The 55,588-nt window shown below is 65.8% G+C and carries 52 protein-coding genes and 2 pseudogenes (1 of these 54 cut by a window edge); 27 read left to right on the forward strand and 27 right to left on the reverse strand.

The genetic code is table 11. From position 1 onward, the window contains the following. Window positions 1-284 precede the first annotated feature (284 nt). The 3 genes and pseudogenes from F2P45_RS12435 to F2P45_RS12445 form a co-directional block, all read right to left on the reverse strand. Window positions 285-1,082, reverse strand: a complete 798-nt coding sequence (locus F2P45_RS12435) for a sulfite exporter TauE/SafE family protein (RefSeq protein WP_166874971.1) — start codon at window positions 1,080-1,082, stop codon at window positions 285-287. A gap of 10 nt (window positions 1,083-1,092) precedes the next feature. Further along, window positions 1,093-2,316, reverse strand: a pseudogene (locus F2P45_RS12440) (NAD(P)/FAD-dependent oxidoreductase); the annotation flags it as partial. Between the two features lie 23 nt (window positions 2,317-2,339). Continuing rightward, window positions 2,340-3,221: an MBL fold metallo-hydrolase gene (locus F2P45_RS12445; protein ID WP_166874974.1), complete on the reverse strand. Its 882-nt coding sequence runs from the start codon at window positions 3,219-3,221 to the stop codon at window positions 2,340-2,342. A gap of 168 nt (window positions 3,222-3,389) precedes the next feature. Here F2P45_RS12445 and F2P45_RS12450 point away from each other — a divergent pair, with 168 nt between their 5' ends. Beyond that, window positions 3,390-4,733 (forward strand): sigma-54 interaction domain-containing protein, encoded by a 1,344-nt coding sequence (locus F2P45_RS12450; protein WP_370663244.1) that lies wholly within the window; start codon window positions 3,390-3,392, stop codon window positions 4,731-4,733. Between the two features lie 192 nt (window positions 4,734-4,925). Here the strand turns inward: F2P45_RS12450 and F2P45_RS12455 are convergent, their stop codons facing one another. Then, a complete protein-coding gene (locus F2P45_RS12455) occupies window positions 4,926-6,848 on the reverse strand; it encodes a PAS domain-containing hybrid sensor histidine kinase/response regulator (protein WP_166874980.1) in 1,923 nt (640 codons plus the stop codon). Window positions 6,849-6,978: 130 nt separating this feature from the next. On the opposite strand from F2P45_RS12455, the pseudogene F2P45_RS36150 reads away from it, so the two are divergent. Together F2P45_RS36150 and F2P45_RS36155 are read left to right on the forward strand one after the other, a co-directional pair. Further along, a pseudogene (locus F2P45_RS36150) lies at window positions 6,979-7,209 on the forward strand (LysR family transcriptional regulator); the annotation flags it as partial. A gap of 5 nt (window positions 7,210-7,214) precedes the next feature. Continuing rightward, entirely contained in the window at window positions 7,215-7,604 is a 390-nt protein-coding gene (locus F2P45_RS36155; RefSeq protein WP_229505052.1) for a hypothetical protein, read from the forward strand. Between the two features lie 269 nt (window positions 7,605-7,873). Here the strand turns inward: F2P45_RS36155 and F2P45_RS12470 are convergent, their stop codons facing one another. From F2P45_RS12470 to F2P45_RS12480, 3 genes are all read right to left on the reverse strand, one after another. Continuing rightward, window positions 7,874-8,137 carry a hypothetical protein gene (locus tag F2P45_RS12470; RefSeq protein WP_166874984.1) on the reverse strand — a complete coding sequence of 88 codons (264 nt, stop codon included), beginning with the start codon at window positions 8,135-8,137 and terminating at the stop codon, window positions 7,874-7,876. Window positions 8,138-8,219: 82 nt separating this feature from the next. After that, window positions 8,220-8,627: a nucleoside diphosphate kinase regulator gene (rnk, locus tag F2P45_RS12475; RefSeq protein WP_166874987.1), complete on the reverse strand. Its 408-nt coding sequence runs from the start codon at window positions 8,625-8,627 to the stop codon at window positions 8,220-8,222. A 308-nt stretch (window positions 8,628-8,935) separates the two neighbouring features. Further along, on the reverse strand, window positions 8,936-9,688 hold the full coding sequence (locus F2P45_RS12480; protein WP_166874990.1) for an SDR family NAD(P)-dependent oxidoreductase: 753 nt from the start codon (window positions 9,686-9,688) through the stop codon (window positions 8,936-8,938). A gap of 137 nt (window positions 9,689-9,825) precedes the next feature. Between F2P45_RS12480 and F2P45_RS12485 the strand changes: the two genes are divergently transcribed. From F2P45_RS12485 to F2P45_RS12495, 3 genes are read left to right on the forward strand one after another with little or no spacing between them, the layout of a single operon-like run. Beyond that, on the forward strand, window positions 9,826-10,476 hold the full coding sequence (locus F2P45_RS12485) for a TetR/AcrR family transcriptional regulator (protein ID WP_229505053.1): 651 nt from the start codon (window positions 9,826-9,828) through the stop codon (window positions 10,474-10,476). A gap of 22 nt (window positions 10,477-10,498) precedes the next feature. Next, window positions 10,499-11,029, forward strand: a complete 531-nt coding sequence (locus F2P45_RS12490; RefSeq protein WP_166874993.1) for a DUF6985 domain-containing protein — start codon at window positions 10,499-10,501, stop codon at window positions 11,027-11,029. Between the two features lie 17 nt (window positions 11,030-11,046). Continuing rightward, on the forward strand, window positions 11,047-11,358 hold the full coding sequence (locus tag F2P45_RS12495; RefSeq protein WP_166874995.1) for a YdhR family protein: 312 nt from the start codon (window positions 11,047-11,049) through the stop codon (window positions 11,356-11,358). A gap of 138 nt (window positions 11,359-11,496) precedes the next feature. Here F2P45_RS12495 and F2P45_RS12500 read toward each other — a convergent pair whose 3' ends face one another. The 6 genes from F2P45_RS12500 to paoA all read right to left on the reverse strand — a co-directional run bounded on the left by F2P45_RS12500 (window position 11,497) and on the right by paoA (window position 20,809). Next, complete coding sequence (locus F2P45_RS12500) at window positions 11,497-14,583, reverse strand: CHASE domain-containing protein (protein WP_166874998.1); 3,087 nt, start codon at window positions 14,581-14,583, stop codon at window positions 11,497-11,499. 119 nt (window positions 14,584-14,702) lie between these two features. After that, window positions 14,703-15,452 (reverse strand): class I SAM-dependent methyltransferase, encoded by a 750-nt coding sequence (locus F2P45_RS12505; protein ID WP_166875001.1) that lies wholly within the window; start codon window positions 15,450-15,452, stop codon window positions 14,703-14,705. 301 nt (window positions 15,453-15,753) lie between these two features. Further along, window positions 15,754-16,710, reverse strand: a complete 957-nt coding sequence (locus tag F2P45_RS12510) for a cupin-like domain-containing protein (RefSeq protein WP_166875004.1) — start codon at window positions 16,708-16,710, stop codon at window positions 15,754-15,756. Window positions 16,711-17,007: 297 nt separating this feature from the next. Beyond that, window positions 17,008-19,209: an aldehyde oxidoreductase molybdenum-binding subunit PaoC gene (paoC, locus tag F2P45_RS12515; protein WP_166875007.1), complete on the reverse strand. Its 2,202-nt coding sequence runs from the start codon at window positions 19,207-19,209 to the stop codon at window positions 17,008-17,010. Between the two features lie 2 nt (window positions 19,210-19,211). Then, window positions 19,212-20,165 carry an FAD binding domain-containing protein gene (locus F2P45_RS12520; RefSeq protein WP_166875010.1) on the reverse strand — a complete coding sequence of 318 codons (954 nt, stop codon included), beginning with the start codon at window positions 20,163-20,165 and terminating at the stop codon, window positions 19,212-19,214. Continuing rightward, window positions 20,162-20,809, reverse strand: coding sequence for an aldehyde dehydrogenase iron-sulfur subunit PaoA (gene paoA, locus F2P45_RS12525; RefSeq protein WP_166875013.1), 648 nt, complete (start codon window positions 20,807-20,809; stop codon window positions 20,162-20,164). The genes F2P45_RS12520 and paoA overlap by 4 nt, the downstream gene beginning before the upstream one ends. A gap of 271 nt (window positions 20,810-21,080) precedes the next feature. Between paoA and F2P45_RS12530 the strand changes: the two genes are divergently transcribed. After that, window positions 21,081-21,338 (forward strand): antitoxin VbhA family protein, encoded by a 258-nt coding sequence (locus tag F2P45_RS12530; protein ID WP_166875015.1) that lies wholly within the window; start codon window positions 21,081-21,083, stop codon window positions 21,336-21,338. Between the two features lie 57 nt (window positions 21,339-21,395). Here the strand turns inward: F2P45_RS12530 and F2P45_RS12535 are convergent, their stop codons facing one another. Beyond that, window positions 21,396-21,608, reverse strand: coding sequence for a hypothetical protein (locus tag F2P45_RS12535; RefSeq protein ID WP_166875018.1), 213 nt, complete (start codon window positions 21,606-21,608; stop codon window positions 21,396-21,398). Window positions 21,609-21,758: 150 nt separating this feature from the next. After that, window positions 21,759-22,670: a hypothetical protein gene (locus F2P45_RS12540; RefSeq protein WP_166875022.1), complete on the reverse strand. Its 912-nt coding sequence runs from the start codon at window positions 22,668-22,670 to the stop codon at window positions 21,759-21,761. Between the two features lie 112 nt (window positions 22,671-22,782). Here F2P45_RS12540 and F2P45_RS12545 point away from each other — a divergent pair, with 112 nt between their 5' ends. After that, window positions 22,783-22,944, forward strand: a complete 162-nt coding sequence (locus F2P45_RS12545; protein ID WP_166875025.1) for a hypothetical protein — start codon at window positions 22,783-22,785, stop codon at window positions 22,942-22,944. 64 nt (window positions 22,945-23,008) lie between these two features. On the opposite strand, the gene F2P45_RS12550 is transcribed toward F2P45_RS12545, so the two are convergent. Beyond that, window positions 23,009-23,914, reverse strand: a complete 906-nt coding sequence (locus tag F2P45_RS12550) for a M48 family metallopeptidase (RefSeq protein WP_223164728.1) — start codon at window positions 23,912-23,914, stop codon at window positions 23,009-23,011. A 315-nt stretch (window positions 23,915-24,229) separates the two neighbouring features. Here F2P45_RS12550 and F2P45_RS12555 point away from each other — a divergent pair, with 315 nt between their 5' ends. Together F2P45_RS12555 and bcaP are read left to right on the forward strand one after the other, a co-directional pair. Then, on the forward strand, window positions 24,230-25,594 hold the full coding sequence (locus tag F2P45_RS12555; protein ID WP_166875027.1) for a DUF4214 domain-containing protein: 1,365 nt from the start codon (window positions 24,230-24,232) through the stop codon (window positions 25,592-25,594). A gap of 208 nt (window positions 25,595-25,802) precedes the next feature. Beyond that, window positions 25,803-27,200: a branched-chain amino acid transporter BcaP gene (bcaP, locus tag F2P45_RS12560; protein ID WP_166875030.1), complete on the forward strand. Its 1,398-nt coding sequence runs from the start codon at window positions 25,803-25,805 to the stop codon at window positions 27,198-27,200. 158 nt (window positions 27,201-27,358) lie between these two features. Here bcaP and F2P45_RS12565 read toward each other — a convergent pair whose 3' ends face one another. Beyond that, the gene (locus F2P45_RS12565) at window positions 27,359-27,817 is read right to left on the reverse strand and encodes an acyl-CoA thioesterase (protein WP_166875033.1); all 459 of its coding nucleotides are present in this window, start codon (window positions 27,815-27,817) and stop codon (window positions 27,359-27,361) included. Between the two features lie 93 nt (window positions 27,818-27,910). Between F2P45_RS12565 and F2P45_RS12570 the strand changes: the two genes are divergently transcribed. Next, window positions 27,911-29,029, forward strand: a complete 1,119-nt coding sequence (locus tag F2P45_RS12570; RefSeq protein WP_166875035.1) for an ATP-dependent DNA ligase — start codon at window positions 27,911-27,913, stop codon at window positions 29,027-29,029. Between the two features lie 495 nt (window positions 29,030-29,524). Further along, on the forward strand, window positions 29,525-30,589 hold the full coding sequence (gene pstS, locus F2P45_RS12575; RefSeq protein WP_166875038.1) for a phosphate ABC transporter substrate-binding protein PstS: 1,065 nt from the start codon (window positions 29,525-29,527) through the stop codon (window positions 30,587-30,589). An 11-nt stretch (window positions 30,590-30,600) separates the two neighbouring features. On the opposite strand, the gene uraH is transcribed toward pstS, so the two are convergent. Continuing rightward, window positions 30,601-31,005 (reverse strand): hydroxyisourate hydrolase, encoded by a 405-nt coding sequence (gene uraH / locus F2P45_RS12580; protein WP_166875041.1) that lies wholly within the window; start codon window positions 31,003-31,005, stop codon window positions 30,601-30,603. Then, window positions 31,002-31,517 (reverse strand): GlcG/HbpS family heme-binding protein, encoded by a 516-nt coding sequence (locus tag F2P45_RS12585; RefSeq protein ID WP_166875043.1) that lies wholly within the window; start codon window positions 31,515-31,517, stop codon window positions 31,002-31,004. The genes uraH and F2P45_RS12585 overlap by 4 nt, the downstream gene beginning before the upstream one ends. Before the next feature lie 139 nt (window positions 31,518-31,656). On the opposite strand from F2P45_RS12585, the gene F2P45_RS12590 reads away from it, so the two are divergent. Together F2P45_RS12590 and F2P45_RS12595 are read left to right on the forward strand one after the other, a co-directional pair. Beyond that, a complete protein-coding gene (locus F2P45_RS12590; RefSeq protein WP_166875045.1) occupies window positions 31,657-32,328 on the forward strand; it encodes a heavy metal response regulator transcription factor in 672 nt (223 codons plus the stop codon). Then, window positions 32,328-33,698, forward strand: a complete 1,371-nt coding sequence (locus F2P45_RS12595) for a heavy metal sensor histidine kinase (RefSeq protein ID WP_166875048.1) — start codon at window positions 32,328-32,330, stop codon at window positions 33,696-33,698. The genes F2P45_RS12590 and F2P45_RS12595 overlap by 1 nt, the downstream gene beginning before the upstream one ends. A 19-nt stretch (window positions 33,699-33,717) precedes the next feature. On the opposite strand, the gene F2P45_RS12600 is transcribed toward F2P45_RS12595, so the two are convergent. Beyond that, on the reverse strand, window positions 33,718-34,518 hold the full coding sequence (locus F2P45_RS12600; protein WP_166875051.1) for a ferritin-like domain-containing protein: 801 nt from the start codon (window positions 34,516-34,518) through the stop codon (window positions 33,718-33,720). Between the two features lie 240 nt (window positions 34,519-34,758). On the opposite strand from F2P45_RS12600, the gene F2P45_RS12605 reads away from it, so the two are divergent. The 6 genes from F2P45_RS12605 (at window position 34,759) to F2P45_RS12630 (ending at window position 42,831) form a co-directional block, all read left to right on the forward strand. Then, window positions 34,759-35,532: a hypothetical protein gene (locus F2P45_RS12605; RefSeq protein ID WP_166875054.1), complete on the forward strand. Its 774-nt coding sequence runs from the start codon at window positions 34,759-34,761 to the stop codon at window positions 35,530-35,532. A gap of 301 nt (window positions 35,533-35,833) precedes the next feature. After that, a complete protein-coding gene (locus tag F2P45_RS12610; protein ID WP_308613482.1) occupies window positions 35,834-36,352 on the forward strand; it encodes a peptidoglycan recognition protein family protein in 519 nt (172 codons plus the stop codon). Beyond that, window positions 36,346-36,777 (forward strand): hypothetical protein, encoded by a 432-nt coding sequence (locus tag F2P45_RS12615; RefSeq protein WP_166875061.1) that lies wholly within the window; start codon window positions 36,346-36,348, stop codon window positions 36,775-36,777. The genes F2P45_RS12610 and F2P45_RS12615 overlap by 7 nt, the downstream gene beginning before the upstream one ends. Window positions 36,778-37,006: 229 nt before the next feature. After that, the gene (locus F2P45_RS12620) at window positions 37,007-39,121 is read left to right on the forward strand and encodes a TonB-dependent siderophore receptor (RefSeq protein WP_166875063.1); all 2,115 of its coding nucleotides are present in this window, start codon (window positions 37,007-37,009) and stop codon (window positions 39,119-39,121) included. 138 nt (window positions 39,122-39,259) lie between these two features. Next, on the forward strand, window positions 39,260-41,404 hold the full coding sequence (locus F2P45_RS12625) for a TonB-dependent receptor (RefSeq protein ID WP_166875066.1): 2,145 nt from the start codon (window positions 39,260-39,262) through the stop codon (window positions 41,402-41,404). Window positions 41,405-41,523: 119 nt separating this feature from the next. Further along, the gene (locus tag F2P45_RS12630) at window positions 41,524-42,831 is read left to right on the forward strand and encodes an SGNH/GDSL hydrolase family protein (RefSeq protein WP_223164729.1); all 1,308 of its coding nucleotides are present in this window, start codon (window positions 41,524-41,526) and stop codon (window positions 42,829-42,831) included. A gap of 76 nt (window positions 42,832-42,907) precedes the next feature. Here F2P45_RS12630 and F2P45_RS12635 read toward each other — a convergent pair whose 3' ends face one another. Continuing rightward, window positions 42,908-43,648 carry a lipoprotein YafT gene (locus tag F2P45_RS12635; protein ID WP_166875072.1) on the reverse strand — a complete coding sequence of 247 codons (741 nt, stop codon included), beginning with the start codon at window positions 43,646-43,648 and terminating at the stop codon, window positions 42,908-42,910. Between the two features lie 269 nt (window positions 43,649-43,917). Here F2P45_RS12635 and F2P45_RS12640 point away from each other — a divergent pair, with 269 nt between their 5' ends. Together F2P45_RS12640 and F2P45_RS12645 are read left to right on the forward strand one after the other, a co-directional pair. Then, entirely contained in the window at window positions 43,918-44,118 is a 201-nt protein-coding gene (locus F2P45_RS12640; RefSeq protein ID WP_166875075.1) for a hypothetical protein, read from the forward strand. A gap of 141 nt (window positions 44,119-44,259) precedes the next feature. Further along, the gene (locus tag F2P45_RS12645) at window positions 44,260-45,447 is read left to right on the forward strand and encodes a sensor histidine kinase (protein WP_166875078.1); all 1,188 of its coding nucleotides are present in this window, start codon (window positions 44,260-44,262) and stop codon (window positions 45,445-45,447) included. Between the two features lie 13 nt (window positions 45,448-45,460). On the opposite strand, the gene F2P45_RS12650 is transcribed toward F2P45_RS12645, so the two are convergent. Beyond that, window positions 45,461-46,006, reverse strand: coding sequence for a hypothetical protein (locus F2P45_RS12650; RefSeq protein ID WP_229505054.1), 546 nt, complete (start codon window positions 46,004-46,006; stop codon window positions 45,461-45,463). Further along, window positions 45,994-46,182, reverse strand: a complete 189-nt coding sequence (locus F2P45_RS36160) for a hypothetical protein (protein ID WP_229505055.1) — start codon at window positions 46,180-46,182, stop codon at window positions 45,994-45,996. Before F2P45_RS36160 ends, F2P45_RS12650 begins: the two co-directional genes overlap by 13 nt. A 419-nt stretch (window positions 46,183-46,601) precedes the next feature. On the opposite strand from F2P45_RS36160, the gene F2P45_RS12655 reads away from it, so the two are divergent. From F2P45_RS12655 to F2P45_RS12665, 3 genes are all read left to right on the forward strand, one after another. Then, window positions 46,602-50,030, forward strand: coding sequence for a DUF4132 domain-containing protein (locus tag F2P45_RS12655; RefSeq protein ID WP_166875081.1), 3,429 nt, complete (start codon window positions 46,602-46,604; stop codon window positions 50,028-50,030). A gap of 28 nt (window positions 50,031-50,058) precedes the next feature. Next, complete coding sequence (locus F2P45_RS12660) at window positions 50,059-50,355, forward strand: hypothetical protein (RefSeq protein ID WP_166875084.1); 297 nt, start codon at window positions 50,059-50,061, stop codon at window positions 50,353-50,355. Between the two features lie 158 nt (window positions 50,356-50,513). Then, window positions 50,514-51,653, forward strand: a complete 1,140-nt coding sequence (locus tag F2P45_RS12665) for a TonB family protein (protein WP_229505056.1) — start codon at window positions 50,514-50,516, stop codon at window positions 51,651-51,653. 209 nt (window positions 51,654-51,862) lie between these two features. Here the strand turns inward: F2P45_RS12665 and F2P45_RS12670 are convergent, their stop codons facing one another. From F2P45_RS12670 to F2P45_RS12680, 3 genes are read right to left on the reverse strand one after another with little or no spacing between them, the layout of a single operon-like run. Beyond that, a complete protein-coding gene (locus tag F2P45_RS12670; RefSeq protein ID WP_166875090.1) occupies window positions 51,863-52,294 on the reverse strand; it encodes an STY0301 family protein in 432 nt (143 codons plus the stop codon). Further along, window positions 52,291-52,746: a BPSL0067 family protein gene (locus tag F2P45_RS12675; RefSeq protein WP_166875093.1), complete on the reverse strand. Its 456-nt coding sequence runs from the start codon at window positions 52,744-52,746 to the stop codon at window positions 52,291-52,293. Before F2P45_RS12675 ends, F2P45_RS12670 begins: the two co-directional genes overlap by 4 nt. 12 nt (window positions 52,747-52,758) lie before the next feature. Further along, complete coding sequence (locus F2P45_RS12680) at window positions 52,759-53,250, reverse strand: Hcp family type VI secretion system effector (protein ID WP_166875096.1); 492 nt, start codon at window positions 53,248-53,250, stop codon at window positions 52,759-52,761. Between the two features lie 183 nt (window positions 53,251-53,433). Here F2P45_RS12680 and F2P45_RS12685 point away from each other — a divergent pair, with 183 nt between their 5' ends. After that, window positions 53,434-53,841, forward strand: coding sequence for an iron chaperone (locus tag F2P45_RS12685; protein WP_166875099.1), 408 nt, complete (start codon window positions 53,434-53,436; stop codon window positions 53,839-53,841). Here F2P45_RS12685 and F2P45_RS12690 read toward each other — a convergent pair. Then, window positions 53,838-54,752, reverse strand: coding sequence for a LysR family transcriptional regulator (locus F2P45_RS12690; RefSeq protein ID WP_166875102.1), 915 nt, complete (start codon window positions 54,750-54,752; stop codon window positions 53,838-53,840). The two genes, F2P45_RS12685 and F2P45_RS12690, sit on opposite strands and share 4 nt — an antisense overlap. Window positions 54,753-54,881: 129 nt before the next feature. Here F2P45_RS12690 and F2P45_RS12695 point away from each other — a divergent pair, with 129 nt between their 5' ends. After that, window positions 54,882-55,588 carry the 5' portion of an ankyrin repeat domain-containing protein gene (locus F2P45_RS12695; RefSeq protein ID WP_166875105.1) on the forward strand. The gene runs 346 nt beyond the window's last position, so 707 of the gene's 1,053 nt are visible here — the first part of the coding sequence; its start codon is at window positions 54,882-54,884; the stop codon falls past the right edge of the window.

The following is a 55,588-nucleotide window of genomic DNA, read 5'->3' on the forward strand; positions in this document are numbered from 1 at the left end:
GCTGCTCTGAGGTAGAATTCATGTCGGGCAAGGTGGCGTTTTTGTTGATAGCTGTGTTTCTAGATAACTCACATTTTATCAATCACTTACGGCATTCTTGCCCTTTTTTATGCAAAATTCAGGCTAGCAGTCTGTCGGACTTGGGATCGTCGGCTGCAAAAATACCTGGGATGGTCCATATTTCGCCTCTTTCTCGGCCAATAGCTCGCTATTGGCACTGCGAAATCGTCAAAATCTGGCCTCGCCCAGCTATTTTCTCGCTTCGACTCCCCAAGTCCGACAGGCTAGACAATGGCGCGCACCAGGAGCGCGACCGCCACCAGCGCCGACACCAGCGCAAAACCCTGTTGCAGGCGGGCACCCGGCAGACGCGCCGCCACCAGCCGCCCGGCGCTCATGCCGGCCAGCGCGCCCAGCGCGAACGGCCAGGCCACCGCCCATTGCAGATGCCCAGTGGCGGCGCTGGCGGCCACGCCCGACATCGAGACCAGTGCGATGACCGCCAGCGAGGTCGCCAGCACCGATTGCGTGCCCAGGTCGGTGAAGCGCTGCAGCGCAGGCACCATGACGAAGCCGCCGCCCACGCCCAGCAAGCCGGACAAGCCCCCCGCCACCAGCCCGGAACAGCACAGCGCCCGTGCGCACGGCGCCGTCCAATTCAGTTTGCCGCGCGCGAGGTCGAGCCGGCACGGCGGCGGCTTGCGGCGTGGCGCCGGCGCGTCAAGCGTGCAGCGCGAGCGGCGCCAGGTGCGCACCGCCACGTACAGCAGCACGATGGCGAAGACGGCCGTCAGCGGCCGGTTCGGCATGCGCTGCGCCAGCCACAGCCCGAGCGGCGAACATACCACCCCGGCGGCGGCCACCAGCAGCGCCGCCTTGTAGCGCACGGTGCCGCTGCGCAGGCCCATGCCCGCCCCGAGGCTGGCCGCCAGGCCGACCGCCACCAAACCGATCGGCCCCGCCTCGGCCATCGACAATCCGGCGCCGAACACCAGCAGCGGCACGGCCAGGATGCCGCCGCCGGCGCCGGTCAGCGCCAGCACGATGCCGACCGCGAAACCGAGCAGCGCGACGAGCGTCACCGCGCAGGCCTCACGCGTCCGCCAGGGCCGGCCTGGCCAGCCATTCGCGTCCCTTGAGCATGCCGCGCCAGTACAGCGGCGGCAAAATCCGCTCCTTGAGCAGCCACGCCAGCCGCGATGGGCGCGTGCCATCGATCAGCCAGGACGGAAAACTCGGCGCCAGCTTGCCGCCGTAATTGAACTCGGCCAGCACGACCTTGCCCCGCTCCACCGTCAGCGGGCAAGCCCCGTAGCCGTCGTAACGGGCCACGCCGGCCGCCTTGCCCAGCGCCGCCAGCACATTGTGCGCCACCACCGGCGCCTGCTTGCGCGCCGCCGCCGCCGTCTTGGCGTTGCCGGCATTGATGGCGTCGCCCAGCGCATGGATGTTGCTCCAATGCTTGTGGCGCAGGGTGGCCGGATCCACATCGATCCAGCCGGCGCCATCGGCCAGGGGACTGACCCGCACGAAGTCCGGCACCACCTGGGGCGGCACCACATGCAGCAGGTCGAAGGAGCGCGTGACCGACTCCTTCGACCCGTCCGCATGCAGGCGCGTAAACGTGGCGCGCCGCGCCGGGCCATCGACTGCGCTCAAGGTGTGACCCAGATGCAGGCCGATGCCATAGCCGTTCACATACCGCATCAGCGCCGGCACATACTCGGGCACGCCGAACAGGGCCGGCGCGGCGCTGCAAAAGTCGACCCGCACCTGCCCGAGCAAGCCGCTGCGCTTCCAGTGGTCGGCCGACAGGTACAGCGCCTTTTGCGGCGCGCCCGCGCATTTGATGGGCGCCGGCGGCTGCGTAAAAATGGCCTGGCCGGCGCGCAGGCTGCGCACCAGTTGCCAGGTATAGGGCGCCAGGTGGACCAGGTAGTTCGAGGTCACGCCATTGCTGCCGAGCGTCTGCGGCAGCCCGGCGATGGCATTCCAGTCGAGTTTGAGGCCGGGGCACAGCACCAGCTGCCCGTAGCACACCATGCGAAAGCCGTCGAGGATGACCGCATTGCGCTCCGGCTCGAACGCCGCCACCGCCGCCTTGATCCACTTGACCCCGCGCGGAATCACCGACGCCATGGCGCGCGCCGTCTGCGCGGCATCGAACACGCCGGCGCCCACCAGGGTCCAGCCGGGCTGGTAGTAATGCACGTCGGCCGGGTCGACGATGGCGATGTCGAGGCCCGGGTCGCGCGCCAGCAGGCTGGCCGCCGCCGCAATGCCCGCCGCGCCGCCGCCGATGATGAGCACTTCGTGCCGGTCCATGGTGCCGTTCACGCTCACAGCGCGTTGAGCGGAATTTTCAGGTAGCGCTGGCCGTTCGCTTCCGGTTCCGGAAACTGCCCCGCGCGCATATTGATCTGCACCGACGGCAGGATCAGCGCCGGCATCGCCAGGGTGGCGTCGCGCCGGGTGCGCATGGCCACAAAATCATCTTCCCCGATGCCGCCGCCGACGTGGACGTTGTGGGCGCGTTCCTCGGCCACGCTGCTGACAAAGCGCACTTCCCGTCCGCCGGGCTGGTAGTCGTGGCACATGTAGAGCAAGGTATCGTCGGGCAAGGCGAGCACCTTGCCGATCGAGCGGTACAGGGTGCCCGCGTCGCCGCCCGGAAAATCGCAGCGCGCGGTGCCGTAGTCGGGCATGAACAAGGTGTCGCCGACGAACGCGGCAAGGCGTCCGCCGTAGCCCACCACGTAGCTCAGGCAGGCCGGCGTGTGGCCGGGCGTGTGCATGGCGCTGCATTCCACGCTGCCGATGTGGAACGTCTCGCCGTCGGCGAACAGGTGGTCGAACTGGCTGCCGTCGCGCGCCATGCCGGCCCCGGTATTGAGCAAGGTGCCGAACACTTCCTGCACGGCGGCGATGTGGCGGCCGATGGCGGTCTTGCCGCCGAGACGGCGTTGCAGGTAGGGTGCGGCGGTCAGGTGGTCGGCGTGGACGTGGGTTTCCAGTATCCACTCGACGCTGGCCCCCAGTTCGCCCACGCGCGCGATCAGCCGGTCGGCCGAGGTGGTGCCGGTGCGGCCCGATTTCTGGTCGAAGTCGAGCACGCTGTCGATCAGGGCGCAACTGTTCGTCGCGGGATCGAGCACCAGGTAACTGACGGTGCTGGTGGCGGCGTCGAAGAAACCTTCGACCTGGAATGCGGCTGTGCTCATGCGTGGGTACTCTCCTGTGGATACCCGGTAGACAACGCAAAACGCATGCCAGAGCGTCCACGTGCCGAAACCATGATCCAGGTCCTTGATTTATCAAGGAATTGACATGCCGCCCGGCGCCCGACGCACTGCCATGCGACTGCCACCTGGCAGTGCCACTTGACAGTCATGGCAGTGCTGCGCCACCATGCGCCCCTGACCAGGAGCCGCCCCATGCCCACCGACCCGACCAAAGCAGCGCCAATCGCCACGCCCTCCGCGCAGGTGCAGTCGCTGGTATCGTTCCTCGAACACGAGGCGCAGCCAATGATCGTGCTCGACCCCGACTACAACATCCTGGCCGCCAACGGCGCTTACCGGCGCCAGTTCGGCGGCACCGGCAAGCCCTTCATCGGCCAGAAGTGCTATCGCGTCTCGCATCACTACGATCTGCCGTGCGACCAGGCGGGGGAGCACTGCCCGATGAAGAAAGCGCAGGAGCTGCGCGGTCCGGACCGCGTGCTGCACATTCACCACACGCCGCGCGGGCCAGAACACGTGGATGTGGAGTTGCGCCCGATCTTCGATGAACACGGGGCGATTAACGCCTACGTCGAGCGCTTGTCGACCGTGCGCAGCGCGTCGGCGCAGCCCAGCGGCGACGGTCTGGTCGGCCGTTCGCCCGCCTTCAACCAGGCGCTGGCCGCGCTGCAGCGGGTGGCGCCGTCGATGCTGCCGGTGCTGCTGCTGGGAGAATCCGGGACCGGCAAGGAACTGTTCGCGCGCGCCGTGCACGCCACCAGCGCCCGCGCGGGCGGCCCGCTGGTCGTGGTCGACTGCTCGGGCCTGAGCGAAACCCTGTTCGAGAGCGAATTGTTCGGCCATGAAAAAGGCGCGTTCACCGGCGCGGCGGTCCGCAAACCGGGGCTGGTGGACACGGCGCAGGACGGCACCATCTTCCTCGATGAAATCGGCGACGTGCCGCTGGCGATGCAGGTCAAGCTGCTGCGCCTGATCGAAACCGGCACCTACCGCCGCGTGGGCGGGGTGGAAACCCTGCACGCCAATTTTCGCCTGGTGGCGGCCACCCACAAACCGCTCGCGGAGATGGTCGCGCGCGGCGAGTTTCGGCAGGACCTGTACTACCGCATCAACGCCTTTCCGATCCGCCTGCCGCCGCTGCGCGAACGCGCCGACGATATCGCCCTGCTGGCCAATTCCTTCCTGGCGCGCCCAAGCGCCATGCGCACGGTGAGCATCGACGCGGACGCGCTGGCGCAGTTGCAGCGGCGCCCATGGCCGGGCAATATCCGCGAACTGCGCAACGTGCTCGAACGCGCCAGCCTGTTCGCCGACGATGGCGTGATCCGCGTCGCGCATCTGCCGCCGGCGCCGGCGCAGCCCGCCCCGGCCGCGCCGGCCGGCAGCGCCGTGCCGGTCCACTTCGACGGCACCCGCAGCGAACTGGCAGCGCACCTGGGCATCAGCGAGCGTACGCTGTACCGGCGCCTCAAGCAGCAGGGAGAATTCTGATCGCGCAACGCCATTTGGCAGAGATACTCCCACCTTGGCAGCATACATTCAACGGTTTATGACCGCGTTCGCGAAGATATCGGCGTGTCCGACATCGCCTGGTGCCAGCGCCATGGCGGCACGGTGCGCCTGCAGCGACGGCCCCGGCCACGGCAGCCGCTTCGAGATCGCGCTCCCGGTGGTGGTGGCCGCTCAGGCGACGTCGGCCAGCACGTCCATCAGGCGGCCGGTGTCGACCGGCTTGACCATGTGCTGGTCGAACCCGGCGGCCTCGCTGCGCTGGCGGTCGCTCTCCTGGCCGTAGCCGGTAATGGCCACCAGCAGCGCGCCGCGCGTGTGCGGATGGCCGCGCAGGCGCGCCGCCAGGGCGTTGCCGTCCATTTCGGGCAGGCCGATATCGAGCAGGCAGACGTCGAAACGGGCCGTTTCGATGCGTGCCAGCGCGTCCCTGGCCGAATGCTCGACCGTCATGCGGTGCCCCGCGGCTTCGAGCAGCATGGCCAGCATGGCGGCGGCGTCGACGTTATCGTCCACCACCAGAATATCGAGCGTGCGCGGCTGGCCGGCCAGGCGCTCGGGAGCGCGCGCGGCCAGTGGCGCCTCGCGCCCGTCGCGCAGGCGCGGCAGCGAGACGCTGAAGGTGCTGCCGGCGCCGGTCCCCGCGCTGAAACACGCCACCGTGCCGCCATGCATCTCGACCAGGCTTTTGACCAGCGCCAGCCCCAGGCCGAGGCCGCCGGCGGTGCGGTCGGACGTATGCTCGGCCTGGCTGAACAGGTCGAACACGCGGCACGCCAGCTGGTGCTCGATGCCGATGCCGTTGTCGGCCACGCTCAGCGTCACGCGCTCGTCCTCCATGGCGATGCGCAGGTCGATCTTGCCGCCGTCCGGCGTGTACTTGGCGGCGTTGTTGAGCAGGTTGCCAACGATTTGCACCAGCCGCTTGGCGTCGCCCAGCACCGTGCTGGCCTCGGGCGGCACATGGATGCACAGTTTGTGGCCGCGGCCGCGGATCAGCGGCGCGCTTTGTTCGACGGCGTCGGCGACGATGTCGCGCAGGTCGAGCGGCGCCGTGTCGAGCTTGACCACGCCGCCGGTCACGCGCGAGACGTCCAGCAGGTCGTTGACCAGATGCGTCATGTGGCTCACCTGGCGGCTGATGATTTCGCTGGTCTTGCGCACCCGCGCCTCGTCGAACTTGCCCAGCTTGAGCAGTTCGGCGGCGGCGCCGATAGGGGCCAGCGGATTACGCAGCTCGTGCGCCAGCATGGCCAGGAATTCGTCCTTGCGGCGGTCGGCGTCGCGCAGCTTGTCTTCGGCCAGCTTGCGCGCGGTGATATCGGCGATGGTGCCCACCAGTTGCGTGCGCGGCTGGCCGTCGCCGTCCTGGGGCCGTCCATACAGCTCGATCCAGCGCACCGCGCCGTTCTTGTCGCGCATGCGGCCCTCGAACTGGAAGCGCAGGTCGCCCGCCACGCTGGCGGCAACCGCCTGCGCAAAGCGCGCGACGTCGTCGGGATGCAGAAACTCGGCGGCAAAGCGCGTCGCGTTGACCGGCAGGGCTGAAGGCGCCACGCCGAGGATGGCACAGGTGCGCTCGTTATCCCAGGTGACCTGGTCGGACAGCGGGTCCCAGGTCCACAGGCCCAGTTCAGCCGCCTCGGTGGCCAGTTCCAGGCGTTCGGCGCTGTGCTGCAGCGCTTCGCCGGCCTGGCGCTCGCCGCTGACGTCGCGCGAGATGGCCAGGATGCGCTCGAGCTGGTGATCGGCGCCGAAGATCGGGGCGACGATCACCGCCCACCATTTCGGCGTGCCTTTGGCGGTCGGACAGAACGCGTCGAAGCGGCTGGTGGCGCCGCTGCGCGCGGCCGCGAGCGCCGTCAAGACCGTGGCCGCCATCTCGTGCGGCCACAGGCTGGCCCAGGGCAGGCCGACCAGTGGCGCAAAGTCGTCGATCTCCATCGCGCACTGGCCGTTCCTGTTCATCGAGAGAATATGGCCGCCGTTGTCGAGCACTTTCACGCAATCGGGGCTGCTTTCGTACATGGCCGGGCCAATGTCCGGGACGATGGAGGCAGGCCGGACAACACTGCTGGCGGATGGGAAATCGGACATGGTGAATCAGTTCTTTTCGACGAGCATGCCCAAAGCGGCTATGCCTCGATTCTACTGACTTGATACCGAAATTCGGTACGGTAGCAAACATAACCGTCAGCAAACGCGGCGCTACGGCAAAATCGGCGCCATGCCCAACCTCCGCCAGCTGGACCCGAATCTGCGCAAGGCGCTCGATGCCCTGCTCGACGAGCGCAACGTGACGCGCGCGGCGGCGCGCCTGAAGCTGACGCAACCTGCCATGAGCGGCATGCTCACGCGCCTGCGCGAGAGTGTCGACGATCCGCTGCTGGTGCGCGCGCGCCAGCGACTTGGTGGCGGTGGTGCCGCGCCGGCTGGTCGAGCAACTCGACGGCCTGGTGCTGCGTGAAACGCCGCTCTTTCCTGGCTGCGGATGCGCACGCGGCCACCGGGCAGGTCTTCGAGCAGCCAGGCGTGGTGCGCATCGAGGCGCGTGGCGGCGTCACCCTCGACCCAGCCGTCCCAGGCAACGCGGGCCGGCACACCCGGCGCCGGCGGCTGGTATTCGGTCACTTTGGCGTGCCCGGCGAAGCCGAAGGTGGTGAAGCGGAAGCGCGCGCCCTGGCTCAAGCGGGGGCCGCTGCCGTCGTCAAAGCTGATGTCGGAGACGTTGCCGTAGCAAGTTGGCCAGGCCAGCGTATTGTCGAGGCGGGGCCAGACCTCGGCCGCGCCCAGGCCGGCCACGATGATGTCGTTGGAAACGTAGTTGTCGGTGGTGCCGGGCAGATAGCCTGAGGGCCAGAGGATGTCGCTCATTGGGTGAAACCTTTCGATGAAGTGAATTGAAAGGGGAAACACGTGACCGGAGGATCTTGTTTTTCCCGCTATTCGAAGCACTTCATGATGCGTTTACCGCTGATATACGTCCAATCCTCGTTCATTATTGCGGCCATCAGGATTGGCGATACCGGAACGCACCAAAAGCGTCACCCTATCACCACATTGCCAGCGTCGCCGTACGGCATGGCCAGTGCAATCGCCTCCAGGATGTTCCCCAAACGACATTACCAATAATCTCTTTCCTCCTCCTCGACCAGGTCCCACATGATGAGCACCTCACGTTTCAGGTCGGCCAGTTCGGCACCGGAGACGTCAACCGTATTTTCATCGAGAAGGCGCGGAAGAAGAACCAAGCCGGCCCCGATGGCGACGTCGCTACCGTAGAAAGACTGACGGGTGGTCTCCACGCCAGCCACCCAGGAGGTCAAGGGCAGGTCGTTCCACTTGCCGTCTTGATCGATATACTGCGCAGTAACGCTGAGTGTCATGTCTAGTCCTTGTTCAAGTCGCTCTTGGACACGCGCCAGGGACAAGTTGGTATCTCCCGGGCAGCGCGCTACCGAGTAAAGTTCAGCGATGCAATTCGCCCGCGCGCTCGGGCTGGTACAGCACGTCGAGCACGGTGAGCTGAAAGCTGGCGCCGTCCGGCCGTTGCCAGTCGATGCTGTCGCCCACCGCCAGGCCGATCAGGGCGTTGCCGACCGGCGAGAGGATGGAAATGCGCTCGTCGTCGAGCTGCATGTCTTTCGGATAGGCCAGGGTCAGGTTGAATTCTTCCGCCGGCGCGTCGAGGGCGAAGCGCACGCGCGAATTCATGGTCACGACATTCGGCGGCATTTCGCCCGGCTCGACCAGTTCGGCGCGCGCCAGTTCGTCGAGCAGCAGGTTGCGGACGTCGGCCTGCGCGGCCGGAAGCGAGTCGAGCAGGGTTTCAAGGCGTTGCATGTCGACGGACGACACAATGATGTTGGGTCTCATGATGGTACTCCACGGGTGTTAATGAAGGGATACTGCGGATGGAGGGTGGCTCGGGAGGACGGGAAACGGCTTGTTTTCAGATTGTCCTCACCGAGCTCATGAGAGCCGGGCGAGATGGCGCGCGAGCGAGCGCATGCCGTCGCCACAAGGGGACGGAAACGCGAACATCGGATGGGAGCGCAGTGGGTTCATTGGCGGTGCGTTGACAGAATAGCCCGAGTATAGCGCTACTTGGACCAAGGCGGCGATTTCGGCGATCAATCCGGGCGCGCCAGCGATCCGATCTGCGCCGCCAGCGGCGCGCCGCGTTACCAGGCAACCGGGCCGGCATCGTCCGAAAAGGTAGCGCTCGGGCCGTCCGCGCCGATCAGCGCCAGGCGGATCGCTTCGCGCGCGCCCTGCTCGACCGTGCGCGCGCCGCTGAAGTTGTTGAGCGCGGTGGCGGTGTGGCCGGGGCAGGCAATATTGACCTTGATGCCCTCCTGTTCAAGCGCGAAGGCAAACGCCAGCGACACCGCGTGCGCGGCCGATTTGGAGGTGGAATAGTTGCCGAACATGGCGCGGTGCGGGTTGGCCGGATCCGCATTCCACGCCAGCGAACCGCCGGTGCTGCCCATGTTGACGATGCGCGCCGCCGGCGCTGCGCGCAGCAGCGGCAGCATGGCCTGGGTCACGGCGATGAGGCCGAAGACATTGGTTTCCCACACAGCGCGCACATCGTCGAGCGAGGCGCTGGTGAGCGCGTTGGCGCGCATGACGTCGTGCGGAAAGCCGCCGCCCGGCTGGGCCGCATGCGAGATGCCCGCGTTATTGACCAGCACATCGAGACGGCCGAATTCGCCCCCGATCCGATCGGCCGCGGCGGCGATGGAGGCCGCGTCCGTCACATCGAGCTGCACGGCGTGGGCATGCGGGCCGATGGTGCGCGCAGCTGCTTTGCCGCGTTCCAGCTCGCGCGAACCGACCAGCACGGTCAAGCCGTGCGCGGCGAGGCCGCGGGCGATTTCGAGGCCAATGCCCTTGTTGGCGCCCGTAACGAGTGCGACAGGTTTATCATGCATGCTGTTTTCTCCTCTGAAAGAAAATGAACGGCGCTTGCCGCGACCACGGCGCCGGCGTAAAATGGAACGACGTTCCGCATAATGCGGAACACGGTTCCGCTTGTCAAGCGGGAATGCACAGCGACGTGGATAGAAAAATGACGAAGGAAATCATGACCGGGGGCGATGAGGAGCTTAAGGAGGCGCCCAAGCCGCGTCCGATGCGCGCCGACGCGCGCCGTAGCGAGGAAGCCCTGCTGGAAGCGGCGCTGGCGGTATTTACCGCCTTGGGGGTGGACGCGCCCGTGCGCGACATCGCCGAGCGGGCGGGCGTGGGCATCGGTACCTTGTACCGGCGCTTTCCGCAACGCGCCGACCTGATCGTGGCGGTGTTTTGCCGGCAGGTGGACGACTGCGCCGACGCCGCGCCGCTGCTGGCGCGCGAGCATGATCCGGGCGAGGCCGTGTCGCGCTGGATGCTGCGCTACGCCGACTTCCTCATGGCCAAGCGCGGCCTGGCCAGCGCCCTGCACTCGGGCGACCCGGCCTACCATGCCCTGCCGGCCTACTTCGACCAGCGCCTCGAACCCGCGCTGCGCTCCTTGATTGACGCCGCCGCCGCCGCCGGCCAAGTGCGCGCCGACATCGCGCCGCGCGAGCTGCTGCGGGCAGTGGGCAATCTGTGCTGCGCACCGGCCAGCGGCGACGGCGCCGCTGGCGCGCGCCGCATGGTGACCTTGCTGGTGGACGGCTTGCGCTACGGTGCCTGCGGCGCTGGCGCAGGCCAGCGTCCAGTTTTTTCAATTTGAACCACTACACACGAAAGCACACATGAACGTTCCAGGACTCGGTGACATGACCCTCGACGAAGGTACCGACTGGCTTTGCAGCGAGCCGATGCCGGTGAAAATGCTCGACGACACAATGTGCGAGATCGTCCTCGAAGGCTATGAGGACGATCCGCATCAAGAGGATTTTCATGCCGCCATCGCGGCGTTTCTGTCCAACGGCCCGGAAGTGCTCAAGGCGGCGCAAGCGCATATCTTCCAGTACTACCGCGATGTGAGCAGCCGCCAGGCGGCGTCGGACGAGGAGTTCGTATCGATCGCATCGCCCGCCGACGTCTGGCGCCATATCGAATTCGGCTACGAGCCGATGGTGGAACGGGGCGACCCCGATGAACGCGATGTCTACATTTCGCTCACCTGCAACTGCGATTGGGAACGCGAACACGGACTGCAGATCGTCCTGCGCAACGGCAACACGGTCTGCAAGATCGGCCCTTTCGATGGGCACGTGACCAATGCCGATGCATACGACGATGACAGCCTGAAAGACGTCATCTATCGCAGTCTGACCTGAAGCCGGAGGAGTCGCAGATGATCATCGCCATGACCGCGTTTGCTTTGCCCAAGCCAATCACCCGCGAGGAAGCGCGCGCCATCTTCCTCAGCACGGCGCCGACCTACCAGGATGTGCCGGGCCTGCTGCAAAAGCACTACCTTCTCTCGGAAGACGGCGCCACGGCCGGCGGCGTGTATGTGTGGGCGTCGCGGGAGCAGGCCGAAGCGATGTACACCGAGGCGTGGCGCGCATTCGTGCGCGGGAAATACGGCACCGAGCCATCGGTCACCTATTTCGACAGCCCGGTGATGGTCGACAACGTGGCTCAGAAGGTCTTTACTTACTAGCGGCGTACACTGAATGAGGCGATAAATGCGGGGAATCCACTCGCTTCAATGTGTACGCTTTCAAGCAAAGAATGAGGGAGACGTACGGCTCAATACAAGCCCGCACGCCAAATCTGGACATAAGCCCGCAGTACCAGCCTATGAACCCAGCATCCTGCTCGCCAGCGCGTCGCGCACATGCTGCGCCAGTTGCGCGCGGCGGTATGGCTTGCCGAGCAGCCGCACGCCGTCATCGAGCCTGCCGCCGGTGGTCAGCGCGTCGCGCGTATAGCCGGACGTGTACAGCACCGCCACGCCAGGCAGCTCGCGCTGCGCCAGCATCGCCAGCTCGATGCTCGACACCGGCCCCGGCATCACCACGTCGGTAAACAACAGGTCGACCCACGCCCCCTTGCGCAGCATGGCCAGGGCACTGGCGCCGTCGTGCGCTTCCAGCACGCAGTAGCCAAGCTCGTTCAGGGTTGCCACCGTGGTCGCGCGCACTTCCGCATCGTCTTCCACCACCAGCACCGTTTCGCCGCCGCCCACCACGTCCTGCTCGGCCGCGCCAAGCTTGCTGATGGCGCGCTGGGCCGAACGCGGCAGGTAGATTGTCACCGTGGTGCCCTTGCCGATCTCGCTATCGAGCACGATGTGGCCGCCGCTCTGCTTCACAAAACCATACGCCATGCTCAGCCCCAGGCCGGTCCCCTGCCCCACCGGCTTGGTGGTGAAGAACGGTTCGAAGGCGTGCGCGATCACCTCGGCGCTCATGCCCTGGCCGCTGTCGGCAAAGCTGAAGCGGATATAGTCGCCAGGCACCAGGTCGAGCGCGCCGGCATGCCCGGCGTCGACCGTCTCGTTACCCAGCCCGATGCTCAGAACGCCGCCGCCGGGCATGGCGTCGCGCGCGTTAATCGCCAGGTTCATGACCACGTTTTCCCACTGGCCGGGGTCGACCAGGGTGTTCCACAGCCCGTCGTCGGCGTCGATGCGGATGCGCACCGATTCGCCCAGCGCGCGCTGCAGCAGGTCGTCCATCGCCTGCAAGGTCTGCAAGGGATTGAGCACCACCGGCTGCAGCGGCTGGCGCCGCGCGAACGCGAGCAGCTGCGAGGCCAGCTTGGCGCCGCGGTCGACCGCCGACTGGATGCTGTTCAGGCGCTTGTGCAGGCGCGCGTCGTCGCGGTTGGTGAGCTGGAGCAGTTGCACATTCCCGCCGATGACATGCAGCACGTTGTTGAAGTCGTGCGCCACACCGCCGGTCAGCTTGCCGACCGCTTCGAGCTTTTGCGAATGCTGCAGCGCGTGGCGCGCCTCTTCCAGCGCCAGGCTGCGTTCGACTTCGAGCTGTTCGGCGAGCTTGCGTTCGGAGATGTCGCGCATGAAGGCGCTGACCACGAAGCCGGATGCCTGCGGAAAGCCGGCAATGGCCAGTTCGACCGGCACGCGGCGCCCGTCGCGGTGCAGCGCGCTCACTTCGAACACGTTGCGGATCATGGTGCCGGCGCCGCTGGCGACCAGGCGCGCGATGCCGGCGTTGTGGGCGGCGCGCAGTTCTTCCGGAATGATCAGGGTGGCCAGGTCGTGGCCGATGGCGCTGTTTGCCGGCCAGCCGAACATCGCTTCGGCCTTGGCGTTCCAGTCGGTGATGCGCCCGTCCGCGCTGACGGCGACAAAGGCATCGTGCGAATGGTCGAGGATGACGCTGACCCGGTGCTGTTCGGCCGCCAGGCGCGTGTTCGCCTCCAACAGGGTTTGTTCGTCGGCCTTGGCGCGCGTGATGTCGGTGTGGGTACCGATGGTGCGCAGCGGATGGCCGCCGGCGTCGCGCGTGACCGCCATGCCGCGCGAGCGGATCCAGCGCCAGCTGCCGTTCTTGCAGCGCAGGCGGAACTGGCATTCGTAGGTTTGGTCGGTGCTGTCGACGTAGGCGTTCAGGGTGGCCAGCACGCGCGCGCGGTCCTCCTCGTGAATCAGCGCCTCGAAGGCGGCGTTGGTGGGCGCGATGTCGTCGGCGCCGTAGCCGAGCATTTCTTTCCAGCGGCGCGAATGGACGATGTCGCCGCTGCCGCGGTTCCAGTCCCAGACGCCGTCGCCGGCGCCCTCGAGCGCATACTTCCAGCGAAATTCGCTTGCGCTGAGCTGGCGCGTCATGTCGGCGGCCAGCGCCATGGCGCGTCCGCGGCCGGAGGCGAGCGTCCACACCAGCAGCGCCAGCAAGGCGCCGGCGGCGACGCCGGCGATGGCGATGAACTGCGGCCGGTCCGAGCCCTGGCGCGTCTCGAACTGCGCCGCCGAGCGCACGTGCAGGGTCCATGGACGCCCGGCGACGACCACCCGCACCACGGCGGAAAAACGCGCCGGACGCAGCATCTCGGCCGGCGTTTCGCGGGCGGAGCGGTACAGCCGCGCGCTGTCGTCGATGGCGTTGCCGTCGTAGATCGACAGCATGATGTCGCCCGAGCGCTCGCCGCCCAGGCCGTCCATCAGGTCGTCCATCCGAAACGGCGCGCCGACCCAGCCGATGATGTTGGCGCGCCGCTCGGCCACGCTGGCGGCCGGCGCATCGCGGCGGTACACGGGCAGGTACATGACCAGCCCGGCCTGTTCGTTGCGGCCATTTTCCTGGATCAGGCGCACCTTGCCCGAGGCGGCCGGCTGGCCGGTATCGCGCGCCCGCTCCATGGCGGCGCGCCGGGTCGGGTCGCTCAGCATGTCGAATCCGAGCGCGCGCAAGTTCAGGCCGGAGAAAGGTTCGATGTGGGTAATGGCCGACAACATCGGCCGCTCGCCCAGCGGATGGACCGTGTAGCCCGGGATCTCGCGGCGGCGCGCGGCGGTATGCGCGTCAAGTTCGTGTGGAGCGACCAGTTCGACCAGCGCGATGCCCTGGATGCCGGGATAGGTTTCTTCCAGACGCAGCGCGGCGATGTAGTCGCGGAAGTCCTTGCTGTCGGCCTTCATCGAGCCGAGCAAAAAGGCCCGGGTGCCGCGCTGGACCTGCTCGTAATTACCCATGCGCTGTTCGATGCGGCGTTCCACCTGACGCGCCTGGAAGGCGAATTCGGCGTGCTGGCTATCTTCGAGCTCGGCATGGGCGAATTGCCAGGCGAAAGCCGTTGCAATGATGGCAATCAGAAAGATCGTCAACGCCAGCACGGAGGGAGCGTATTTACCGCGCACAGCGGCGACAAACGCGCCCGTGCGGCGCTTTTCTTCAGGCTGGGCAATGCTGGGCGGCATAGGCATCTTTGAAAAGGACAACTCGCATTATCAACCAAATGTGAGATTCCCCATGGCAAAGTGTTGCAGTACGCCTACTTTGCGCGCCATGCGCGCTTGTGCTTGCGCTGGCGTGGCGATTATGCGGGCCGGGTGCCGATCAGGATCGGCTGGTAAAAGGCGTCGTCGATGCGGCGCACGTTCTCGAAGCCCGCTTCGCGCATCAGCGCGCCCATCTTGTCGGTCGATATGGCGTAGTAGCGCGAGCGCATCGCGTGCGTCTGGACCGCCTGGGTCGCTAGATCTTCTTCGATGAAGTAAAAGGTCAGGTCATAGTGTTCGCCGGCGAAATCCCAGACCTGGAACAGCACGTAGCGCTTGCCGTCTTCGGTGCGCGCGCCGTACGGCTTGACCAGGTTGACGCCGCGTTCTTCGCGCGCGTAGTCGCGCATCGACATCAGAAAGCCGCCGCCGGGCGCCAGGCAGGCGAACATCTGGCGCAGCGCGATGAGCAGGTCGGCATCGGTGAGCAAGTGCGGCAGCGAGTTGTCGCAGGAGAGGACGATATCGAAACCGGCGCCATGATGATCGTGGGCGCGGCGCATGTCGCACACCGAAAAGTCCACGGCGGCGCCGGCCAGGCCGGCTTCGCGCCGGGCGCGTTCGATTTCCTTCTCCGACAGATCGGAGGCGGTGACGGAAAAGCCGCGCCGGGCCAGGCCGATGGCCTGGGTGCCGATGCCGCAGGACACGTCCAGCAGCTTGCGCTTGCCCGGCCATTCGGCGTCGATCAGCGTGCCGAGCTGCTCGCCTTGCAAGGCGACGCTGGCGTGCCAGTCCTGGTGGATCAGGTGGTAGAACGGCGTCAGGCGGTCGTAAAAATCGGACATGGGTTCCTCGTCAATGGCGGAGCGCAAGCTCGTGGATAGACGGGAATAATAGCATTCAGGCAAACTTGGTGTGCGACATCATTTGTCCGACGCCAGAAAAGAACCCCGGTGTCAGGTCTGACATTCGGACACGAGCCCAACTCTAATGTGATGTGAAATCAGCCACAGGCCGTGGCGCGAGAATATCATTTTTGCAACCCCATTGTTCAGGTCGTGTCCGAATGTCAGACCTGACACCGGGGGTGGTTGATTGTCACAAGGGTAAGGTCGGCGAAAGTTTCCTCGCCAGGGATCTCTTTTGCTAATCCTGCGCGCGCCGCAAGGACGCTTCGCCGTTCAAGGCAAACGGCATCGCCCGCGCCCACCGGTTGGCCGAGAGCGAAAACGTCAGCGCGCGCACCTGGTGATACCACCCTGCCGGCACGTAGAGCATGTCGCCCGGATTGACGATGCACTCGATCATGTTGGCCTGGCGCGCGAGCGGGAATTTCTCGAAATCGGGCGCTTCGGGGTCGACCGGCGAACCGAACAGAATGGCATTGGCCTGGCTGGGGTACAGGAATTCGTCATGGTGCGGCGGCACCAGGAAAATCCGCTTGGTGCCCCACACCTGGGCGAAGATGTTGTCGTCGTAGTCGCAGTGCAGCGGCGTGACCGTGCCCGCAGGCCCGAGCCAGAAGCGCGGCGGCCCCATTTTGCTGAAATACGCGGGCCAGTAACACATGCTGTTCAATTCGCGCAGTTCCAGATTGCCCAGGTACGGCGGCAATCCCGGCGTGCCGGCGCCAACCAGGTCCAGATACTCCAGCATCGACATATCCCGCATGGCGCGGTCGGGCGCGAACGCGGTGTTGATATAGTCGCCCACGCGGGCGCGCACCGGCAGGTGGCTGAAGCGCTCGCGCAGCGTTTGCGGGGTAAGGGACGACAGCGGCCAGCGCCTGGCCACACCGGTGATCACGAATGGCAGCCCTTGTGCGGCGCGCGCGCGAAACGCCGCCGCAACGAGCATCCCGATGCGCGGCACGTCGTCGATGACAGGCAGTTCGCGTGCGACCCGCTTGATCGCCTCGCGCATCGCATCGATGGAAGTGACCCCGCGCACCAGCGCATCGCGCTCTTCACGCGCCCGCTGTTTGGCGGCGGCGTCGCCGGACCATGCCGTTTCCGTCGCCAGCCGCGTTGGCGGCATCCGTGGCGCCACGCGCGCCTGTGGTGGTTCCTGGTCGGGAACCACCGTTTTCTTCTCACTTGACATAAACCTCTACCATCTTCCCGTTATTGCCTGACGCGGCGACAAACCGCAAACCTCCGGTTCGCGCCTTGGGACGACAGCATAACGCATGCGATGGCGCTGTTCCATCTCTTTGCGGCGCAGTCAGCCATCCGACAGGTCGGGACGCTGGCATACTCCAGATATCCAGTAGTTGCGAAAACGGTTCGCGCCCCGACTTCGCATCATCGATCCGATTGCCCGGCTTGTGCGCAGCCGATACGAACGCGCCCGCGGCTCGAAAGGCGCGGGCGCGATCTGGACAACACTGCGCCAGCGCTGTCAGCTCATGGCCGGCATCTTGTCGAGCAGCTTGTCGAGCGTGACCGGATAGTCGCGCACGCGCACGCCGGTGGCGTTGTAGACCGCGTTCGCAATCGCCGCCGCCACTCCGCAAATACCCAGTTCGCCGACGCCCTTGGCTTTCATCGGCGACGACATCGGGTCGGTCTCGTCGAGGAACACCACGTCCTGGTGCGGCACGTCGGCGTGCACCGGCACTTCATACCCGGCCAGGTCGTGATTGACGAAAAACCCGGTGCGCGTATCTACCACCAGTTCTTCCATCAGCGCCGCGCCCAGGCCCATCGTCATCGCGCCAATCACCTGGCTGCGCGCCGACTTCGGATTGAGGATGCGCCCCGCCGCGCACACGGCCAGCATGCGCCGCACCCGCGTTTCGCCGGTGGCGCTGTCGACCGCGACTTCGACAAAGTGCGCACCGAAGGTCGATTGCTGGAATTTCTTGTCCAGGTCGCCGTACTCCATCGCATCTTCGGCCACCAGTTCCCCGCCCTGCGCGGCCTGCGCCAGCGCCACGCTCTTGCCGCCCGCGCTGACGGCGCCGTCCGAAAACCGGGCCTCGGCCGGATTCATGCCCAGCTTCCGCGCCACCGCCTCGCGCATCTTCATGCACGCCGCGTACACGCCGGCGGTGGAGCTGTTGGCGCCCCACTGCCCGCCCGAGCCGGCCGATACCGGAAAGCTGGAGTCGCCCAGCTTGACCACCACCTTGTCGATCCCGACGCCCATCATCTCCGCCGCGGTCTGGGCGATGATGGTGTAGCTGCCGGTGCCAATGTCGGTCATGTCGGTTTCCACCGTGACCACGCCCTTGCTGTCGAGACGGATGCGGGCGCCCGACTTCATCACCATATTGTTGCGGAAGGCGCTGGCCACGCCCATGCCGATCAGCCAGCGCCCTTCGCGCTTCTTGCCCGGTTCGGCGCTGCGTTCCTTCCAGCCGAAGCGCTCGGCGCCGCTGCGCAGGCAGTCGACCAGGCGGCGCTGCGAAAACGGACGGCTCGGTTTTTCCGGATCGACCTTGGTGTCGTTAAGGATGCGGAAGGTGACCGGGTCGATCTTGAGTTTGTCGGCCATTTCGTCCATCGCGATTTCGAGCGCCATCAAGCCCGGCGCTTCACCCGGCGCGCGCATCGCGTTCCCTTCCGGCAGATCGAGCACCGCCAGGCGCATCCTGGTCATGCGGTGCGCGCCGGCGTACAGCAGGCGCGTTTGCATCACCGCGGTCTCCGGCTGCCCCCCCGGCAGGTCGCCCGACCAGCTTTCGTGGCCGATGGCGCTGATCTTGCCGTCGCGCGTGGCGCCGATGCGGATGCGCTGGATGGTGGCCGGACGGTGCGTGGTGTTGTTGATCATCAGCGGGCGGCTCAGCGCCACCTTGACCGGGCGCTTGGCCGCGCGCGCGCCCAGCGCCGCCAGCAGCGCTTCCGAACGCAGGAACAGCTTGCCGCCGAAGCCGCCGCCGATAAACGGCGAAATCAGGCGCACATTCTCTTTCGGGATGCCGAGCGTCTTGGCCAGGTCGCCGCGGGTCCAGTCGATCATCTGGTTCGCGGTCCACACGGTCAGCTTGTCGCCTTCCCACGTGGCGATCGAGGCGTGCGGCTCCATCATCGCGTGCGACTGATCGGGCGTGTGATAGGTGGCGTCGAGCCTCACCGGCGCGCCGGCGTAGGCGCGCTCGAAGTCGCCGACCTTGGTGTCGGCGTTGTCGTCCCCCTTGGGCTGTTTGGCCGCGCCCTTGACCTTGTCGAGTTCATACGCGCCCTTTTCTTTTGCGTACGTCACCTTGACCAGGCCGGCGGCGGCGCGCGCCTGCTCGAACGTCCCGGCCACGACCAGGGCGATGGCCTGGTGGTAGTGCTCGATCTCGGGTCCGCCCAGCAACCTGGCGGTATTGAACTTGCCCTTGCCGAGGGCGCCGGCATTCTCGGCGCTGATGACGGCGATGACGCCCGGCGCGCGCCGCGCTTCATCGAGCTTGATCGAAGTGATGCGGCCCTTGGCGATGCCGGCGCCCACCACGTAGCCGTAGGCGGCGTTCGGTGCTGCGTCGTTCTGCTCGTAGGCGTATGGCGCGCTGCCGGTGGTCTTGGCCGGGCCGTCGATGCGGTCCAGCGGACGGCCGACCACCTTGAGCTGGTCGATCGGGTTGGTGGTGGCGGGTGTGGTGAACTTCATGGTCAGCCTTTCTTCGCATCCGCCAGCACCGCGTGAAGCGTGCGCTGGACCAGCGTGATTTTGAATGCGTTGTCGTGCGTCGTTTTGGCGCCTGCCAGCAGTTGGTCGACGACGGCCCTGGCGCCGGCCGCCATCTTTTGCTCGGCCGCTTCGATGCGCCACGGCTTGTGGGCCACGCCGCCGAGCGCCACCCGGCCGCCGGCGTCCGGCAGGATCACCGCCGCCACCGACACCAGCGCGAATGCGTACGAGGAGCGGTCGCGCACCTTGCGGTACACGTGCGTGCCGCCGAGCGGCTTGGGCAAGGTGACGCTGGTGATCAGTTCACCCGCTTCGAGCAGCGTTTCGATGTGCGGCGTGCTGCCCGGCAGGCGGTGCAAGTCGGCGATCGGGATCATGCGCGCGGCACCGTTGGCGCGCACCGTTTCCACTTGCGCGTCGAGCAGGCGCATGGCCACCGCCATATCGCTCGGATGGGTGGCGATGCAGGCGTCGCTGGCGCCGACAATGGCGTGCTGGCGGCTGAAGCCACCGATGGCCGAACAGCCGCTGCCCGGCTGGCGCTTGTTGCACGGCTGGTTGGTATCGTAAAAGTACGGGCAGCGGGTGCGCTGCAGCAGGTTGCCGGCGGTGGTCGCCTTGTTACGCAACTGCATGGAGGCGCCCGACAGCAAAGCGCGCGCGAGCACGCCGTAGTCGCGCCGCACCCGCTCGTCGGAGGCCAGGTCGGTATTGCGCACCAGGGCGCCGATGCGCAGGCCGCCGTCCGCTGTGGCTTCGATCTTGTCGAGACCGAAGCCGTTGACGTCGATCAGATGGCCCGGGGTTTCGATGTCGAGCTTCATCAGGTCGAGCAGGTTGGTGCCGCCGGCGATGAATTTGGCGCCCGGGGCGCGCATGGCGGCGGCGGCTGCGTCGGCGGCGCTGGTGGCGCGCTGGTAGGTGAAGACCTTCATGCGCGGCTCCCGGCGACGTCGGTAATCGCATCGACGATGTTCGAATAGGCCCCGCAGCGACAGATATTGCCGCTCATGCGCTCGCGGATTTCTTCCGCCGACAGCAGCGGCCTGGCCATCAGGTCGGCGCTGACGTGGCTCGGGATACCCTGGCCGATCTCGTCGATGACCGAGACGGCCGAACAGATCTGCCCCGGCGTACAGTAGCCGCACTGGTAGCCGTCATGCTTGACGAAGGCGGCCTGCATCGGGTGCAGCTTGTCCTTGTTGCCGAGGCCTTCGATGGTGGTGATCTTCGACCCTTCGTGCATCACGGCCAGGCTCAGGCAGGAATTGATGCGGCGGCCGTCGACGATGACGGTGCAGGCGCCGCACTGGCCATGGTCGCAACCCTTCTTGGTGCCGGTCAGGTGCAGGTTTTCGCGCAGCACATCGAGCAAGGTGGTGCGGGTGTCGACATCGAGCGCGTGGCGCTTGCCGTTGACCTCGAAGGCGACCTTGTTGGTGACCGGCGCGGCGGGCGCGGCGCCGGCAACCGCGTCGGCGGCGCCGGCCGCACCCGGCACGCTGGCCGCTGTGACGCTGATGGCGCCTGCGATTAACAGTTCCCGCCTCGATAGTGTGATGTCGCTGAACTCGTCCATGTGTTGGCATCCTTTGAAGGCGTTGAGTGGTGGCTTGTGCATACGCAAAATGCGCAATGTATCAAGCGTGCCCGGGATGCATGGATCAGTCTGTTAAAAGACGCACACTCGTGCGATAAACCGCGTGCCGGGCACAAGTGGGCGTAAGGTAAGGCGGAAAAGTATCGGCGAATAGATGGGATATACTACTTGGGCTTATCAGCGTGGGGAATGAATGCGGCAGTCACGGTCCGCGCCTTGCCGCCGCCGCACTATTTGAAGGAGTCATGCGATGGAAGAAGACCAGCCGGCGAGCCGGGACGAGGCGGATGCGCACTCGCCCGACACCGCAAGCACGGGCAAGGGCATTTCCGCCAGCGAGCGCGATAGACGGAAGAAGGCCGTGGCGTTTGCCGTGGCCAACGCGGGCTTGAGCGGCTTCAACGTCCCACTGGAGACAGACCCGCAGTTGCAGCGTTTCATCGACGGCGACATCGACCTGGCCGAACTCCTCGATGGGAACCTCAGCGTCGATCAGCTCGGCAAGTAACAGCGCACGTGAATCGTCAGGCGCGTTTCGCCGGGCGCGCCAACCGAGTGCGGCGGATCAGGCGCTGCGCACCCTGATCTCCATGGCCCTGGAATGCCACCACATGCCAACACCAACGCCGAGCAGCACCAGTGCGATCCCATAAGGACCGGTGAACGGCGGGATGGCAATCGCCAGGCCGACCGCCAGCACGGCGGAAGCGATCAGCACCGTGGTCATGCGCCAGCTCGTCACCATGAACGACACCAGATTGACGATCAATTCTTCCATATGCCAGCTTGTTAGTTTCCGAAAGATAATTCTGCGCCCGGCAGTTGGCGCCGTCAAGACCTCGGACGCCGGAATCAGCTGACGGCGGTAGCGCCGGCGATGCACGGCTGCGTCCAGATGCGCACTCGTGCGATCAACCGCGCATACCGATCAAGCGTCGCCGAAGGCAAGGGAGAAAGCGCTGGCGCATCGACGAGAAGCACTAAGGCAAGCGCCATGCGCGTCAGGAATCAGGCTCGTCCCGCTCGCTCGCGCTGTACCGCATGAAGTCCAGATCGGCAAGAAGACGGCAAGCCGTCCCAATGGATCGCCCCCTTCCTGGAACCAGTGAAGATGGACGTAATGTCGCAGACATGAATTCCAGTCGGTGTCGGTAACGACCTTCGCGCACCAGCTTTCATTCGGTGCCCACACCTCGCAGTCACGCTTGAGTTCGGCGATCTCGCGTTCCAGCACATCAAGGCCGTCGACGTAGATGCCCGGACTTTCCATGCGCGTGCGGCCCTGGATCAGCCGAAAGCGCCGCTCCAGATACGGGGTCCCTTCGAGCATTCCCTCCCGCGCATAATCGCCACTGATCCTGCCGATCTTGAGCGGCAAGCCCTGCTTGTCGTTCATCGGCCGCATGCCGAATGACACTTGTTTTGGCAGTTCGCGGAACAAGCTCGCGATCTCGGGTAGGCTGTAGAGCATGAAGTCCAGCGTGGAAAAGATCTCCACAAGGCGCAGAAAAGGATCGCCGCCGTCCTGGTACCAGCTCAGTTCCAGGCAATCGCGCTGGCCGCTGGGAAAATGGGCCGGCGTGACCAGCCTCGCGGTCCAGGCATCGTTCGCGGGTTTGATTCGGCTGCATTTTACAAACACAGCGCAGCAGGCGGCGTGACGCTTTTTGGCCACGATGCATTGCCGCGCGCGATTGCGGTCTTTGGTACGCGGAAATTCCCTTTCCAGCCAATAGCCAGGTCCGCAATCGACAACGGTTCGCTGACGGGCGCCAACACCTCGCTGCCGATCCTGGCCGGCGCGCAGAGCAACACCAGTGCCCAGGGCTGCAAGACGCACTGCCGCTTCAAAGGAAGATCAGCGTCGGCGCGACATTTGCAATCCTGTTGGAAACATTTGACACGGGAACCGCTATGACGGCGACCTGGCGGCCGCCACGGCAACGACCGATGTGGTCGCTTTTGAGGACGATGCGATTGCTGCGATGATGAGGCTGCCGCCGCCGCGCGGCGGGCCCGATCGGGCCGGGGAGGCGCCGTTCGCGCCGCACGACGCGCCCGTCGTCGAACTGACGGTGGCCGGCAACAGCGCGGACGCGCTCAAGTTGGCCTGAGCACGCCCGCGCGCCAGAGCCGGTGCGCAGCGTTTCTTGCGAATCGCCGCGCACTGGCCTGGTCTTACTTGGCCTTGGATTTTTTCGTCGCGCCTGCTTTTGCCGGGCGTGCTTTTACCGGCTCTGTCTTGACCTGTTCCGGCTTTGCCTGTTCCGGCTTGGTGGACGCCTCATACAGCGGCAACACGCGCGGCTGCATCGCGGTCAGCGAAGCGATCCGGGTCGAGTCGGCCGGGTGGGTCGACAAGAACTCGGCATTGCCGGCACCGCCCCCTTCGGCCGCCATCTTTTCCCACACCGACATCGCCGCTTTCGGATTGTAGCCGGCGCGTGCCGCCAGTTCCAGGCCGATGGTGTCCGCTTCCGTTTCGTTCTGGCGCGAGTTCGGCAAGGTGAACAGGTAGTGCGACGCTTCGCTGGCAACGGCGACCTGCAAGCCCTTGGTCGGCGCCAGCACGCTGGCCAGCGCGGCCAGGCCGCCGGTGGCCTTGGCCTGCGACATGCGCTCACGGCCGTGCTCGCGCAAAGCGTGGGCGATCTCGTGGCCCATGATCATCGCGATTTCATCGTCGGTCAGTTTCAGCTTGCGAATCAAGCCCGTGTAAAAGGTGATCTTGCCGCCCGGAGCGCAGGTGGCGTTGAGGATCGGCGCGTCGATCAGCGCCAGTTCCCATTTCCAGTCCTTGGTATCGTCGCGGAACACCGGTACCTGCACCTGCAAAGCCTTGGCGATGCGCGCAACGCGCGTGTATTCAGGCCCGCTGGTCAGCAGGCGTCCCGCACTTTTTGCCTTCTGGTTCTGGTTGCTGAAATCGCTCAGCGCCATCGCGTCCACTTCCGACGCCGGCACGATCATCAGCTGGGTACGGGTGACGCCGACGGCGCCCGGCTTGGTGCTGGTGGCGCAACCGGCCAGGGCCGCGACCGCGATAACGGCCAGGCACAGCCTGGTTTGCATGGTGTTCAACATATGTGTTACTCCGAGTTACATAAAGAATTGCCTATGATAATAGTTTCTTATGCGGATGTCATGATTTTTATCAATATCAATGATATATTTTATACTAATGTCGTTTTTATCAACACGCTTGTCCGCGTACAGACTACCCATCACGAAATCGGCCGCCGGACATGCAGGCTTACCAGTGCTTACAACTGCTAACAGCCCATTAACAAGAAAGACATATTTCTATCTAGAAATTGAACGGCACTCGTGGAATACTGAACCCATGCGAGCGGCTTGTCAGGCATGCCGCTTCCCCAGACGAACGACAAGGACCCCATCATGGCCTACCCCACAATCGATTACCTGCCCTCCTTGACAGCGCAACAACTTGCTCTAGCCCATCCGCTGGTGCTCGACAAACCGTCTGGGCTCAGCCCCGGCTCGGGGTGGGACCTGTCGGTCGATGCGAACACCAACAGCGCTTACGCGGCCCTGGACGATCTGTACTCGTTCACGATGATCGAGAACGCCACCTACGATATTTTCAGCCACAGCTTTTTCGATCCCTACATGATCACGCTGTACGATCAAGCCGGCAGAGTGATCGCGATCGACAAGGAAAGCGATTCCGGCTACGGCATGGACTACCTGTCCAACTTCGTCGCGCCGTATTCGGGCAAGGCGTACGTCGAAGCCGGCTGGCACCAGGGCTCGGCCGCTGTACACCTCAGTGCGGCGCTGTCGATCTACGCCGACCTCGACACCATCCCGAAACCGACCAACACCATGATCGGCAACGACGGCGTCGACATCTTCATGGCCACCAAGAGCAGCGACCTGGTCGATGGTGCGGGCGGGGTCGACACCATGGTCTACACAGGCAAGCGCGGCGATTACGACATCGTCAAGAGCGGCGCCGAACTGAAGATTTACTCGCTGGTCAGCAACGATGGCGTCGACAGCCTGCGCAATGTGGAAAAACTGCGCTTCAGCGACAGCGTGAGCGACATCCGCCACAGCGACCTGGCCCAGGCGCTGTACGTCAGCTACTTCGGACGCGCGGCCGACACGGGCGGCCTGAAGGGTTTCCAGGCGCGCCTGAGCGAGCTCAATGCACCGTCGAGCGCGGCCGAACTGAGTGCCCGCTACAACACCGACGCCAGCGTCAAAGGCCTGATCGACTCGTTCGGCTCGAGCGCCGAGTCGAACGCCCTGTACTCGGGCGACAACAAGGCCTTCGTACGGGCGATCTACAGCAACTTGCTCGGCCGTGAGCCGGACCAGGGCGGCCTCGATTTCTGGACCGGCGCCATCAACACCGGCGCGCTCACGCGCGCCAACGCCTCGCTGTCGATCATGGCCGGCGCGCAGGGCAACAGCAGCACCCAGGGCAAGCTCGACGCCCTTCTGATCGGCAACAAGATCAGCGTGGCCTCGAATTTTACCTACGGCCTGGAAACCGAAGGCAAGACCGGCGCCTATAACGGCCTGGGCGCAGCCGCCGTGTCGCGCGACCTGCTCAAACAGGTGACCGCCAATACCGATGCGTTCACCTTCCAGACCCAGGTGATCAAAGCGGTCGCTTCTCTGCCGACCTCGGCCGGCGGCCTGTCCCCCATCGGCGACGCACCGCCGCACGCGGACGCCCCGCTCATCCTGCTCAGCGGCGTGGACAGCCAGCCGCCCTCCCTCCTGTATGCCTGATTGAAGCGCGTGTGCGCCGGCAGCGCCCGGCGCGCGCGCCCTTTCCGCTCCCCGCTTTTGTTTTCTTTTCGCCATCTTTTCTCCCGCAACTCGTCAATGCCCGCGCCCGGTAAGTTACAATCCCGGGCGCAGTAGTCGTACACCTCTGCCGTAAAGAAGCTGCCGGGGTGGCATCTTAAAAACATAAGACTTTAAGCGAGACAATTGAATGAGCCTTTTCCGAACCAAAAACCTGGACGCCATGGTGGCGCAAAGCCGCGCCGCCGGCGGGTTGAAGAAAGTGCTGGGGCCGCTTGACCTGGTCCTGATGGGCATCGGTGCCATCGTCGGCACCGGCATTTTCGTGCTGACCGGCACCGGCGCCGTGACGGCCGGACCGGCCCTGACCCTGTCTTTCATCATCGCCGCGATGGCCTGCGGTTTCGCCGCCCTGTGCTACGCCGAATTTGCCTCCACCATTCCCGTGGCCGGCTCGATCTACACCTACAGCTACGCCACCATGGGCGAAGTGGTGGCGTGGATGATCGGCTGGGATTTGCTGCTCGAATACGGATTGGCCACCTCGGCCGTGTCGGTCGGCTGGTCCGGCTACTTCCAGTCGCTGATCGGCGGTTTCGGCATCAAGCTGCCGGTCGCGCTCACGGCCGCGCCCGGTTCGATTCCCGGCGTCGACACCCTGTTCAACCTGCCGGCCATGATCATCATGCTGCTGCTCACCGCCATGCTCTCGTTCGGCGTGCGTGAATCGGCCCGCATCAACAGCGTGATGGTGGTGATCAAGGTCGGCGTGGTGCTGCTGTTTATCGTCGTCGGCGCGCGCTACGTCGAGCCGTCCAACTGGCAGCCCTTCATGCCGTTCGGGATGAACGGCACGATGAGTGCGGCGGCGCTGGTGTTCTTCGCCTTCATCGGCTTCGATGCGGTGACCTCGGCGGCGGAAGAAGTCAAGCGCCCCGAGCGCGACCTGCCGATCGGCATCATCGGCTCGCTGGTGGTGTGCACCATCCTGTACGTGATCGTCTCGGCCATCATGACCGGCATCGTGCCTTACCAGCAGTTTGCCGGGGTCGATCACCCGGTCTCGCTGGCCCTGCAGTACGCCAAGCAGAACTGGGTCGCCGGCTTCGTCGACCTGGGCGCCATCCTGGGCATGACCACCGTGATCCTGGTAATGACCTACGGCCAGACCCGCGTGATTTTCGCCATGTCGCGCGACGGCCTGCTGCCGCAGCGCCTGGCCAAGGTGCACCCGAAATACGGCACGCCCTTCCTGGCCACCTGGATCGTCGGCATCGTGTTCGGCCTGATCGCCGCCGTGGTGCCGCTCGGCGTACTGGCCGAGCTGATCAACATCGGCACCCTGGCCGCGTTCTGCCTGGTGTCGGTGGCGGTGATCGTGCTGCGCAAGACCCGTCCGGACCTGCCGCGCGCCTTCCGCTGCCCTGGCGTGCCGGTGGTGCCGGGACTGGCCATCATCTTTTGCGTCGCCCTGATGACCTTCCTGAGCAAAACCACCTGGATCGCCTTCGGCATCTGGCTGGCGATCGGCCTGCTGGTGTACTTTGCGTATTCGCGCCGTCACTCGCTGCTGAACAACCCCAAGTAAGCGAGCCCGGCGCGCGAGCGCCATCGCACCAAGCAAAAAGCCCCTGGATTCCAGGGGCTTTTTCGTTAGAGAGGCCAGTGCGCGCAACGGCCGGAGTGGCATTGCATATTTGCCAAAGTTTGAATTGCTGATACGATACTGCCGGACCCGGCAGCGCCTTACTTGCCTGGTAGAAGCTTACCTGGCGGCAGAAGCTTGCAGATCGCCGGCGGCAGCGGCACCGATTTTTCGGCCGGAAAATTGACCCAGACGATCTTGGCGCCGCCCTCGGCGTGCAAGGTGCCCGGATTGCCGTCCGCGCCGACCATGCGGATCTGGTGGAACATCTCGAAGCTGGAGCGCCCCGGCGGGCCGACGAAGGTGCTGATCTCGATCTCGCCCGGGTACTTGAGCTGTTTCAGGAACGAACAGTGGGCGTTGACGATGACCGGTCCCTCGCCGACCGGATCGGGGGTGCAGGCGATGTCGTCGAACCAGGAAATGCGCGCCTGTTCGATATAGCGAAAGTACACGGTATTGTTGACGTGGCCCATGGCATCCATGTCGCCCCAGCGAATCGGCATGCGCAGGGTATGGACCAGGGTCGGCTGAAGCGTGGTGGAAAGTGTATTTGTCATGCCGCGATCTTACCACCGGCGCCGCCAGGCGTGCCAGCATGGCTGACGCCGGCGCAACGTGGATCTTCTCATTTAATTTGTCAGGACAATCGCATGGAAAAAGAATCAGTCTCGCTGTACCAGACCAAGGGCTCGACCGACAAGGAATACCATTGCCACCTCGACCCGGTCGAGGGCGGCTGGATGGTGTACGGGCGCAACGGCCGGCGCGGCAGCGCCCTGACCCACCAGGCCAAGACCGCCACGCCGCTGCCCTACGCCGAAGCGAAGGAGATCTACGACACCCTCGTCCGCAGCAAGCTGAAAGGCGGCTACAGCCCCGACGACGCCGGCGTGCCCTATCAGGGCACCGAACTGGCATCGGCCTTCACCGGCGTGCTGCCGCAGTTGCTCAATCCCATCCCCGAAGAGCGCGCCCTCAAACTGCTGCGGGACGACGCCTGGGTCATGCAGGAAAAGGATGACGGCCATCGGCGCATGGTGTCGGTCAAGGCGCCGGGCGAACTGGTCGGCAGCAAGCGCAATGGCTTTCCGGTCCCGCTGCCGCTGGGCGTGGTACAGGACCTGTCCAGCCTGCCTGCGGGCACCATCCTCGATGGCGAAGCGCTGCCCGGTCCGCGCCTGTCCCTCTTCGATATCCTCGAACTGGGCGGGCGCAAGCTGCACGAGCTCGGCTTCGAGGAACGCCACGCGCTGCTCAGCGGGGCCGTGGGGGCGACTGCCAACGTGGCGGTCTCACCGCTGTACCGGGGCACGGCGGCCAAGACCGAGGCCTTCGAGCGAATCCGGCAAAAACGCGGCGAAGGCGTGGTGTTCCGCAAGTCGGACGCCACCTACGCCCACGGCCGGCCGGCCTCGGGCGGCGACGCCCTCAAGCACGTGTTCTATGAAACCAGCACCTTCCTGGTCGAGCAGGTCGCCAAGGGCAAGCGCAGCGTGCACCTGGCGGTGTTCGACGCCGCCGGCGCCAAGGTCGACATGGGCAAGGTCACCATTTCGTCGAACTTCGAGATTCCCCCGGTCGGCGCCCTGGTCGACGTGCGCTACCTGTACGCCCATCCCGACGGCAAACTGCATATCTCGACCTACAAGGGCGTGCGCGACGATCTGGACATCTCGGCCTGCAGCGCCGCTCAGCTCAAATACAAGGCGGACCAGGCCCTGGAAGAAGGCGAAGGCGACGATGAAAAGAGCGACGCCGCAGCCGCCTGAGGCGCGCGCCAGGGCAAACAGCCACCGCCCGGGCGGTGGCTTGTTAAGCTGCGCACCCAGCCGCGCGTTACCGATCGGGCCGCGACATAGCATTTAGCCAATCAAGTCGGCACTTTACGTGGCAAGGATGGCAAGTTTGTGTATTTACAATCGCCACCCATCCGCAAGTTGTTTTTCTTAATAGCGCTAACAGCGCGCAATTCCGAGCATTTACTCTAAAGACTGCTGTGCGGGCCTCGCGCAACATATTTCCGTGTAGAATGATTGTTCGTAAAAAGTTATCTATCAACAGGTCGCTGGCAGCTTAGCCGGCGACACTGCCAGCGTTCCAGCCTGCCGTGGCATTGTGCCGCGTTACAGGCCTGCAAACTTGCCGCGCCAAGCCCGGCATAGCCTGAGATACGCGACACTCCCGCTCACGTTTCCGCCCGCCATGGCGCCGGAGCCGCGCGGTCGCCACACCCTGAACCACCTATCGAACACGGAAATACCGCTATGTCCTATACTAAAAAGATCATCTTTGCCGCCATCCTCGCGGCCTCGCCCGCTGTCCATGCACAAACGGCATTGACCGGCGCCGGCTCGTCGGCCGCCGAAATCCTGTACACCTCGATGGCGAGCGCCTACAGCAAGTCGTCGAACGTGAGCCTGAGCTATCAATCCAGCAGTTCCACCGAAGGCATTGCGCAGGTCAAGAACCGCAAGGTCGACTTCGGCGCGACCGACGTCGCCCTGTCCGCCGACGAACGCAAGGCCGGCAAACTGCTGTGTTTCCCGACGGCGGTCTCGGGCATCGTGCCGGTCTTCAATCTGCCGGGCGTGAGCAGCGGCCAGCTCAAATTGACCGGCGAACTGCTGGCCGACATTTTCAGCCGAAAAATCACGAAATGGAATGATCCGAAGGTGCAGGCCGTCAATCCCGAACTGGCCCTGCCCAGCCTGGCGATCACGGTCGTGACGCGCCAGGACGGCTCCGGCACCACCTACAACTTCTCCGACTACCTGAGCAAGAGCAGCGCCCAGTGGAAAGCCAGCTACGGCAGCAATTACAGCATCGCCTGGGCTGCCGGCACCACGCCCGTGAAAGGCAGTTCCGGCGCGGTGGCCGCGGTCAAGCAGACGGCGGGGGCGATTGCCTACGTCGACTTCCAGTATGTCGCGAAGAACAAGCTCAGCTTCGCCAGCCTGAAAAACCGCGACGGCAAATTCGTCTCGCCGACAGGCGCGGGTTTCTCGTCGGCGATGAACAACAGCGGCTGGGCCAGCAAAGGTGCGTATGAAGAAATGCTGACCGACAAACCGGGCGCGGCCAGCTGGCCGATCACCGCCAGCACCTACGCCATCGTGCCGCAGGTCAGCACCACGCCCGACAAGACGGTCGCGGCGATCAAGTTCTTTACCTGGGGCTTCGTGCACGGCGACGATGCGGTCGGCAATACGGCCTTCGTGCGCCTGCCGGACAACGTGCAGGGGCGCATCTTCGGCGAACTGACCACCATCACCGACAGCGCCGGCGCACCGCTCAAGTGGTCCCTCACCGACGCACTCAAGATGCGCTGACCCGGCGCGGTTCAGTTACCGCGGTAGGTCGAAAACCCGAACGGGCTGATCAGCAAGGGAATGTGGTAATGCGCAAGCTTGCCATCGACCACGAACACGACCGGTACTTCCGGGAAGAAGCTGTCGGTCTTCCTGGCGGCGAACCAGGCGCCGGTCTTGAAGGTCACCCGGTAAATCCCCTTGTCGAAGCGCTCGCCCTCGGGAAACAGCGCGGGGATGCGGCCATCGGCATTGGTCGTGCCCGAAGCGAGCGCAACCCACTGCTTGCCAGCCTGCCTTTCCAGGGTCACGTCGACCTGGGCCGACGGCAAACCATCCTGCAAATTGAGCACGTGCACGCTGAGCGGATTGGCGGCGGCGGCCAGTTGCGCGCTGCCCGACAGGATCAGGGCGGCGGCGAGTGATGTCAGTTTCATGGTGATACTCCTCTAGTTGATTGAATCGACAGCTTCGCTGCCAGCGCTGCGATGGCGCGCGCGGCGCAGGTCTCGTCCATCGCCGCGCCACCGGCTCCGGCCACGCCGATAGCGCCGATGACCTCGTTCCCGGACATCAGCGGCAAGCCGCCGCCCAGCAACAGCAATTCCGGCACGGTGCTCAGGTTGGCGCTGTCGGGGTCGGTGCGCGCCCGTTCGGCCAGCACCCGGGTCGGCGTCTTGGCCGACAAGGCGGTGTACGCCTTGCGCCGGGCCGCCAGCGTGTTGTGCGGACCGACCCCGTCGGCGCGCTTGAGCGCCACCAGGTTGCCGCCGCGGTCGACCACGGCCACCGCCGCGCCGCGCCCCTGCGCCTGGCAGGCGGCCAGGGTGGCGTCGACCAGTTCGCCGGCCAGCGGCAGCGTGATGTCGGGCCGCAGCACCGCTGCGGCGGCCGCGCCGCCGCCAGCGAGCAGCAGCGACAATGTCAGTGAAGCGAGGCGCACAGCCATGTCGGTCCTTCGGGTTGGCAGCAAAGACCCCCATGCTAGCGCCCCCTCCCCCACGCCACGATGACAGCCGCATGACGAATTTGTAACCCAGGCGCATGCCGGGCTGGGGCATAATCGGGCCAGTGGCAAAGGAGCGGGCATGCGCATATTGTTGGTGGAAGATGAAAGCAAGACGGCGGACTACCTGCGCAAGGGCCTGGGCGAGTCCGGCTACATGGTGTCGGTCGCGAGCGACGGCCACGACGGCCGCCATCTGATCGAGGAAGAAACATTCGACCTGATCATCCTCGACGTCATGCTGCCCGGCCTGGACGGCTGGCAGCTGCTGAACATCGTGCGCCAGCGCGGCGCCACGCCGGTGCTGTTCCTGACCGCGCGCGACGCCGTCGAAGACCGCGTCAAGGGGCTCGAACTGGGCGCCGACGATTATCTGGTCAAGCCTTTTTCCTACGCCGAACTGCTGGCGCGCGTGCGCACCCTGCTGCGGCGCGGTCCGCCGCGCGAACTCGACACCCTGCAAGTGGCCGACCTGCACCTGGACCTGCTGCGCCGCAAGGTAACCCGCAACGGCGAGCGCATCGTTCTCACCAACAAGGAATTCGCGCTGCTGCACCTGCTGCTCAGCCGCGAAGGCGAAGCGCTCTCGCGCAGCTTCATTGCCTCCCAGGTGTGGCAGATGAATTTCGACAGCGACACCAACGTCGTCGACGTCGCCATTCGCCGCCTGCGCGCCAAGGTCGACGACCCCTACCCCGTCAAGCTGATCCACACGCTGCGCGGCACCGGCTACCTGCTGGAAGCGCCGCCCTGATGCCCGCCGTACGCTCGCTGAGCCTGCGCCTGGCGCTGCAATTCGCGCTGGCCGGCGCTGTGCTGACCGGCGCCATGGGCCTGTACCTGTACCAATCGCTGGCGCGCGAACTGGCCGGGCGCGACGACCAGGCGCTGGCCGGCAGGGTCGAGCGCATGGGCGCGCTGATCGACGACAGCGCCAGCATCGACGCCCTGCAACGCCGGCCCCAGCTCTACGGGAACATGATGGGCAACCGCGACAGCATGCTGTGGATCGTCGACGACCAGGGCGCCGCGCGCATCTCGGTCAATCCGGCGCACTTGCCCGTCCCACGCTTGCCGGGCCGCTCCGACATCCAGTTCGGCGACCTGCCGGGCCCCACGCCGGCGCGCTTGGCCTGGCGCCGCCTGGAACACCGTGGCGCGGGCCTGACCCTGGTGGCCGGCAAGCTGCTGGCCGAGCGCGACCAGATGATGGCATCCTACCGCGCCAAGGTCCTGCTGGCGCTGGCCGCCAGCGCCCTGCTCATGTTCGCGCTGGGCTGGCAGGTGAGCCGGCACGGGCTGGCCCCGGTGCGGCGGCTGGCGGCGCGCGCGGCGGCCATCGACAGCGCGCACCTGCACCTGCGCCTGGCCGGACCCGACGACGTCAGCGAGCTGGCCGAGCTGAGCGCGGCGCTGGACACCATGCTGGCGCGGCTGGAACACGGCTTTGCCCAACTGTCGCGCTTCTCCGAAGACCTGGCGCACGAACTGCGCACCCCGCTCAATAATCTGATGGGCCACACCCAGCAGACCCTGTCGCGCGTGCGCAGCAGCGGCGAATACCAGGAACTGCTGGCCTCGAACCAGGAAGAATACGAGCGTCTGGCGCGCATGATCGACAGCATGCTGTTCCTGGCCCGCAACGAGCAGCCGGATGCGCTGGTGCGGCGCAGCGAGGTCGATCTGGCGCCGCTGGTGGCGCAGCTGTGCGAGTATTTCGAGGGCATGGCCGACGAGCGGCGGATGACCTTCGACAGCCGCGTGCACGGCACGGTGCTGGCCGACCCGGCCCTGTTGCGGCGCGCGCTGGCCAATCTGCTGGCCAATGCGCTGCGTTATGGCACGCCGGGCAGCACGATCGGCATCGCCAGTGCCGTCGTCGACGGGATGCTGGAAGTGAGCGTGCACAACGCCGGCCCGGAGATCGGCGCGGCGCATTTGCCGCACCTGTTCGAGCGCTTTTACCGGGCCGATGCCGCGCGCAGCGGGCTTGGCGACACCGGTGGACTGGGCCTGGCCATCGTGCGCTCGATCATGCAGCTGCATGGCGGGTCCGCGCGGGTTGAAAGCGGCGCCGACGGCAACCGCTTTACGCTCGGTTTTCCGCGCAATTTTCCGCTGTGAGGTTCAATGCCGCCGCGCCTTACGAAAAATCGATCAGCTCCGCCTCGGTGAACCCGGCCCGCCGGCGCGCGTCGATATTGAACGGCCCCTTCAGCACCGGCGCTTCGTAGCGCAGCGCCAGCTCGGCGTACGCCATCTGCGGATCGAGCCCGCGCTGTTGGCACAGATAGCGGTACCAGCGGTTGCCGATCTCCACATGCCCGACTTCGTCGCGCAGGATGATATCGAGGATGGCGGCTGCCGCCATGTCGCCCGCCTGCGCGATTTTTGCGCGCAGCGGCGGAATCGCATCGAGCCCGCGTGCCTCTAACGTGCGCGGCACCAGCGCCATGCGCGCCACCACGTCGGCTTTGGTTTTCTCGACCATCTCCCACAGGCTGTCGTGTGCCGGGAAGTCGCCATAGCCGTACCCCAGCACCCCGAGGTGCGCGGCCAGCATCGAAAAATGAAGCGCCTCTTCCTTGGCCACGCGCAGCCAGTCGGTGTAGTAGCCGTCCGGCAGATCCGGAAAGCGCCACAGCGCATCGAGCGCCAGGTTCATTGCGTTGAATTCGATATGGGCCAGCGAATGCACCAGCATCGCGCGCCCTTCCACCGTCACCATCGAACGCCGCCCCACCAGGCGCGGAGGCACCAGTTGCGGGCGCTCCGGCCGGCCCGGTATCGGTCGCGCCGCGTCGAACACGGCGCCATTATCAACACGCCAGTCGCCGGTCAAGTGCGCTTGCGCCAGCACGGCAATCGCCGCCGTCTTGGTGGCCGGATCGGGTTCGAGTAAGCACTGCAACGCGTGCGCGCGCAGTTCCAGCGGTTGGGCCATCGGATCACCTTGTGCGTGAAAATGCGCGCAGTATACCAAGCCGGCCGGACCCTGACCGATCCTCCCGGAAACAATATTGTTGCTTCGACAAATTTTGTACAAAATCAAGGTTCAGCTATTGCAATGCCAATACAGTTTCCAGACTGCTCAGCCGACAGACATCGTCCGACGAGCAGGGTCGTTGAAAGCCATCTCCCGTGCATTTAACGTTGACGTTTCAATTTGAGACCTGGAGTAATAATGAATAAGCAATGCACCTACCGTATTCATGTGAAAACCGCAGCAATCTGCGTCGGCCTGCTGGCCGCACTGACCGGCACAAGTGCCTCGGCGCAGTCGACGCCATCGGCAAAGGCGACGTTTGCGTACACGTCGCTCACCGTTTTACCGCCCTGCAATAGCACCGATGCCGCAGGCTGCGCCGGCAGTGGCAGCGATGGCTGGACCAGCATTCTCAAGCAGCAGCTCAAGACCGCGAACCAGAAAGACTTGTTCATCAATGCATCCCTGCAATGCGGCATCGTGACCGATACCACCGTCAAAAGCGTCAACGGGTCGCTCGATACGGCCGAAGCGCGCGCCACCATCCGCGTGAAAGTCAAAATCACCAGCCCCACCGGCGTGGTGAGCTACGCCCAGCCCTCGACCGGGAACGATGCCATGAACACAAGGGGCGACGGGATCGTCTTTTGCGACCGCTCGCAAACCCTCAAGGCCAGATTCTCGGGCCTGAACTGCAAGGCCGATGCCTACGGCGTGGTGACCTGCGCCGACCCCGAAGAACTGCAACTGATCCTCAAAACGCTGAACGCCAACGCCTTCAACTTTGTGGCGCCGGGCATGGGCAGCGGCGTCAATACCATCGAGGTGCTGGCCCGCTCGTCAGCCTCCGCTTCCGCGACCGGCACCAACGGCTCGCTCGGCAGCGCCAACGCCTTTATCGGGGCGGGCTCGGTGGCCGTTGAAGAGGTGCGCATGATCAAAGGAAATACCGGCGAAACCATCAGCTTCTGACCATCGGCGCAATGCCGACCGATGCCCCGGGCCGCGCGCAGCGCCGCCCGGGGCACGCGCACAAGTGCCGCCGGACACGCATCAGGATTGTTAATTGACTTAGTTGTTATTTAATAACTCAATTTTGTTTTGTTAGTTATAATGCATTTTCTACTATGCTTTGGCGGGCCGCATTTGACGCCTTCAAGGTGGGTATCTTGCCCACCTCAAAATAACTCTGACAGAAAGAGGTGACCTGATGCTTATTGTGGACAATCAAGGGTACATTATCAGTGACCGTGTAACGCGGACACCACGCCCTATGATCGAGCACGGCGTTTTACACCGGATTCGCGGAATCATCGTTCACCAGACTGGCGGCTCGACTGGCGCTTCGAGCTTGAGTAGCTACTTGCTGCAAAATGCAAACGGCGCGCATTTTTTGATCGACAAGGACGGCACGATTTATCAGGTCGCGTCCTTGCGCAAACAGACCAGGCACGTGGGTAAACTGAAGGCGCGCTGCCTGGTTGAGAACCGCTGCACCCCGACCGAGATCACGGCGCTGAGAACTTTCAGTCCAACGGCCGAACACCGCAGGGAATCAGCCAAGCAGGTGCCTCAGCGTTATCCCTCGAACGAGGACAGCGTCGGGATCGAGATTGTCGGCGCCCTGACCAGCCAGGGAATCTATGAAACGGTCAATGAGGCCCAGAATGCGTCGCTGCATTGGCTGGTTGCCGAGCTGACGTCGACATTGGGAGTACCGATGAGCGAGATATTCAGGCACCCGGAGGTTTCCCGCAAAACCCCGTCCGAAGCCCAGAGCGCATCATGGTAGTCGCGCCATTCCTCTTCGCGATAATGGCAAGCGCGTCCGAAGCGATGACCGCTGGTTCGGATACCGAACCAGCAATGCGCAATGCGCAACTTCCTCCGATTAGCGCGGTCACTATCCAAAACAGCGGTGCGACGTCGCCGGCGGCCCGCGAGCCGGCCGAGCAGTGCGCAAAGTTCAAACTGAGCAACAAGGAAATCCGTCAGTACCTCGGCAAAGCTGGCGAAGTCGCCGAACACGATTACCTGCATATGCTCGACTGGTCGCCCTGCTACTCGAGCGGCGAGGTCACCTTCAAGGACGGCGTCAAGGGTGTCTGGGAGATCCAGCAGTATCGCGCCGGATCGCTCAAGCTGAACAATGGGCGAACCGTCTATCTGTATTGCCCGCAATGCAAAGCGAAAGCATTCCCGCCTGCGGAGAAATGACGCCAGGCGTCGCCGTCAGTGACGTGCGCGGTCATCCGGCCGCGTGCGTAATTCTCCCCCCCAGCATTTCCGCTAAGCGCTCCTTCAGCCACTCGCCACTGTCGACAAGCGCCGGCATTGCCGCCTGCCTGTGCCCGGCCAGCTTCCCCTGATCGTCGATCGCACGTCCGCTCGATGCCCATTTCGCATAAAATATTCGCCCTTCGCATCAGCTCTTGAAAGTTTTACCATGACCGCATCACGCCGGGCGCGCCTGCGCCCTCTCTGCTTCGCCGTTTCCTTCGCCTGCATCGAGGCCCACGCAGCCGCCCAAACCGGGGACGGCGGCGCGGTCGACGCGGTCACCATCACGGCCGTGCGCGCCCAGGGCTTCGTGCCCCATTCCGTCTCTGCCGGGAGTTTCCGCGGGGCCGATGTGATGGACGTGCCCTCCACCGTCAACGTCATCACGCGCGAAGTACTGGAACTGCAGGCCGCCGCCGGCCTGTACGACGCGCTGCGCAATACCGCCGGCGTGACGCGCCAGCAGAACGGCGGCGAGACCTGGGACCAGCTGGTCATCCGCGGCATCGCGGTCGAAAACCGCACCAACTACCGCCTCAACGGCTCGGTGCCGGTCATGAACTTCTCGCAAGTGCCGATGGAGAACAAGGAGCGCGTCGAAGTGCTCAAGGGTGCCTCGGCGCTGTACTACGGCTTTACCTCGCCGGCGGGCGTGGTCAACTTCGTCACCAGGCGCGCCGGCACGGCTCCTGTGACCAGCGCCGGCATCAGGCTCGACGACCAGGGCACGGCGCTCGCCAACCTCGACATCGGTCGCCGCCTCGGCGCGCGGCAGCAGTTCGGCGTGCGCCTGAACGCCGCCGGCGGATCGCTGGGCAGCTACCTCGACAAGGTCGGCGACGGCAGCCGCCGTTTCGCCTCCGCCGCGCTGGACTGGCGCGTCGACAGCCGCCTGCTGCTCAAGGCCGACCTGGAATACGACCGCCGCAACATCACCGAACAAGCCGGCGTGGCGCTGCCCACCGCCGTCAACGGCGCCATCGCCCTGCCGCGCGCGGTCGATCCGGCGCGCCTGGTTGGCCCGGATAGCGCCCGCTTCGACGCCACCAGTAAAATCGTCGCCCTGCGCGCCGACTACGCCCTGGCCGACGGCTGGGCGCTCACGCTCGAAGCCGGCCGCTCGCAAGTGGCGCGCGAACGCAAGCTGGCGATTTTCCGCTTCACCAATGCGGCCGCCGTGGCCAGCGGCGCCGGCCGCATCGCCGGCAATGCGCAAGAGAGCGTGGTCGGGTCGAGCATCGTGCGCGCGGAGCTGTTCGGCAGCGCCAGCACCGGCGCCATCAAGCACGAGATCACGCTCGGCGCAAGCCGCACCGACAAGACCCAGGACCCGATCTACCAGAGCACCTACACGGTCGCCGCGCAGAACCTGTACGAGCCGGTCGCCATCACCAGCATCGCGTACGCGCCGCGCCCGACCGCCCCGACCACTGCCGCCCTCGACACGCGCGACGACGGCCTGTACGCCATCGACCGCATGCAACTGGCGCCGCAATGGCAGCTGATCGCCGGTGCGCGCAAGGTGCGCTACCGCAGCGCGCAGGGCGCGCACGACTACACGGCCGGCAAGACCACGCCGATGGTCGCCGTGGTCTACAAGCCGCTGGCCGATCTGTCCTTGTACGCCTCCGCCGCGCAGGGGCTGGAAGAAGGCGAAGCGGGTCCGGCCGGCACCGTCAACCAGGGCGAGCGCATGGCGCCGGGCGTGAGCCGCCAGAAGGAACTGGGCATGCGCTGGCGCGCGCCGGGCGGCACCCTGCTCTCGGCCGCGCTGTTCGACATCGACCGTCCCGGCTACTACACCAACGCGGCCAACGTGTTCGTGGCCGACGGCGAACAGCACTACCGCGGCATCGAACTGGCGACCCAGGGCCAGCTCACGCGCCAGCTGGCGTGGCAAACCTCGGCCCAGTTCCTGCAACCGGAATTTGCCGGCATCAATGCCAGCTACAACGGCAAGCTGCCGGAGAACGCGTCCAGGAAGACCGCCAGCGCCTTTCTCTCGTACGCCCTGGACGACGCCGCGCCCGGCCTGTCGGTCAACAGCGGCATGGTGTACACCGGCCGCCGTCCCGTCAATGACCTGAACCAGGCGTGGCTCGGCGGCGCCACCCTGTGGACGGCGGGCGCGCGCTACATCAACCGGACCATGGGCAAACGCAGCACCTGGCAAGCCAACCTCGAGAACCTCGGCGACAAGCGCTACTGGGCCGGCGCCGGCGGACGCCTGGCCGCCGGTGCGCCACGCACGATCAAACTGAGCGTGAAGATCGATCTGTAGCCATACGGAAAATTATTTCCACATAATAATGATTCTCATTTACAATTGCATGAATTGAATCATTACTGTGTGCGCTAGAGATTTGCCTGATGTCCATTTCTCCGCACGGCCAAGCTGTTCGACCACCGGAGAAACACCATGCAAATGACCCCGCGCAAGCGCCTGCTGTCGGCCGCGCTGAGGACCGCCTTCGGGCTTGGCGCCAGCGCCTGGAGCGGCGCCGCGACGGCGCAAGCGGCCCGGGAACTGACCCCGATCACCGTCACCGCCACGCGCGAGAGCCTGCCCGGCGAGGCGCCCCTGCCCTACGCCGGCGGCCAGGTCGCGCGCGGTGCCCGCCTGGGCATGCTGGGCAACGCCGACAACATGGCGGTGCCGTTCAATGTCACCGCCTACACGGCCGAGCTGATGGTCAACCAGCAGGCGCGCAGCCTGGCCGACGTGATGGCCAACGACCCGGCGGTGCAGATGAACGGGCCTTGGTACTTCGATAATTTCTATATTCGCGGCTTTGCCATCAACCGCCAGGAAATCGGCTTCGACGGCATGTACGGCATCGCCAGCGCCGAAGGCAATGTGCTGCAGGGCGTGGAACGGGTCGAAGTGCTCAAGGGCCCGAGCACCCTGATCAGCGGCAGCGCCCCGCGCGGGGCCGCCGGCGGCGCCATCAACCTGGTGCCCAAGCGCGCCGCCGACACCGCGCTGACGCAGCTGACCGCCTCGTACCTGAGCGACGCCAACATCGGCGCCCACCTCGACGTGGGCCGCCGCTTCGGTGCCGACAACGCCTTCGGCGCGCGCATCAACCTCGCGCACCGTGCCGGCGAGGTGCAGGCCGACCATGAGAAGCAGCGCGCCAGCAGCATCAGCGCGGGCCTGGACTATCGCGGCGAGCGCCTGCGCGCGAGCGCCGACTTTGGCACCAGCAAGCAGATGCTGGACGGCGCAAAGAGCAATTTCTACGTCCCCGGCGCGCTCCTGCCGGCGGCGCCCGACGGCAAGAACAACGCGTGGCCCGCGTGGTCCTACCAGGACAAGGAGAACAGCTTCGGCGTCCTGCGCGCCGAAGCCGACGCCACCGACACGCTGAGCGTCGGCGCGGCCTACGGCGGCGCGCGCGCCAAACGCCGCATGATTTCGCCGTTCGGCGAACTGCGCGCCAGCGGCGATATCGACTTTTACGGCAGCGGTTTTGCCGAAGAAACCGACACCAGCAGCGCCGAGGCCAGCATGCGCCTGCGCCTGGCCACCGGCCCGCTCAAGCATCAGCTGGTGGCCACCGCGACCCGCTTCAGCTCCGACCTGACGGCCGACAATCCGAACCTGGCCGACTCGCCGCGCTCGAACATCTACCGGCCCGCGACCTTGCCGCAGCCGGCCGACCTGGGCCTGGACGGGCCGCAGTTGCCGTCGTCGTCGACGCGCATGACCAGCTATGCGCTGGCCGACACCATCTCCCTGCTGGGCGAGCGCCTGCTGCTGACGGCCGGCGTGCGGCGCCAGCAGATGCGCGTGACCGCCTTCGGCTGGCAGACCGGCGCCTTTGTCTCCGAATACAAAAAGAGCGCGACCACGCCGGCCGCCGGCGCCGTGTTCAAGGTATCGCCGCGTTGGTCAGTGTACGGGAACTACGTCGAGGCTCTGTCGCAGGGACCGGTGGCGCCGCTGAACGCGGTCAACCGCAACGACGTATTTGCGCCGATCGTCTCGCGCCAGGGCGAAGCCGGCGTCAAGCTCGACCTGGGCAGGCTGAGCATGAGCCTGAGCGCGTTCCAGATCAGGAAGCCGAGCGGCTTTCTCGATGCGGCGAACGTCTACCGGATCGCCGGCCAGCAGCGCAACCGGGGCGTGGAATGGCAGGCCGCCGGCGAAGCGGCTGGCGGCCTGCGCGTGCTGGGCGGGCTGACCTGGACCGACGGCGTCCTGACCAGGACCCGCAACGCTGAGTTCGACGGCAAGAGCGCGGCCGGCGTGCCCGAATGGGTGGCCAAGCTCGGGGCCGAGTGGGACCTGGCGCAGGTGCCCGGCCTGACAGCCACCGCGCGCGTGCAGCACGTATCGGCGCAGGCTTTCAACGCCAGCAACAGCGTCGAGATGCCGGGATGGACGCGGATCGACCTCGGTGCGCGTTACGCGACCCGGATCGCGGGCCGGCCCGTGGTGCTGCGCGCCAGTGTGGAAAACCTGGCCGACCGCCGCTACTGGGATACCGTGCCGGCCTACCAGGTGGTCACCTACGCCCCGCCGCGCACCGTTTTGCTGTCGGCCACGGTCGACTTCTGATGCGGCGCCTGTGCCGCTGCGCGCCAACATTGCTAACATCGGCAGCATGCACACATTGACGACTCCCGCTATCGGCGCCATCGCCGCCCTGGCCGCCGGCCTGTTCTGCCTTGCACCGCTTGCGCAGGCGCAGGCGGCCGAACTGCGCTTCAATTTCGTTCCGCTCCGCCTGCAGCGAAGGGCGGCTCAACGACCTGCTGTTCGCGGGCCATGTGGGCGATGTCGTCCTGATCCAGTTCGGCCACAACGACGAAAGCGAGGATACGACGCGCCGTTTCGGACGCGGCGCGACCGAGACGATGTACGAGGCCATGCTCACCCAGGTGTACCTGCCCGCGATCCGCGCGCGCGGCATGCTGCCGGTGCTGGTCACGCCCATGTCGCGCGTCGACGGGCAGATGAAACCGGGCCAGGCATATGTCAATTCGTTCAGCAAGCGGCGCTTTCCGGACCTGCTGAGAAGAGTCGCCGCCAGGAAGGATGTCACCCTGGTCGACCTGAATGCCCTCAGCATCGCCTACTACAAGCACAGCGGCGTGGAGGCGATGACGGCGATCGTGATGTCGATCGAGGCCGGCGAGACGCCTGGCAAGACCAACGATGGCAGCTTCGCCAACGGCCACCCGTCCAACAAGATCGATGGCACCCATTTCAAGGAAGCGCTGTCCAAGCAATACGCGCGCATGGTCGCCACCGAACTGGCGCGGCTGGGCGACGCGGGCGACCCGGTCGCCGCCGCCATCGCCGGCAAGTTGAAGCCCGCCGTGCGCGCCGCCATCGCCAGCGGGACCTGGGCGGCGCTGCAGCCGGAGCTCGCCAGCGACATCGCGGGCGGCGACGCTGCGTACTACCGCAACCAGATCGAAAAGCTGCTGCAACTGGGCGCCCTGCGCAAGGATGCGCAGGGCAATTTCAAACCCGCCGCCGCCATGCAAACGCACGAATTCATCGGGGCGCTGTGCCGCCTGATGGGCATCCCGGCGGCCGCGCTGGCGGGGTATGCCGACGGTCCCCTGTCGCGCGCGGCGATGGGCGCCATCCTGGCCGACGCCTACCACGCCCGGTTCAGCGCCAGGCCGCGCTACCTGACCGACTACAACGGCAAGACGGTGCTGCCGGGCGCGCCCGGCTACGATCCGAACCTCGACAGCGGTGCGCAAGGGGCCATGTACTATCCGCTGCTGCGCTGGGAGCAGCTGAGCGACACCGGCGCGGTGCCCGCGCCATACGCCGGCAAGCTCAAGGATGCCTATGAACTCGGCTTGATCCGCTCGGAAGATGGCATTGCGCGCGGACGCATGGTCAACGGGCGGATACTGGCGCCCGCGACCCTGGTCACGCGCGCCAAGGCGGCCAAGGCGCTGTACTTCATGTGGGTGCTGGCCCAGCCGCCGAAGGCGGAAAACGATAGGATCGCGACCGATTAGAAGTCTCTGCGTCGCGCTCGATACACTTACGCAATGCCCTATCAGGGCACCGCGCGTCCGCGCAATTACCGGAAAATCAGCTCGAAAACTTGTAAAACAACTGCATCACCGCCGCGCGATACGCCTTATCCTTCAGCAGTGCGACCTGGGCCTGGTCGGTGGCCGCGCGCGAGCCGCGCGAGCTGAAGTCGACATCTTCGAACGGCTCCGGCGAAAACATCTCCCACTGGCCGGTCTTGACATCGACCAGCGCCACTTTCAGACGAATGCGCATGCGCTGGTTTTCATCGGGTACGAGCGCGCCCAGAATCGGCACCCACGACACCACCTTGGTCGACAGATTTTCACGGCCCGATTCCAGAATGCCCCAATACACCATGATTTTCCCGGTGCCGCTGCGGGCGGCGGCCAGGCGCAGGTGGCCGGCGTAATTGGCCTTGCTCTCGCTGCCTTCGGGGCGGCCGCTGAACGCGATCGGCTGGTAATACTGCGAAAAGGCCTTGACCATCGCCTCGTCGGGAATCATGGCGCCCGATTGCACCAGCATGACCGAGCTGTTGCGGGCGACCGTCATTTTCTGGCGCGAATCGAGCGCGGCGCGAATCGCCTCTTCCGTCACCGGGACGCTGGTGTCGATTCCCAGCACATTGAATTCGCTCAGCTCGCCCTGGTAAGCCGTGTGATGACTGCGGCCGTAGCGGCCGGACTCGCCCGGATACCCGGAATCGGAAATGGAACGGATCGCACATCCGCTCACCAGCAACAACAGACACAGGCCGGCGGCGGCGCGCACGGCAATCACTTGTGGAAGACGCATCTTTAACTCTCTATTAATAGTATGGGCGGATCATACGGGAATCGACTTGCCTTGCTAAGCACAGAATGCCGCATTTTCCGATTACTTTGTTACGAAAAGTATCACGCTGAAAACGCCAGCGCCGATCTGTTGCGTCTGCGTGCCCATCGCATGTCAACCGAACCGCGGCGCCATGCGCTATGGGTGGATATGCCGGCCGCGGCACCAGGCCATCACGATGCATGGCTGCGGCCGCCCGTCTTCTTGTTCGACCACTCAAAGGAATTGCCATGCCCGCACGCCGACATCTCGCCCCGCCCGAGGGCACCTTCATCATCATGCAGCAGCGCGGGCACGATCGCATCCTGTTCGAAGTCAAGGCGGGGAAAATGGTCTCCATCCGGGTCGAACCGGACCCGGATGACACGCTCGACGCCGACGACACGGACCAGGCCGTCTTCCCGCACATGGACACCAAGGGCAACTGCTGATCCAGGCAGTAGCGATTCAAGTGTCAAACCCGAATCCCGAAAATACAGTACGCTTGTAAACCTGAAAAACTTGTCATGCCTGGGCCGCGCATGCAGCGCACCCGGCCGACAATGGCGATGCAAGCAGACTGAGAGGATGAGATGACACTGGCGACCGATCAGAACAGCGGCGCCCGGCCATTGTCCGGGGTGTCGAAAGCACTTGAGGGTATCCGGGAACTCGTGCTGGACCATTGGGCGATGCTGGTCCGTCATCACATACGCGGCGCCCAGTCGCTGCTCACGCCCATCCTGATCAACACCCTGCCCTCCTTCTACGCCAACATTCTGCAAGCGCTCACGCCCGGCTACCCGCGCGACGACGCCACCAGCCACTCCAGCGCGGCGAGCGCGCACGGCGGCGAGCGCGCCCACATGACCGACTACGGCGCCGAACAGCTGATCCACGAATACCAGTTGCTCCAGGAAGCGATCCGCGAGGTCAGCGCCGCGCAGGGCGTGGCCATCAGCTGCGCCGAATGGCTCATCATCGAACGCTCCATCAACGCCGCCATCCGCGAATCGGTGCGCGCATTCACGTCCATCCATGAACAGCTGCGCCACAAGGTGGCGGCCGCGCTGTCGCACGACATGCGCACCCCGCTGGCGGTGATCGCCAACGGCGCGCAGCTGATCGAGGTGGCGGAGGACCTGGCGCAGGCCAGGCGCCTCGGCGAGAAAATCGGCGCCAATGCGCTGCGCCTCGAAACCATGGTTGGCGAGGTGCTCGACGCCCTCACCGCGCACAACGGCGCGCGCCTTCCGCTGCGCCTGACCCGCTTCGACATGCGCGACCTGATCGTCGAGGTGCAGCGCGAGTTCGCCGACCGCTATCCAGCCGCGCTGGAAGTGGCCGCGCCCGGCATCACCGGCTGGTGGTGCCGCGAAACGCTGCGCCGGGCGCTGGAAAACCTGGTGTCGAACGCGATCAAGTACGGCGACGGCGGGCCGATTCGCATCGAACTGACCGAGGCGCACGGGAATATCGTGCTCACCGTGCACAACACCGGCACGCCGCTCGGCGCGGAGCAGCGCGGGCGCATCTTCGATTATCTGCGGCGCGAGCGGCAGGTGCAGACGCAAGGCTGGGGCATCGGCCTGCCGTTCGTCAAGCAGGCCGCCGAAAGCCACGGCGGCAGCGTGGCCGTGGACAGCTCGGCGGCCACCGGCACCACCTTCCTGATCGATGTGCCGGTCGACTGCCGTCCGTATGTCGACGCGGGCGGCCGCGCGGCTCCACACGGTTCGCCGGCGCTGCCAGCAACCGGACGCCAGCCCGCGCTCGAATGAACACGCCGGTGCTTCACCCCTGCAGATTGCGGGTGGCCGCGCTGATTTGCTCCAGCGGCACCTTGGGCGTGCGGTCCGCGCACAGCAGCCCGTTGGTCTCCTGGAAGGTGTCGGCGAACTGGGTGTAGCAAAAACCGCTGAACAGCAGCGTGCTGCTGACCACTTCCAGCAAGCGCCGGCAATGGTCGATGACAGCGGCGTCCGAGTCGGCGCGCGCATAGCCCCAGGTCGGCTGCGCAGTGACGCGCTTGTCGTAGGCAATGCCGCCGAATTCGGTCAGCACGATCGGCTGCCCGCGATGCGGAAAACCGTCCAGGGTCAAGATGCGCCCGGCCGGGCGACGCTGGTCGAACAGGGTGCGTTGCGGCTCGGTGGTTTCGTAGCGCGCGCGCAGGCGCTCCGGGTCGGCGTCGTAATCGTGGATGCCGAGGATGTCGGTGGCCGAGGCTTCCCAGCCATCGTTGCCGATCACCGGGCGCGTGCCGTCCAGGGTGCGGGTCAGGTGATACAGCGCTTCGGCCGCATTCCGGTGCGCCTGGGTCGAGGTCAGGTTCGGCACGCCCCACGACTCGTTGAACGGCACCCAGGTCTGAGGGCCTGGTCGGACGGCGCGGTCATCAGGGTGTCGGGCCAGTAGCCCTGGTCGAGCACCATGCGCAAGAGGTACGGGCGGCCGTTGAGCATGAAGCGGTCGCGCGTGAGGGCGACCGAACGCAATGCCGTGTAAGAGCGCACGGTGTCGAGCACCTGGCCGACCAGATCGAGTGCGGCTCCAGCAGCCAGTCCTGCTTGCCGCGCGGCTTGGCCAGGTCGTGCGGGTCGTCGAGCGCGTGCACCACCACCGTCTGCGGCCCCTGCCCGGCCGACCGGCTGCGTTCAAAGGGAAAGAAAATGCTAGCATGCGACTAATCAATGATTTCTTTGCCTTTGTGGAAACTTTGCCTGAATGAAGGCAAAAAGATGACTTCCGGTTGTGTGTGAATTTGTACATTTTTCGAAGGGATATTCGGGCTCGCATGCACATTGGGTGACCATGCCTCACAAAATCTGTTCAATATGTAAGATGATTCCTACATCGAGATCCGAATTGCTCTTACACGCTCGATTCGCACGATAAGATCGACGCTGTTCCAACCATGAAGCTCGGAGAATGCATGCTGCACACATCGGCGCCCGTACCACCCTGGCTGTCTGCCGGCCCGGTCATCGAACTGTCCCCGAGCCTGGCCAGCGCCGCGCTGCCCTCGCGCCGATTTCCGGGAGCGCCGCCGTCGCGGGATGCCGACGCCGCCTGGAACACGTACCTCGCACACGCGCGCCGCAATTGCAACTTCATCGGCAGCGAGGCCGGCCACCGCGAAGCGGGCAAACGGGTAGCCAACAGCCTGCGCGACGGCTCGCTGGCGTCCGACGCGGTCCTGCTGGCCGCGCAGGGCATGTTCGAGGAAGACCTCAAGCGCGCCGACGGCTCCCCCTATCTCGATTTCCTGGTGGCGCACAAGGGCTTGCCGCACGCGCTGCACGCGCTGCTGGCGATGGAAAAATTCTCGCTGTATCACGTGAACGGCGACCTGTATCTGCACGATTGCGACGGCGACGGCCGGCCGTTCGCTGTTGGCTACAGCGCCTTCGGCCCGATGGAGCTGCACCTGCGCGCGCATCTGGCCATCGCCGACAGCGCCGTCTATGCCCAGTGCGTCGACACCATCCGGCGCGCGCTGCCGACCCTGCACCCCTGCCGCCGGCCGCTGCTCGGCGTGCTGCTGCCGGACGAACCGGCGCTGTCGGACCAACTGGCCCTGCTGCCGGAGATTCTGGCGCACAACGGGCCCGCCTCATGGCTGCGCCTGACCGCGACCGCGCCGGCCAGCCTGGCGGCCTTGAGCCGCCTGAAGCCTCCCACCAGCCAATGGTGCCAGGAATATCACCGCAGCCCGGCCGCCGTGGCCAGCGCGGTGCGCGAACGCGGCGTGGACGCGGTGGCGCTGCTGGAAGACGGCGCGGCGATCACGGCGGCCGGACGCGCGCTGGCTTGCATCGGCACCCCGGCGTCGATGCGCGCCATGGCGCTCGCCAGCGGCGCCAACAAGGACGCGGCGGTGCGCTTCTCGAAAGCGGCGCAGCGATGGCCGCTGGCCGCCATCGCAGCGCTCAGTGAACTGCTGGCGGACGACGGTGCCATCCCGGCATCGGCGCGCACGGTGCTCGGCGCGCTGGCGCAAACGCATGCGCAGTCGCTGCCCGGCTTCACGCCCTGGATATCGCCCCGCGCGGCGCGCGTGCTGGCGCAGATCGCTGTCGGTGCAAGCGCCAGCGTCGACAGCGCCAATATGGCGGACCTGCCGCCGGTGCTGGCCTGCCCTCCCTGGACGGCGCCCCCCAAAAAACCGGCAGCCGCGCTGGCACTCGCTCCGCTCGCACTGGCGCCGGTGGAACGCTGGAGCGCGGCCGAACGCGCAGCCATGCTGTACACACCGGCGCCCGGCTACACCCCGGCCGACATCCTGAAGGACCCGGTCATGGCGGCCAGATGCCTGGGTATCCACAAGGCGCCTTTCACCAGCCAGGCCGCAGAGGCGATCACGAACGCCGACACAGCCGCCTTCATGGTAGCGTGGTACGCCGCGCACGGCGCTGGCGGGCGCATTCATAGCTGGTCGCTGGCCAGCTTGCCCGAGCCGATGAACGAACAGGTGTGGAATGCGCTGAGAAGCGTGGAGATACTCGACGCAGGCCATGTGGTCGCCACGCTGGGCGTGCGCGGCCTGCCCGGTCTGACCGGCTTGTGCGAAACGGCTCCCGCGCAAAATCTCCAGCATGCCAGCTACATCGGCGCGGTGGAACTGGCCGCTCCCATGGCACGCGCCTGCGCCACGCTCAAACCCGGCGCGCCGCGCACGGCCGCGCGCGACTGGCTGCTGGCCCATCCCGAGCACGCCGCCTGCGCCCTGATCGCGCCGGCGCTGGGCAAACCCGGCGGCGCGCGCGACCAGGCGCGCGCCGCCCTGCTGCTGATCGCGGGCGCCGGCCACGCGGACCTGCTGATGGCCGTGGCCGCGCGCTACCGGCAAAAACCGGTGGACGCAGCCTTGCGCGCCCTGCTCGAACAGGACCCGCTCGAACGCCATCCGCCAAAAATCGCAAAGCTGCCCGACTTCTGGCAGCCGCAGGGCTGGACCCGGCCGTGCCTCGCCGCCAGCGGCCAGCCGCTCCCCGCCGCGAGCCTGGAGCATATCGGCGTCATGCTGCGCTTCCCGCACGCCGACGGCGTGTATGCCGGCGTGGACCAGCTGCGCCAGGCCTGTACCGGCGAATCGCTGGCCGCCTTTGCATGGGACGCCTTCCGCGCCTGGACCGAGGCCGGCTCCGAACCGCGCGAGAACTGGGTCGTGAGCGCGCTCGGCCTGGTCGGCAACGACGACAGCGCGCGCAAACTGGCCCCGCTGATCCGCGCCTGGCCGGGCGAAGGGCAGCACGCGCGCGCCGTCATCGGCCTCGATGTGCTGGCCAGGATCGGCAGCGACACCGCGCTGATTCTCCTCAACGGCATCGCCCGCAAGGTCAAGTTCAAGGCCCTGCAGGACCGTGCGCGCGAAAAAATCGCCGAGGTGGCCGCCGCGCGCGGCTTCACCGGCGAGGAGCTGGAAGACCGCCTGGCGCCCGACCTCGGCCTCGACGCGCAAGGCACGCTGCTGCTCGACTTCGGCGCGCGCGCGTTCATGGTCGGCTTCGACGAAGCGCTCAAGCCGTGCGTGCGCGACGCCAACGGCAAGCGTCTGCCGGACCTGCCCAAGCCGAACAAGCGTGACGACGCGGCGCTGGCCGACGCCGCAGTAAACCGCTTCAAGCTCCTGAAAAAGGACGCCCGCAGCATCGCCGCGCAGCAGGTGCAGCGCCTGGAAGTGGCGATGTGCACGCGGCGGCGCTGGAGCGCGCAGGTGTTCCACACCTTCCTGGCCGGCCATCCGCTGCTGCGCCACCTGGTGCAACGCATCGTCTGGGGCGCGTGGGAGGCCGATGGCGGCCGCCCGCTCGGGTGCTTCCGCGTGGCCCCCGACGGCGCCCTGACCGACGCCGCCGACGACGCGTATGCGCTGCCGCCCGGCGCGCTCATCGGCATACCGCACGCGCTCGACCTGGCGCCGGCCGACGCTGCGGCCTTCGGCGCCCTGCTGGCCGACTATGAACTGACCCAGCCCTTCGCCCAGATCGGGCGCGACACCTACACCTTGAGCGACGCTGAACAAGCCGCCGAGCGCCTGCTGCGCTGGAACGGCATGGCGGTGCCGACCGGACGGGTGCTCGGCCTGGCCGGCAAAGGCTGGCGGCGCGGCACGCCGGAAGGCGGCGGCGTCATCGCCAGCGTCTTCAAGGCCGTCGCGCCCGGGCGCATCGCGGTACTGTGGCTCGAACCGGGCATCCATGCCGACGCCAGCGGCAGCGTCGCCGAACAGCGGCTGTGCGAGCTCGTCACCGGCGCCGGCGACCACTGGGGCTCGGTCGGCAAGGCCGAAGCGCTGTCCACGCTCGATCCGATCGCCGCGAGCGAACTGATTCGCGATATGCAGGCCTTGTGCGCATGAACGCCGCCACCATGCCTGGTAAACCAGCATGCTGATCCACGCCAGCAGACTGGCCCTGATCGGCATTGCCATTGCGCTGCTCACGTTCCTGGCATTCATGCTGATCGGGTCCGACACGCTCGGGCTGCGCTGCGGCACCTTCGGCCTCGATTGCCTCGGCTACGCGGCCACGACCTTGGTCATCGGCTGCGGCATCGGCATGTACTTTGCAATGGCCTCGTTCGACGAGCCCGATACCCAGCCGGGCCTGAAATGGGTCAGCCTGGCGCTCAACGGCGTGCCAATGTTGCTCGGCGCCGCATTCTGGGTGATGATTCTCGGATGAGCCGGGTGCCGCCACGATGACATCGGAAACCTTGCGGTTCAAGCTGCTCGAACGCCGCGCAGCCGGTGGCGCTTGTTTGCACACCCGCGTCCCCCGCCTGTAAAATTGAATTTTTGCAACTTTATCGTTCAGACCAGATGACCGCCCCTGCCCCATCCATGCTCCACTTCCGCCCGCGCCGGTCGCGCGCACTGGCGTCCCTGGCGGCATCGCTTGCCATGCTCGGCGCGAGCGCGTATGCCCAACAAGACGACAGCCAGGGCGCGGCCCCTCCCAGCGCCGCCCCGGCGCCGCACAGCGCCACGCCCGTCAAGCCCGGCCCCAATTTCGCCACCTGCGCCAAGCCGCTGTATCCGCCGGAGGCGCTGCGCCAGGAGCAGCAAGGCACGGTGACGCTGTCGTTCCTGATCGGCACCGACGGCGCGGTCAAGGCATCGAAGATCGTCAAATCGAGCGGCTTCGCCTTGCTCGACAAGGCGGCCAGTGACGGCATCGGCCGCTGCAAGTTCACAGCGACCCGGGTAGACGGCCAGCCGGTGCAATCCTGGATGCAAATGCAATACGTCTGGACGCTCGGCGGCCCCGACCCGGCACGGGCGGCAGCCGATCTGGCCCTCGCCGTGGCCGGCGCCGAACGCGGCGACCCGGCGTATCAGCATCAGCTCGGACTCATCCACATCAATGCGAGCGGCCTTGAGCGCAAACCGCGCGAAGCCATGACCTTGTGGCGCAAGGCTGCCGAGCAAGGCTACATGCCTGCGCAGCTGTCGCTGGCCATGGGCCTGCGCATCGGCCTGGCCGGACAGCCCGACGAGGCGCTGGCCATGGACTGGTACCGCAAGGCGGCCGATCTGGGCTCGGCGCAAGGCCAGCATGACCTGGCGACCATGCTCCTGCGGCGCGATGGCGCCGGCGACAGGGCGGCAGCGCGCGACTGGCTGCGCAAGGCGGCGGCGCGGGGCTACGCGCACAGCCAGGCTTCCTACGGCAGCATGCTGATGCAGGAGCGCACCCCGGAATCGATCGAGGAAGGATTGGCGCTGGTGCGCAAGGCGGTGGCGCAACAGCATGCGGGTGGCCAGCTGGCCCTCGCGCGCGCCTACCAGGCCGGACACGGCGTGGAGCGCGACGAGGCCCAGGCGGCGGACCTGTATGAAAAGGCCGCGCTCAATGGCAGCAAGGCGGCGCAGAAGGCCCTGGCCGAGCTGTACGAACACGGCACCGGCGTGGCGGCCGATCCGGTCAAGGCGGCCCAGTGGCGCCAGATTGCCGCGTCCCCGCCAGCGTGGGCGCGCTGACGCGGCCCCTTGCCCGCCCCAGCCGCGCACGTCGTTGCCGCCAAACACCATTCGGCGGATGGCCGGGCTGGCCAGGTCACATTACCCAATTCGCCAAACAGGACATGCGACGACCTGCGCCTGCGCGGCGGATGACAGAACAAACGCTGCCAGGACCAGTGCTTGCATTGGACCACAATGGCGAACTATTCCACTGCATGCTTGACCGATCACTTGCAAACGGCCCACGCGTTCCAGATGTACGGGTTCTGCCGCACCCTGGTCTGCTTGACGTGCAGCATGCACGAGGTCAATTTGCTGTCGAGCCGTTGCCAACGCTCGAGGCGTCCACCCCCCCATGTTTCGCCGCCGTACACGCACACCAGCCAGTTGTCCTTCTCCGGAAAGACGCCGAACTCGGTTTTCCATCCACCTTTCATCTTGATGGGGGCAGGCGGAACCAGCGTCTGCTCGCTGTAGAGCTCACCATCGTGAATGTAGGTATAGCTCAGATGCGCCGGTTTCATCAGACCGTGCCCTTCCGGATCGGTCGCATCCGGCGAGAGCGTGAGCGTCTTGGGCGGATAGACAGCGGGACAGCTCACCTCGACCGCCTGCGCCGTCGAGGCCACGATCATCGCAGTAAGCAGAATCGCTTTCAATCGACCACCACCACGTAGAATTCCGAGGCCTCGTTCGCTCCATCGCGCAGCCTGGGGTCGCGCCGCCGGTCCGCTTCCGACCACGATCTGACATTGCGTTTGCCCGGTGCCTTGTTGACCCACTGGTCAACCATATTAATCTGGGTAGGCTTCCCTTTGGCATCCCTGCCGGCTTCGCCAAAACTGTGAAAGAGCGCAGCGTGCCATCCGCTTTGATTGGGATAGCGCCACCTGTTTTCAACGAGTTTGAAGTTGGCGATGACCGTGCCGGGAGCCAGGTCGGCCGTATCGAGCACCCTGGCCCCGCGTTTCCACCGGCTGGTATGTCCCACATCGGTATACTCTTGAGGCAAGCGTGCGCACTGCCCATTTGCAACCTGGGTCGTTTCGAGGCGCTTCCATTCCGCGATCAAATCATCCAGGTTGCCACGATAAACAACGGGGTGAGGCATTCAGACCTCCCCTTACGCGCATCGGTTCGATGCGCAATCCCAGCCGCCGGCGGAGTTGCCTTCTGGTCCGCCTTTGATGCCCTGGCGGGTGTATTTCCATTTCATCTTGGAATACGCCAGATGCACGTATTCGGTCACGATGCCACTGTCGCCGCTATCGGGCGTCACGCTCGAGACGATCACGTTTTCCAGATCCACGGTGTAGTAATTGACCGGCTTGCCATCGCCATCGGCGCGCATGAACTGGAACGAGGCTTTGGCAATGGTCTTGCCCATGGCGCAATGCTGTTGCAGGATCGGGGACGCCATGTCGGCCAGCTTTTTGAAGGACAGGTCGGACAGTTCCGCCCTGCCGGTGGTCAGCCCGCCGGAAGTCGAGGCCGTCGATGCGCCCGGTTGGTACACGCTCCAGGTCACGCGCGATACTTCGATCCAGTCCTTGTGGCCGGCATCCGTGGATTCGCCCTTGATACCGTCGAGTTGCAGGTAGACATCTGTTGCCATGTTGACTCCAAAAATATTAACTAATCAGTATTATCGCTGCAACCCGGCAGTATTGCCATTAAATTAATGTTAAATCGCTGGCTTCAATTTTCTACAATTCGGGCGCTAGCGTTTTGCTGCGCCTCCTTGCTGAGGTAACATCGTCAGCCTGCGCAAGACCAACGTTATTTCTGAGGTGACAGCATGAGCGTTTTTTCGGACTATCTGGCGAAGATGAACGACCCGGCCCAGCGCGCGCGAACGAGCGCGGTACTCGACTGGGTCGGCGACACATTCCCCGCGCTCGAGCGCAGGATTGCCTGGAACCAGCCCATGTTCAGCGATCACGGCACCTTCATCATTGGTTTCAGCACGGCCCGGCATCATCTGGCGGTCGCCCCCGAAGCGGCCGCCATCGCGCACTTCGCCAGCCAGATCAGGCAGGCCGGTTACGAGCACACCACACTGTTGATCCGCATTGCCTGGAGCGCCGACGTCGACTTCGCGCTGCTCAAGACAATCGTCGGCTTCAATATCGCCGACAAAGCCGGCTGCGCCACCTTCTGGCGCAAGCAGGCCAAGCCAGGCGCCGCCGCCCGGAACCAGCACTAGCGCCCGAGCGTGGCGCGGATCCGCGCGATCTTGTCCAGCACCGGCGCCCGCGTTTCGTGCGCGCGCGCCACCACCTGCACCTCGATCGACAACATGCGCGCCACGGCGGGCGGCAGCGCGCGGTAAGCCACGCCCAGGCGCGATGTCGCCCGCATCGATTGCGGGCACAGCGCCACGCCCTCGCCCGCCGCCACCGCGGCCAGCAGCAGCGTAAAGTCTTTCGGTTCCGGCCGGCGCGGGGCCGCGTAGCCGAGGCGCCTGAAAGCGCGCTCGCACTTGTCGTAAAAGGCTGGATTGTCGGCGCGCGCAAACCAGAACAGCGGCAAGTCGCTGACGTCGGCCAGCTCGACCTGTTCGCTTGCCGCCGCCGCATGCGTAGCGGGCAGGGCCAGGATCATCGGTTCGCAGCCGAGCGCCTGCATCGCCAGGTCGGCCCCGGGCGCGACGATATCGCCGACGATCGCCAGATCGAGCGCGCCGCTGCTGACGCGCTCGACCAGCTGGCGCGACCAGGCCCGTTCCAGCGCCCGCCCGCCGGTGAAGGCGGCATCGGCGACGAGCGCATGCAGGGCCGGCATGAGGGAGTGGTTGATCACGCTGGTCAAGCCCATGCGCACGCTGCCGTCATCGGCATTTTCCCTGGCTGCGCCAACGGCGCCGTCGAGCGCCAGCAGGATGGCGGCGGCCTGCTCCTTGAACGCGAGGCCGGCCGGGGTCAGGCTGACGCGCTGCGTGTCGCGCTCGATCAGGCGCACCCTGAGCATCTCTTCCAGGCCCTGGATCTGGCGCGACAGCGGCGGCTGCGACATGTTCAGCATCTCGGCGGCACGGCGGAAATTGAGTTCCCGCGCCACCGCCAGGAAGCACTGCAAGGCCCTGGTGCTGGGTAAGTGTTTCGACAGCATGCGCATGACAGGATCTCCGGAGGGTGCGCCGCGCCAGCGGCGGCGGCAGCTTCCATTATCCCATCCTTGCGTTGCGCCTGCCGCGCCGGTATAGAATGCGCCAACCGATCACGTTGAGATGTACAAGGACACCGCATGGCCAAGCCCAAAAGAAAACTGCTGCCGAAAGATTTCGAGGCGATGCTCGAGAACGGCAATCTCGATGAACTCAAGGCGGTGTTCGACACGCGCCTGATCGACGCCCGCGGCGACTACGACAAGCGCCCTGCGCTGGCCTTCGACCTGTGCCCTGACCCGCTGGCGCGCTGGCTCGTTGCGCAGGGAGCCGATCTGTATGCGGCCAACACTTACGGCGACACGCCGCTGCACCTGCGCGCGTGCAGCTGGCGCGGCCGCATGGAGGTCTTGCTGGAATTGGGTGCGGACGTCAACCGCCCCAACGCGTCCGGCGCCACGCCGCTGCACGAAGCCGTGCGCTGCCACCGGGCCGAGAGCACCCGCGTGCTGCTCGCGCATGGAGCGAAGCTCGACGCCGTCGATGCCAACGGCCTGACGCCGCTGGAACTGGCGCTCACGACCTGCCAGAACGCGGACCTGACCGAGATGCTCCTGATCGCCCGCGCCCTGCTGGCGGCCGGCGCCCGAACCACAGGGTCGATGAAGGACCATGTGCGGTCGATCGGCACGCGCTTCGAAGAATTCCGTGCCGTATTCAGCCCGGAGCATGTCGACGCGTTCAGCGCTGCGCTCGACGCGCTGTACGCGCTGTTCGAGGTGGCGCCGCTGGCGCGCCGCGTCATGCACAACGGCCGCAGTCCGATCAGTGTCGCAGCGACCGACTG

Source organism: Massilia mucilaginosa, assembly GCF_011682145.1.
GTDB classification, from domain to species: Bacteria; Pseudomonadota; Gammaproteobacteria; order Burkholderiales; family Burkholderiaceae_D; genus Telluria_A; species Telluria_A mucilaginosa.

What these genes read in the sequence shown, in the direction of transcription:
- F2P45_RS12505 (WP_166875001.1), bottom strand. Translation starts at nt 15,452, where the DNA reads ATGTCCGATTTTTACGACCGCCTGACGCCGTTCTACCACCTGATCCAC.
- F2P45_RS12665 (WP_229505056.1), top strand. Translation starts at nt 50,514, where the DNA reads ATGCTCCACTTCCGCCCGCGCCGGTCGCGCGCACTGGCGTCCCTGGCG.
- F2P45_RS12550 (WP_223164728.1), bottom strand. Translation starts at nt 23,914, where the DNA reads ATGTTGAACACCATGCAAACCAGGCTGTGCCTGGCCGTTATCGCGGTC.
- F2P45_RS12595 (WP_166875048.1), top strand. Translation starts at nt 32,328, where the DNA reads ATGCCCGCCGTACGCTCGCTGAGCCTGCGCCTGGCGCTGCAATTCGCG.
- F2P45_RS12685 (WP_166875099.1), top strand. Translation starts at nt 53,434, where the DNA reads ATGAGCGTTTTTTCGGACTATCTGGCGAAGATGAACGACCCGGCCCAG.
- F2P45_RS12565 (WP_166875033.1), bottom strand. Translation starts at nt 27,817, where the DNA reads ATGACAAATACACTTTCCACCACGCTTCAGCCGACCCTGGTCCATACC.
- F2P45_RS12455 (WP_166874980.1), bottom strand. Translation starts at nt 6,848, where the DNA reads ATGTCCGATTTCCCATCCGCCAGCAGTGTTGTCCGGCCTGCCTCCATC.
- bcaP (WP_166875030.1), top strand. Translation starts at nt 25,803, where the DNA reads ATGAGCCTTTTCCGAACCAAAAACCTGGACGCCATGGTGGCGCAAAGC.
- pstS (WP_166875038.1), top strand. Translation starts at nt 29,525, where the DNA reads ATGTCCTATACTAAAAAGATCATCTTTGCCGCCATCCTCGCGGCCTCG.
- F2P45_RS12660 (WP_166875084.1), top strand. Translation starts at nt 50,059, where the DNA reads ATGCTGATCCACGCCAGCAGACTGGCCCTGATCGGCATTGCCATTGCG.
- F2P45_RS12470 (WP_166874984.1), bottom strand. Translation starts at nt 8,137, where the DNA reads ATGACACTCAGCGTTACTGCGCAGTATATCGATCAAGACGGCAAGTGG.
- F2P45_RS12655 (WP_166875081.1), top strand. Translation starts at nt 46,602, where the DNA reads ATGCTGCACACATCGGCGCCCGTACCACCCTGGCTGTCTGCCGGCCCG.
- F2P45_RS12680 (WP_166875096.1), bottom strand. Translation starts at nt 53,250, where the DNA reads ATGGCAACAGATGTCTACCTGCAACTCGACGGTATCAAGGGCGAATCC.
- F2P45_RS12485 (WP_229505053.1), top strand. Translation starts at nt 9,826, where the DNA reads ATGACGAAGGAAATCATGACCGGGGGCGATGAGGAGCTTAAGGAGGCG.
- paoC (WP_166875007.1), bottom strand. Translation starts at nt 19,209, where the DNA reads ATGAAGTTCACCACACCCGCCACCACCAACCCGATCGACCAGCTCAAG.
- F2P45_RS12675 (WP_166875093.1), bottom strand. Translation starts at nt 52,746, where the DNA reads ATGCCTCACCCCGTTGTTTATCGTGGCAACCTGGATGATTTGATCGCG.
- rnk (WP_166874987.1), bottom strand. Translation starts at nt 8,627, where the DNA reads ATGAGACCCAACATCATTGTGTCGTCCGTCGACATGCAACGCCTTGAA.
- F2P45_RS12490 (WP_166874993.1), top strand. Translation starts at nt 10,499, where the DNA reads ATGAACGTTCCAGGACTCGGTGACATGACCCTCGACGAAGGTACCGAC.
- F2P45_RS12625 (WP_166875066.1), top strand. Translation starts at nt 39,260, where the DNA reads ATGCAAATGACCCCGCGCAAGCGCCTGCTGTCGGCCGCGCTGAGGACC.
- F2P45_RS12530 (WP_166875015.1), top strand. Translation starts at nt 21,081, where the DNA reads ATGGAAGAAGACCAGCCGGCGAGCCGGGACGAGGCGGATGCGCACTCG.
- uraH (WP_166875041.1), bottom strand. Translation starts at nt 31,005, where the DNA reads ATGAAACTGACATCACTCGCCGCCGCCCTGATCCTGTCGGGCAGCGCG.
- F2P45_RS12585 (WP_166875043.1), bottom strand. Translation starts at nt 31,517, where the DNA reads ATGGCTGTGCGCCTCGCTTCACTGACATTGTCGCTGCTGCTCGCTGGC.
- F2P45_RS12570 (WP_166875035.1), top strand. Translation starts at nt 27,911, where the DNA reads ATGGAAAAAGAATCAGTCTCGCTGTACCAGACCAAGGGCTCGACCGAC.
- F2P45_RS12520 (WP_166875010.1), bottom strand. Translation starts at nt 20,165, where the DNA reads ATGAAGGTCTTCACCTACCAGCGCGCCACCAGCGCCGCCGACGCAGCC.
- F2P45_RS12535 (WP_166875018.1), bottom strand. Translation starts at nt 21,608, where the DNA reads ATGGAAGAATTGATCGTCAATCTGGTGTCGTTCATGGTGACGAGCTGG.
- F2P45_RS12620 (WP_166875063.1), top strand. Translation starts at nt 37,007, where the DNA reads ATGACCGCATCACGCCGGGCGCGCCTGCGCCCTCTCTGCTTCGCCGTT.
- F2P45_RS12510 (WP_166875004.1), bottom strand. Translation starts at nt 16,710, where the DNA reads ATGTCAAGTGAGAAGAAAACGGTGGTTCCCGACCAGGAACCACCACAG.
- F2P45_RS12450 (WP_370663244.1), top strand. Translation starts at nt 3,390, where the DNA reads ATGGCAGTGCTGCGCCACCATGCGCCCCTGACCAGGAGCCGCCCCATG.
- F2P45_RS12610 (WP_308613482.1), top strand. Translation starts at nt 35,834, where the DNA reads ATGATCGAGCACGGCGTTTTACACCGGATTCGCGGAATCATCGTTCAC.
- F2P45_RS12640 (WP_166875075.1), top strand. Translation starts at nt 43,918, where the DNA reads ATGCCCGCACGCCGACATCTCGCCCCGCCCGAGGGCACCTTCATCATC.
- F2P45_RS12495 (WP_166874995.1), top strand. Translation starts at nt 11,047, where the DNA reads ATGATCATCGCCATGACCGCGTTTGCTTTGCCCAAGCCAATCACCCGC.
- F2P45_RS12600 (WP_166875051.1), bottom strand. Translation starts at nt 34,518, where the DNA reads ATGGCCCAACCGCTGGAACTGCGCGCGCACGCGTTGCAGTGCTTACTC.
- F2P45_RS12690 (WP_166875102.1), bottom strand. Translation starts at nt 54,752, where the DNA reads ATGCGCATGCTGTCGAAACACTTACCCAGCACCAGGGCCTTGCAGTGC.
- F2P45_RS12615 (WP_166875061.1), top strand. Translation starts at nt 36,346, where the DNA reads ATGGTAGTCGCGCCATTCCTCTTCGCGATAATGGCAAGCGCGTCCGAA.
- F2P45_RS12605 (WP_166875054.1), top strand. Translation starts at nt 34,759, where the DNA reads ATGAATAAGCAATGCACCTACCGTATTCATGTGAAAACCGCAGCAATC.
- F2P45_RS12480 (WP_166874990.1), bottom strand. Translation starts at nt 9,688, where the DNA reads ATGCATGATAAACCTGTCGCACTCGTTACGGGCGCCAACAAGGGCATT.
- F2P45_RS12590 (WP_166875045.1), top strand. Translation starts at nt 31,657, where the DNA reads ATGCGCATATTGTTGGTGGAAGATGAAAGCAAGACGGCGGACTACCTG.
- paoA (WP_166875013.1), bottom strand. Translation starts at nt 20,809, where the DNA reads ATGGACGAGTTCAGCGACATCACACTATCGAGGCGGGAACTGTTAATC.
- F2P45_RS12500 (WP_166874998.1), bottom strand. Translation starts at nt 14,583, where the DNA reads ATGCCGCCCAGCATTGCCCAGCCTGAAGAAAAGCGCCGCACGGGCGCG.
- F2P45_RS12645 (WP_166875078.1), top strand. Translation starts at nt 44,260, where the DNA reads ATGACACTGGCGACCGATCAGAACAGCGGCGCCCGGCCATTGTCCGGG.
- F2P45_RS12445 (WP_166874974.1), bottom strand. Translation starts at nt 3,221, where the DNA reads ATGAGCACAGCCGCATTCCAGGTCGAAGGTTTCTTCGACGCCGCCACC.
- F2P45_RS12555 (WP_166875027.1), top strand. Translation starts at nt 24,230, where the DNA reads ATGGCCTACCCCACAATCGATTACCTGCCCTCCTTGACAGCGCAACAA.
- F2P45_RS12635 (WP_166875072.1), bottom strand. Translation starts at nt 43,648, where the DNA reads ATGCGTCTTCCACAAGTGATTGCCGTGCGCGCCGCCGCCGGCCTGTGT.